This is a genomic window from Virgisporangium ochraceum (genome assembly GCF_016863655.1).
GTDB lineage: Bacteria > Actinomycetota > Actinomycetes > Mycobacteriales > Micromonosporaceae > Virgisporangium > Virgisporangium ochraceum.
In genome coordinates this window covers 1-54,660 of record NZ_BOPH01000098.1, presented here as the reverse complement: position 1 = coordinate 54,660, position 54,660 = coordinate 1, and the positions used below count along the sequence as shown (strand labels likewise).

General features: G+C 74.5%; 59 protein-coding genes and 2 pseudogenes (1 of these 61 only partly in view). 34 read left to right on the top strand and 27 right to left on the bottom strand.

From position 1 onward, the window contains the following. Both Voc01_RS35860 and Voc01_RS35855 read right to left on the bottom strand, forming a co-directional pair. Positions 1 to 576: the 5' portion of a hypothetical protein gene (locus Voc01_RS35860; protein WP_203932103.1), read on the bottom strand. It extends 357 nt beyond the left edge of the window; 576 of the gene's 933 nt are visible here — the first part of the coding sequence; the start codon lies at positions 574 to 576; the stop codon falls past the left edge of the window. A 38-nt stretch (positions 577 to 614) separates the two neighbouring features. Further along, positions 615 to 914 (bottom strand): hypothetical protein, encoded by a 300-nt coding sequence (locus tag Voc01_RS35855; protein ID WP_203932102.1) that lies wholly within the window; start codon positions 912 to 914, stop codon positions 615 to 617. Between the two features lie 51 nt (positions 915 to 965). On the opposite strand from Voc01_RS35855, the gene Voc01_RS35850 reads away from it, so the two are divergent. After that, the gene (locus tag Voc01_RS35850) at positions 966 to 1,970 is read left to right on the top strand and encodes a hypothetical protein (RefSeq protein WP_203932101.1); all 1,005 of its coding nucleotides are present in this window, start codon (positions 966 to 968) and stop codon (positions 1,968 to 1,970) included. Here the strand turns inward: Voc01_RS35850 and Voc01_RS35845 are convergent, their stop codons facing one another. Then, the gene (locus Voc01_RS35845; RefSeq protein WP_203932100.1) at positions 1,971 to 2,822 is read right to left on the bottom strand and encodes an alpha/beta fold hydrolase; all 852 of its coding nucleotides are present in this window, start codon (positions 2,820 to 2,822) and stop codon (positions 1,971 to 1,973) included. It lies immediately after the preceding gene. 59 nt (positions 2,823 to 2,881) lie between these two features. Between Voc01_RS35845 and Voc01_RS35840 the strand changes: the two genes are divergently transcribed. Both Voc01_RS35840 and Voc01_RS35835 read left to right on the top strand, forming a co-directional pair. Further along, on the top strand, positions 2,882 to 4,843 hold the full coding sequence (locus Voc01_RS35840) for an AfsR/SARP family transcriptional regulator (RefSeq protein ID WP_239160712.1): 1,962 nt from the start codon (positions 2,882 to 2,884) through the stop codon (positions 4,841 to 4,843). 38 nt (positions 4,844 to 4,881) lie between these two features. After that, positions 4,882 to 5,094, top strand: a complete 213-nt coding sequence (locus Voc01_RS35835) for a hypothetical protein (RefSeq protein WP_203932099.1) — start codon at positions 4,882 to 4,884, stop codon at positions 5,092 to 5,094. Here the strand turns inward: Voc01_RS35835 and Voc01_RS35830 are convergent. Next, positions 5,078 to 6,019: an SDR family NAD(P)-dependent oxidoreductase gene (locus Voc01_RS35830; RefSeq protein WP_203932098.1), complete on the bottom strand. Its 942-nt coding sequence runs from the start codon at positions 6,017 to 6,019 to the stop codon at positions 5,078 to 5,080. The two genes, Voc01_RS35835 and Voc01_RS35830, sit on opposite strands and share 17 nt — an antisense overlap. A gap of 79 nt (positions 6,020 to 6,098) precedes the next feature. Further along, entirely contained in the window at positions 6,099 to 6,761 is a 663-nt protein-coding gene (locus Voc01_RS35825; protein WP_203932097.1) for a TetR/AcrR family transcriptional regulator, read from the bottom strand. A gap of 56 nt (positions 6,762 to 6,817) precedes the next feature. Between Voc01_RS35825 and Voc01_RS35820 the strand changes: the two genes are divergently transcribed. From Voc01_RS35820 to Voc01_RS54795, 3 genes and pseudogenes are all read left to right on the top strand, one after another. Further along, the gene (locus Voc01_RS35820) at positions 6,818 to 7,195 is read left to right on the top strand and encodes a VOC family protein (protein WP_203932096.1); all 378 of its coding nucleotides are present in this window, start codon (positions 6,818 to 6,820) and stop codon (positions 7,193 to 7,195) included. Between the two features lie 24 nt (positions 7,196 to 7,219). After that, the gene (locus tag Voc01_RS35815) at positions 7,220 to 8,074 is read left to right on the top strand and encodes an alpha/beta fold hydrolase (RefSeq protein WP_203932095.1); all 855 of its coding nucleotides are present in this window, start codon (positions 7,220 to 7,222) and stop codon (positions 8,072 to 8,074) included. Between the two features lie 31 nt (positions 8,075 to 8,105). Continuing rightward, a pseudogene (locus tag Voc01_RS54795) lies at positions 8,106 to 8,420 on the top strand (DUF2809 domain-containing protein); the annotation flags it as partial. 99 nt (positions 8,421 to 8,519) lie between these two features. On the opposite strand, the gene Voc01_RS35805 reads toward Voc01_RS54795, so the two are convergent. Genes Voc01_RS35805 through Voc01_RS35795 form a run of 3 tightly spaced genes read right to left on the bottom strand, consistent with a single transcriptional unit; the run spans position 8,520 to position 10,970 of the window. Then, complete coding sequence (locus Voc01_RS35805; protein WP_239160710.1) at positions 8,520 to 9,362, bottom strand: EAL domain-containing protein; 843 nt, start codon at positions 9,360 to 9,362, stop codon at positions 8,520 to 8,522. A 58-nt stretch (positions 9,363 to 9,420) separates the two neighbouring features. Next, entirely contained in the window at positions 9,421 to 10,638 is a 1,218-nt protein-coding gene (locus tag Voc01_RS35800; RefSeq protein WP_203932093.1) for an RNA polymerase sigma factor, read from the bottom strand. Further along, positions 10,635 to 10,970, bottom strand: coding sequence for a YciI family protein (locus tag Voc01_RS35795; RefSeq protein WP_203932092.1), 336 nt, complete (start codon positions 10,968 to 10,970; stop codon positions 10,635 to 10,637). Before Voc01_RS35795 ends, Voc01_RS35800 begins: the two co-directional genes overlap by 4 nt. A gap of 238 nt (positions 10,971 to 11,208) precedes the next feature. On the opposite strand from Voc01_RS35795, the gene Voc01_RS35790 reads away from it, so the two are divergent. Beyond that, positions 11,209 to 11,514, top strand: a complete 306-nt coding sequence (locus tag Voc01_RS35790) for a FadR/GntR family transcriptional regulator (protein ID WP_203932205.1) — start codon at positions 11,209 to 11,211, stop codon at positions 11,512 to 11,514. Here Voc01_RS35790 and Voc01_RS35785 read toward each other — a convergent pair. Beyond that, the gene (locus Voc01_RS35785; RefSeq protein ID WP_203932091.1) at positions 11,497 to 13,479 is read right to left on the bottom strand and encodes a beta-galactosidase; all 1,983 of its coding nucleotides are present in this window, start codon (positions 13,477 to 13,479) and stop codon (positions 11,497 to 11,499) included. The genes Voc01_RS35790 and Voc01_RS35785 overlap by 18 nt on opposite strands. A 123-nt stretch (positions 13,480 to 13,602) precedes the next feature. Between Voc01_RS35785 and Voc01_RS35780 the strand changes: the two genes are divergently transcribed. Next, entirely contained in the window at positions 13,603 to 13,920 is a 318-nt protein-coding gene (locus Voc01_RS35780) for a hypothetical protein (protein ID WP_203932090.1), read from the top strand. Between the two features lie 3 nt (positions 13,921 to 13,923). On the opposite strand, the gene Voc01_RS35775 is transcribed toward Voc01_RS35780, so the two are convergent. Continuing rightward, positions 13,924 to 16,932: a putative bifunctional diguanylate cyclase/phosphodiesterase gene (locus Voc01_RS35775; protein WP_203932089.1), complete on the bottom strand. Its 3,009-nt coding sequence runs from the start codon at positions 16,930 to 16,932 to the stop codon at positions 13,924 to 13,926. Between the two features lie 139 nt (positions 16,933 to 17,071). Between Voc01_RS35775 and Voc01_RS35770 the strand changes: the two genes are divergently transcribed. After that, positions 17,072 to 17,824 (top strand): N-acetyltransferase, encoded by a 753-nt coding sequence (locus tag Voc01_RS35770; protein WP_203932088.1) that lies wholly within the window; start codon positions 17,072 to 17,074, stop codon positions 17,822 to 17,824. Positions 17,825 to 17,892: 68 nt separating this feature from the next. Next, entirely contained in the window at positions 17,893 to 19,110 is a 1,218-nt protein-coding gene (locus Voc01_RS35765; RefSeq protein ID WP_203932087.1) for an aminotransferase class I/II-fold pyridoxal phosphate-dependent enzyme, read from the top strand. On the opposite strand, the gene Voc01_RS35760 is transcribed toward Voc01_RS35765, so the two are convergent. Continuing rightward, positions 19,093 to 19,599 carry a GNAT family N-acetyltransferase gene (locus Voc01_RS35760; RefSeq protein WP_203932086.1) on the bottom strand — a complete coding sequence of 169 codons (507 nt, stop codon included), beginning with the start codon at positions 19,597 to 19,599 and terminating at the stop codon, positions 19,093 to 19,095. The two genes, Voc01_RS35765 and Voc01_RS35760, sit on opposite strands and share 18 nt — an antisense overlap. 59 nt (positions 19,600 to 19,658) lie before the next feature. Here Voc01_RS35760 and Voc01_RS35755 point away from each other — a divergent pair, with 59 nt between their 5' ends. From Voc01_RS35755 to Voc01_RS35745, 3 genes are read left to right on the top strand one after another with little or no spacing between them, the layout of a single operon-like run. Further along, positions 19,659 to 21,293: a serine hydrolase domain-containing protein gene (locus tag Voc01_RS35755; protein WP_203932085.1), complete on the top strand. Its 1,635-nt coding sequence runs from the start codon at positions 19,659 to 19,661 to the stop codon at positions 21,291 to 21,293. A 15-nt stretch (positions 21,294 to 21,308) separates the two neighbouring features. Continuing rightward, a complete protein-coding gene (locus Voc01_RS35750; protein ID WP_203932084.1) occupies positions 21,309 to 21,968 on the top strand; it encodes a winged helix-turn-helix domain-containing protein in 660 nt (219 codons plus the stop codon). Further along, entirely contained in the window at positions 21,965 to 22,993 is a 1,029-nt protein-coding gene (locus Voc01_RS35745) for a HAMP domain-containing sensor histidine kinase (RefSeq protein ID WP_203932083.1), read from the top strand. Before Voc01_RS35750 ends, Voc01_RS35745 begins: the two co-directional genes overlap by 4 nt. 59 nt (positions 22,994 to 23,052) lie before the next feature. On the opposite strand, the gene Voc01_RS35740 is transcribed toward Voc01_RS35745, so the two are convergent. Next, complete coding sequence (locus Voc01_RS35740; protein ID WP_203932082.1) at positions 23,053 to 23,649, bottom strand: TetR/AcrR family transcriptional regulator; 597 nt, start codon at positions 23,647 to 23,649, stop codon at positions 23,053 to 23,055. Positions 23,650 to 23,709: 60 nt separating this feature from the next. Between Voc01_RS35740 and Voc01_RS35735 the strand changes: the two genes are divergently transcribed. After that, positions 23,710 to 24,084: a nuclear transport factor 2 family protein gene (locus Voc01_RS35735; RefSeq protein ID WP_203932081.1), complete on the top strand. Its 375-nt coding sequence runs from the start codon at positions 23,710 to 23,712 to the stop codon at positions 24,082 to 24,084. Between the two features lies 1 nt (position 24,085). Here Voc01_RS35735 and Voc01_RS35730 read toward each other — a convergent pair whose 3' ends face one another. Genes Voc01_RS35730 through Voc01_RS35720 form a run of 3 tightly spaced genes read right to left on the bottom strand, consistent with a single transcriptional unit; the run spans position 24,086 to position 27,413 of the window. Further along, on the bottom strand, positions 24,086 to 24,883 hold the full coding sequence (locus Voc01_RS35730) for a hypothetical protein (RefSeq protein WP_203932080.1): 798 nt from the start codon (positions 24,881 to 24,883) through the stop codon (positions 24,086 to 24,088). Positions 24,884 to 24,906: 23 nt separating this feature from the next. Continuing rightward, a complete protein-coding gene (locus tag Voc01_RS35725) occupies positions 24,907 to 27,009 on the bottom strand; it encodes a bifunctional polysaccharide deacetylase/glycosyltransferase family 2 protein (protein ID WP_203932079.1) in 2,103 nt (700 codons plus the stop codon). Between the two features lie 2 nt (positions 27,010 to 27,011). Then, positions 27,012 to 27,413 (bottom strand): hypothetical protein, encoded by a 402-nt coding sequence (locus tag Voc01_RS35720; protein ID WP_203932078.1) that lies wholly within the window; start codon positions 27,411 to 27,413, stop codon positions 27,012 to 27,014. A 253-nt stretch (positions 27,414 to 27,666) separates the two neighbouring features. Between Voc01_RS35720 and Voc01_RS35715 the strand changes: the two genes are divergently transcribed. Continuing rightward, positions 27,667 to 28,776, top strand: coding sequence for a VIT1/CCC1 transporter family protein (locus tag Voc01_RS35715; protein ID WP_203932077.1), 1,110 nt, complete (start codon positions 27,667 to 27,669; stop codon positions 28,774 to 28,776). Positions 28,777 to 28,786: 10 nt separating this feature from the next. Here Voc01_RS35715 and Voc01_RS35710 read toward each other — a convergent pair whose 3' ends face one another. After that, positions 28,787 to 29,284 carry a hypothetical protein gene (locus Voc01_RS35710; RefSeq protein ID WP_203932076.1) on the bottom strand — a complete coding sequence of 166 codons (498 nt, stop codon included), beginning with the start codon at positions 29,282 to 29,284 and terminating at the stop codon, positions 28,787 to 28,789. Between the two features lie 23 nt (positions 29,285 to 29,307). After that, entirely contained in the window at positions 29,308 to 32,103 is a 2,796-nt protein-coding gene (locus Voc01_RS35705) for an AfsR/SARP family transcriptional regulator (protein ID WP_203932075.1), read from the bottom strand. A 145-nt stretch (positions 32,104 to 32,248) separates the two neighbouring features. Between Voc01_RS35705 and Voc01_RS35700 the strand changes: the two genes are divergently transcribed. From Voc01_RS35700 to Voc01_RS35680, 5 genes are all read left to right on the top strand, one after another. After that, on the top strand, positions 32,249 to 32,461 hold the full coding sequence (locus tag Voc01_RS35700; RefSeq protein WP_203932074.1) for a hypothetical protein: 213 nt from the start codon (positions 32,249 to 32,251) through the stop codon (positions 32,459 to 32,461). Between the two features lie 69 nt (positions 32,462 to 32,530). After that, positions 32,531 to 33,055, top strand: a complete 525-nt coding sequence (locus Voc01_RS35695) for a TlpA disulfide reductase family protein (protein ID WP_203932073.1) — start codon at positions 32,531 to 32,533, stop codon at positions 33,053 to 33,055. A 5-nt stretch (positions 33,056 to 33,060) separates the two neighbouring features. Beyond that, positions 33,061 to 34,974, top strand: a complete 1,914-nt coding sequence (locus Voc01_RS35690) for an ABC transporter ATP-binding protein (protein WP_239160709.1) — start codon at positions 33,061 to 33,063, stop codon at positions 34,972 to 34,974. A 64-nt stretch (positions 34,975 to 35,038) separates the two neighbouring features. After that, a complete protein-coding gene (locus tag Voc01_RS35685; protein ID WP_203932072.1) occupies positions 35,039 to 35,533 on the top strand; it encodes a hypothetical protein in 495 nt (164 codons plus the stop codon). A 12-nt stretch (positions 35,534 to 35,545) separates the two neighbouring features. Next, positions 35,546 to 35,857 (top strand): EthD family reductase, encoded by a 312-nt coding sequence (locus Voc01_RS35680; RefSeq protein ID WP_203932071.1) that lies wholly within the window; start codon positions 35,546 to 35,548, stop codon positions 35,855 to 35,857. Between the two features lie 4 nt (positions 35,858 to 35,861). Here Voc01_RS35680 and Voc01_RS35675 read toward each other — a convergent pair whose 3' ends face one another. Then, positions 35,862 to 36,401 carry a P-loop nucleotide/nucleoside kinase family protein gene (locus Voc01_RS35675; protein WP_239160708.1) on the bottom strand — a complete coding sequence of 180 codons (540 nt, stop codon included), beginning with the start codon at positions 36,399 to 36,401 and terminating at the stop codon, positions 35,862 to 35,864. Positions 36,402 to 36,642: 241 nt separating this feature from the next. Here Voc01_RS35675 and Voc01_RS35670 point away from each other — a divergent pair, with 241 nt between their 5' ends. Both Voc01_RS35670 and Voc01_RS35665 read left to right on the top strand, forming a co-directional pair. Further along, positions 36,643 to 37,593: an epimerase gene (locus tag Voc01_RS35670; protein WP_203932070.1), complete on the top strand. Its 951-nt coding sequence runs from the start codon at positions 36,643 to 36,645 to the stop codon at positions 37,591 to 37,593. Between the two features lie 40 nt (positions 37,594 to 37,633). Then, complete coding sequence (locus Voc01_RS35665; RefSeq protein ID WP_203932219.1) at positions 37,634 to 37,870, top strand: hypothetical protein; 237 nt, start codon at positions 37,634 to 37,636, stop codon at positions 37,868 to 37,870. On the opposite strand, the gene Voc01_RS35660 is transcribed toward Voc01_RS35665, so the two are convergent. From Voc01_RS35660 to Voc01_RS35645, 4 genes are all read right to left on the bottom strand, one after another. Beyond that, a complete protein-coding gene (locus Voc01_RS35660; RefSeq protein WP_275423787.1) occupies positions 37,803 to 38,126 on the bottom strand; it encodes a sigma factor in 324 nt (107 codons plus the stop codon). The genes Voc01_RS35665 and Voc01_RS35660 overlap by 68 nt on opposite strands. 45 nt (positions 38,127 to 38,171) lie before the next feature. Further along, positions 38,172 to 38,567: a VOC family protein gene (locus tag Voc01_RS35655; RefSeq protein ID WP_203932068.1), complete on the bottom strand. Its 396-nt coding sequence runs from the start codon at positions 38,565 to 38,567 to the stop codon at positions 38,172 to 38,174. A 137-nt stretch (positions 38,568 to 38,704) separates the two neighbouring features. After that, complete coding sequence (locus Voc01_RS35650) at positions 38,705 to 40,072, bottom strand: NAD(P)/FAD-dependent oxidoreductase (RefSeq protein ID WP_203932067.1); 1,368 nt, start codon at positions 40,070 to 40,072, stop codon at positions 38,705 to 38,707. Positions 40,073 to 40,117: 45 nt separating this feature from the next. Then, the gene (locus Voc01_RS35645) at positions 40,118 to 40,966 is read right to left on the bottom strand and encodes an alpha/beta fold hydrolase (protein WP_203932066.1); all 849 of its coding nucleotides are present in this window, start codon (positions 40,964 to 40,966) and stop codon (positions 40,118 to 40,120) included. Positions 40,967 to 41,035: 69 nt separating this feature from the next. On the opposite strand from Voc01_RS35645, the gene Voc01_RS35640 reads away from it, so the two are divergent. Then, the gene (locus Voc01_RS35640) at positions 41,036 to 41,614 is read left to right on the top strand and encodes a TetR/AcrR family transcriptional regulator (RefSeq protein ID WP_239160707.1); all 579 of its coding nucleotides are present in this window, start codon (positions 41,036 to 41,038) and stop codon (positions 41,612 to 41,614) included. 15 nt (positions 41,615 to 41,629) lie between these two features. On the opposite strand, the gene gap is transcribed toward Voc01_RS35640, so the two are convergent. From gap to Voc01_RS35620, 4 genes are all read right to left on the bottom strand, one after another. After that, positions 41,630 to 42,634, bottom strand: a complete 1,005-nt coding sequence (gap, locus tag Voc01_RS35635; protein ID WP_203932065.1) for a type I glyceraldehyde-3-phosphate dehydrogenase — start codon at positions 42,632 to 42,634, stop codon at positions 41,630 to 41,632. Then, positions 42,631 to 43,188, bottom strand: a complete 558-nt coding sequence (locus Voc01_RS35630; protein ID WP_203932064.1) for a TetR/AcrR family transcriptional regulator — start codon at positions 43,186 to 43,188, stop codon at positions 42,631 to 42,633. Before Voc01_RS35630 ends, gap begins: the two co-directional genes overlap by 4 nt. Before the next feature lie 69 nt (positions 43,189 to 43,257). Next, complete coding sequence (locus Voc01_RS35625; protein WP_203932063.1) at positions 43,258 to 43,854, bottom strand: YdeI/OmpD-associated family protein; 597 nt, start codon at positions 43,852 to 43,854, stop codon at positions 43,258 to 43,260. After that, complete coding sequence (locus Voc01_RS35620) at positions 43,848 to 44,411, bottom strand: NUDIX hydrolase (RefSeq protein WP_203932062.1); 564 nt, start codon at positions 44,409 to 44,411, stop codon at positions 43,848 to 43,850. The genes Voc01_RS35625 and Voc01_RS35620 overlap by 7 nt, the downstream gene beginning before the upstream one ends. Positions 44,412 to 44,550: 139 nt before the next feature. Between Voc01_RS35620 and Voc01_RS35615 the strand changes: the two genes are divergently transcribed. From Voc01_RS35615 to Voc01_RS54240, 8 genes and pseudogenes are all read left to right on the top strand, one after another. Next, the gene (locus tag Voc01_RS35615) at positions 44,551 to 45,042 is read left to right on the top strand and encodes a hypothetical protein (protein ID WP_203932061.1); all 492 of its coding nucleotides are present in this window, start codon (positions 44,551 to 44,553) and stop codon (positions 45,040 to 45,042) included. A 43-nt stretch (positions 45,043 to 45,085) separates the two neighbouring features. Then, positions 45,086 to 45,781 (top strand): hypothetical protein, encoded by a 696-nt coding sequence (locus Voc01_RS35610; protein ID WP_203932060.1) that lies wholly within the window; start codon positions 45,086 to 45,088, stop codon positions 45,779 to 45,781. A gap of 46 nt (positions 45,782 to 45,827) precedes the next feature. Further along, positions 45,828 to 47,300, top strand: a complete 1,473-nt coding sequence (locus Voc01_RS35605; protein WP_203932059.1) for a gluconokinase — start codon at positions 45,828 to 45,830, stop codon at positions 47,298 to 47,300. A gap of 82 nt (positions 47,301 to 47,382) precedes the next feature. Further along, positions 47,383 to 48,117: a hypothetical protein gene (locus Voc01_RS35600; RefSeq protein WP_203932058.1), complete on the top strand. Its 735-nt coding sequence runs from the start codon at positions 47,383 to 47,385 to the stop codon at positions 48,115 to 48,117. An 85-nt stretch (positions 48,118 to 48,202) separates the two neighbouring features. Further along, positions 48,203 to 49,231 carry an NAD(P)-dependent alcohol dehydrogenase gene (locus Voc01_RS35595; RefSeq protein WP_203932057.1) on the top strand — a complete coding sequence of 343 codons (1,029 nt, stop codon included), beginning with the start codon at positions 48,203 to 48,205 and terminating at the stop codon, positions 49,229 to 49,231. 10 nt (positions 49,232 to 49,241) lie between these two features. Continuing rightward, the gene (locus Voc01_RS35590) at positions 49,242 to 49,667 is read left to right on the top strand and encodes a DUF1801 domain-containing protein (RefSeq protein ID WP_203932056.1); all 426 of its coding nucleotides are present in this window, start codon (positions 49,242 to 49,244) and stop codon (positions 49,665 to 49,667) included. 214 nt (positions 49,668 to 49,881) lie between these two features. Continuing rightward, a pseudogene (locus tag Voc01_RS53430) lies at positions 49,882 to 51,030 on the top strand (amidase); the annotation flags it as partial. Between the two features lie 31 nt (positions 51,031 to 51,061). Continuing rightward, entirely contained in the window at positions 51,062 to 51,280 is a 219-nt protein-coding gene (locus Voc01_RS54240; RefSeq protein WP_203932201.1) for an amidase family protein, read from the top strand. Here the strand turns inward: Voc01_RS54240 and Voc01_RS35580 are convergent. Then, entirely contained in the window at positions 51,275 to 51,751 is a 477-nt protein-coding gene (locus Voc01_RS35580) for a winged helix-turn-helix transcriptional regulator (protein ID WP_203932055.1), read from the bottom strand. The genes Voc01_RS54240 and Voc01_RS35580 overlap by 6 nt on opposite strands. 71 nt (positions 51,752 to 51,822) lie before the next feature. Here Voc01_RS35580 and Voc01_RS35575 point away from each other — a divergent pair, with 71 nt between their 5' ends. The 3 genes from Voc01_RS35575 (at position 51,823) to Voc01_RS35565 (ending at position 54,631) form a co-directional block, all read left to right on the top strand. Beyond that, positions 51,823 to 52,410 carry a dihydrofolate reductase family protein gene (locus Voc01_RS35575; RefSeq protein WP_203932054.1) on the top strand — a complete coding sequence of 196 codons (588 nt, stop codon included), beginning with the start codon at positions 51,823 to 51,825 and terminating at the stop codon, positions 52,408 to 52,410. Continuing rightward, the gene (locus tag Voc01_RS35570) at positions 52,404 to 53,216 is read left to right on the top strand and encodes an MBL fold metallo-hydrolase (RefSeq protein ID WP_203932053.1); all 813 of its coding nucleotides are present in this window, start codon (positions 52,404 to 52,406) and stop codon (positions 53,214 to 53,216) included. Before Voc01_RS35575 ends, Voc01_RS35570 begins: the two co-directional genes overlap by 7 nt. Positions 53,217 to 53,284: 68 nt before the next feature. Continuing rightward, positions 53,285 to 54,631: an FAD-binding oxidoreductase gene (locus Voc01_RS35565; protein WP_203932052.1), complete on the top strand. Its 1,347-nt coding sequence runs from the start codon at positions 53,285 to 53,287 to the stop codon at positions 54,629 to 54,631. The last annotated feature ends 29 nt before the right edge of the window (positions 54,632 to 54,660 follow it).

The following is a 54,660-nucleotide window of genomic DNA, read 5'->3' as shown; positions in this document are numbered from 1 at the left end:
CGCGTACCGGCCGGCCGCCGGCAGGACCGCCGGTTCGTCACCGCCGCCGTACCCGCCGGTGAACGGGTACGTGGCCGTGCTGTCCTCCGCGCCGAGGCCGAGCACGTACGGGGCGAGCACGGCCCCGACCACGGCGACGACGGGGCCGAGCACGTAGCCGAGCACGGGACGGCGGGTCGGCGCCGGCAGCAACCGGCCGACGCCGTACCCGGGCAGCGCGCCGACCACCGACAGCACCGCCGCGGGCGCGGCCACGGCGAACACGTCGAGGTCACCGTCGAGCGGAACGATCCAGGACCAGCCGGCGAGCGCGACGGCGAGCAGCACCCATCCGCTGACGGTCGCGCCGACGAGGACCAACACCGCCCGGGCGCCGGGCCGCCGCGCCGCGGGCACCGCTGTCAGGAACGCGACCAGCGGCGTCGAGGCGAGGGCCCACATCGCGGCCGGGGTCGCGTCCTGGTCCTCCTCCCACAGGTGGGTGAACTCGAAGGACACCAACGGCGCCACGACCGTGACCAGCAGCCACACCGTCACCGCCGCCGGGCCGGGAACCGCCCATCGCATCGTCCGCACAGCCACAGCATGATGGCATCCGCGCGCCAGGCCGCCGGTCAGACCTCGTCGGTGTAGGAGCCGTCCGGATGCATGCGGCCGGTGCGGATGACCGACGACCGGAACAGGCCGCGCCGCCGCGCCTCGCTCACCGTCACCGACATGGTGTAGGCGCGGTCGCCGCTCTCCCGCCAGACCGTGCGGCTGACCCGGTACGTGACGCCGCCATCGGTGACCTCGCTGTCGTCGGAGGACGAGTGCTCGTCGCGGTGGGCCAGTTCGGCGTAGGTCGTGCCGGCCCGCCACCGGGCGAGGTGCTCGTCGGCGAGCCGGCGCGCGGCCACCTTGTCCAGACCCATTTTTCCCCCTCGGACGACGCGAGCCGGATCGTAGCTCCCTAGAGTTGCCGGATGTACCTCGTATGCCGGTGGCGCGACCAGGAACCGCTCAGCAAGCGCGTGGTGACCGTTCCCGGTGTCAGCGTGCTCGACTGGTTCCGTGACCACTGGGACATGGCCGACCCGCGTGAACGTATCGACGCGGAGCTCGGCGATGTCTACGGGCTGGACTCCGTCTTCGAGGAGGCGCGGGCGCGGCGCCTGCCACCGCCGGCAACCGTCGACGAGCTCCGCGACCTGCTGCACCGGCACCTGTACGTGGAGGCCGACGACGTCACCGACCACATCCGGCTCGGTGCGCACGCGCTGCGGGTACGCACCGACGACGACGAGGTCGACCTCGCCTACTACTTCGTCGACGACGAGGCGGTGGCCGCCCTGCCCGACCGGCTGGCGTTCCTGGTCCACGACACGTGGCCGCTGCCCGGCGATGCCTACGGTGCCCACGGGGCCGACGGCGCCGGCGGTGCCGCCGGGCCCGGCGCGGAGTTCCGGCCGACCGTGCCGGTGCGGACGGTCCGGCTGGGCGTGACCGGTCCGGAGACGACCTTCTCGGTGCGCCTCGGCTGGGACGCCCCGGACACCGGCCGCACCCTCGACCTGGCCGGCGCCGTGTCCTTCCCCGGCGTGGCGCTGCCTGACCTGGCCGGCCACCTCCGGACCGCGCCGGTGGCCCGCTGGCCGCACGAGGTCCGGCTGCTGCGGGACCTGGTCGCCCCCCACGACGGCGACCTGGAACCGGCCATGCGGCGCTACGCGAGCCTTTCCGGCTACGCGCCCGAACCCGGCAGGCCCGCTGACCCACCCGGGCCCGGCACAGGCGGGCCCGCGGACGCGGAGAGGGGCGCGTCGCTGGTGCGGGTCGACCCGCACCTGGTCCAGGTCGCCCGGTACATCGACGATTTCTTCGGCTACGACCAGTGGTTCCTCTTCGACACCCGGTGGGCCGCCGCCCATCCGGACCTGGCCCGGTCGCTGCTGCGGTACGCCGTCCACTGGGATCCGTTCCAGCCGTAGTCAGCGCTCCAGCAGGTCCCGGAGCTCTTTCACCACGAGCTCCGGCGCCTCCTCGGCCATGAAGTGCCCGCACCGCACGGGAACGTGGCGCAGGTCCGGCGCCCACGCCCGCCACAGCGCCACCGCGTCGAAGCCCAGCATCGAGCCCCAGTCCTGCTGCAGGACGGTCACGGGCATCGCCAGGGTCCGGCCGGCGTCGCGGTCGGCGGTGTCGTACTCGACGTCGATGCCGGCCGACGCGCGGTAGTCGGCGACGATCGACGGCACCGCGCCACGGCACGCGTCGAGGTAGGCGGCGCGCACGTCGGGCGGGATCGCGGCCGGGTCGTTGGTCCACAGGTCGAGGAAGTGGCCGAAGAACTCGTCGGACGACGCGGCGATCATCCGCTCCGGCAGGCCCGGCGGCTGCGCCATCAGGTACAGGTGGAAGCCCACCGCGGCGCTGACGCCGTGCAGCACGTCCCACATGTCCAGGGTCGGCAGCACGTCGAGGGAGGCCAGGTGGGTCACCCGGTCGGGATGGTCGAGGCCGGCGCGGATCGCGACCAGCGCGCCGCGGTCGTGGCCGGCGAGCGCGAACCGGTCGTGGCCCAGCGCCGCGGCGAGCGCCACGATGTCGGCGGCCATCGTGCGCTTGGAGTAGTCGCCCTCCGGCTTGTCGCTCGCGCCGTAGCCGCGCAGGTCCGGGCAGATCACGGTGTGGTCGGCGGCGAGGTCCGCGGCCACGTGCCGCCACATCAGGTGGGTCTGCGGAAACCCGTGCAACAACACGACGGGACGGCCGGAGCCGGCGACCGCGGTGTGCAGTTCCACCCCGTCGGCGACGGGGACGCGCAGGTACTCGAAGGTCATGGCCCGACTGTCGCCGATCCCGATGAGCAGCCGATGAGCACCGCTGTAGCGTGGCGGCGGTGACGGTGCGCATCCGGTTCGGCGTGCTCGGGCCGGTCACCGCGCACACGGCGGCCGGGGAGCCGGTCGCGCTCCGGGGCCCGATGCACCGGTCCGTGCTGGCGCGGCTGCTGGTCGCCCGCCGGCGCGTCGTCCCCGTCACCGACCTCGTCGACGACCTGTGGGTGTCGCCGCCGGAGGGCGCGGTGGGCGCGGTCCGTACGTTCGTCGCGGCCCTGCGCCGCGCGGTCGAGCCGGGACGCCCACCGCGGGCGCCGGCCCACCTCCTGGTGACCCGCGGAGCCGGCTACGCCCTGCTGGCCGACCCGGACGACGTGGACGCGTGGCGGTTCGAACGCACCGTCGCCGACACCGCGACGGCCGACCCGCCGGCGGTGCTCGCCCTGCTCGACGAGGCGCTGGCCTGGTGGCGCGGACCGGCGTACGCCGACCTCCCCGACGCCGCCTGGGCCCGTGCCGACCGGGCCCGGCTCACCGAGCTGCGCCTGCTGGCCGTGGAGCGGCGGGCTCGGGCCCAGCTCGACCTGGGCACCCCGGACGCGGCCGTCGCCGACCTGGACGCGCACGTCACCGCGTCGCCGTGGCGGGAGGAGGGGTGGCGGCTGCTCGCGCTGGCCCTGTACCGCGGCCGGCGCCAGGGCGACGCGCTGGCGGTGCTGCGCCGGGCGCGGGCGCTGCTGGCCGGGCAGCTCGGCGTCGATCCGGGGCCGGAGCTGCGCACCCTGGAGACCGACATCCTGCGCCAGGCGCCGCGCCTCGACCGTCCGGCGCCCGGCGCACCCGCCACCGCGTCCACGGCCGACGACGCCGAGGAGGTGTGGGCCCGCACCGCCTCGGCGCACGCCCGGCTTGCCGGCGGGTCGCGGGTCCGGCTGGAGTCGGCGGTCGCGCTGCTGCGCACGCTCGCGGTCACCGGTCCCGACGGGCTGCGGGTCGCCCGGGAGCAGCGCGCGGCGGCGGTCGCCGCCGCCGAGCAGCTCGGCGACCCGGAGCTGACCGCGCGGGTGATCGGCGCCTACGACGTCCCCGCGATCTGGACCCGCTCCGACGACCCGGCACAGGCGGCCGGCGTCGTGGCGGCCGCCGAACGGGCGTTGGCCGCCCTACCGGAGACCGGACACCGCCCGGCCCGCGCCCGGCTGCTCGCCACGGTCGCGCTGGAGTCGCGCGGCACCCGCGACCCCCGGCCGCTGGAGTGCGCCCGCCGGGCCGAGGAGCTCGCCCGCGACCTCGACGACCCCGCGCTGCTGGCGTTCGCGCTCAACGGCGTCTTCATGCAGAGCTGTCACCGCACCGGTCGATCCGCGGCACGCGACGCGATCGGCGCCGAGCTCGTCGCGCTGGCGACCCGGCACGGCCTGCCGACCGTCGAGGTGCTCGGTCACCTGATCCGCCTGCAGGCCCACGCGGCGGTCGTCGACGTCGCGGGCGCCGACCGGCACGCCGACGCCGTCGACGACCTCGGCCGGCGCCACGACCTGCCGCTCGCCGGCGTGTTCACGGCGTGGTACCGGGCGCTGCGCGCCGACGTCGCCGAGCGGGTGCCGGACGCCGAGGCCGAACGCGCGTACCGTACGGCGGCGTACGGGTCGGAGCGGGCCGGCATGCCCGGCCTGCACGACGGTCTCCTCGCCCTGGCCCTGCTCGGCCTGCGGACGCGCCGCGGCCTCCCCCTCGACGACGACGGTGCCGACTACGGCCCGTACGAGCCGTGGGTCCGCCCGGTGCTCGACCCCGGCGGCACCGCGCCCGCGGACATCCCGGACCCGCCGGCCGACCTGCTCGCCGAGGCGCTGTGGACGCTGGTCGCCCGCGCCGCGACGGCCGCCGGTGACCGCGCCGCGATGGCCCGGGCCCGGGACGCGCTGGCCCCGGCGGTGGGCGAGTGGGCCGGCGCGGGCAGCGGGCTGCTCACGTTCGGCCCGGTCGCGCACCAGCTCGACCTCCTCGACGGCGCCTGACGGTCGGGCCGTGACCCCGGCCGCTACGCTGCCGGGGCATGACCGGGGACGCGCTCGAGCCCGTACCGGTCGGGCGTCCCCTCGCGGTGACGGCCGCCTGGTACGCGGCCGTCCTCGCGCTTCTGGCGTGCGGGTTCGCCCCGGAGCTGGCCGAGGCCGCCGCCGCGCCCGAACAGACGTGCCCCGTCGGGGAGTCGACGTGCCCGCAGCTGTCCACCGTCGAGGCGGACACCTTCAGGCTCGTCGCCTAGTTCGGGCGACGACGGCCGCGGCGCCCACCCCGGCGGCGACGGCGCCGACCGCCACCGCGCGGAGCCAGTGCCGGCCCCACTCCCCCTCGTCGTCGTGGCGCGGGCCGGGCCCGAACACGTTGCCGTCGTGGCCCGCGACCTCCTCGCGGGACAGCCCGCCCACCCGCATCAGCGGACCGACCAGCAGGTCGTACACCGGTGGCATCGCGGTGAAGCCGAAGCGGATCAGGCCGTTGGCGAGCCCGACCGACCGTTCCGGGCGGGGCCGGTCCGCGAGGCGGACCACCGCGGCGGCGACCTTGGCCGACGCGTCGACCGGCGGTGGCGGTCGCCCCACCCGGCCGGCGTAGTTGGCGGCGCTGCGGTAGATCGGCGTGTTGACGCTGCCCGGCGAGACCAGGCACACGTGGATGTCGGGCGCGTCGCGGGTCTCCTGCCGCAGGACCCGGGCCAGCGCGCGGTGGCCCCACTTGCTGGAGACGTAGGCGCCGACGTACGGAACCGCGATCCGGCTCAGCAGGGAGCTGCCGAGGATCAGCGTGCCCCGCTGCCGCGTCCGGAAGACGCGCAGCGCCTCGCGGGCCACGTTGGCGGCACCGATCAGGTTGGTCGTCACGACCCTGTCGAACACGGGGGCGGGCACGTCCTCGAACCGCCCGTACGCCATGACCGCGGCCGTGTCGACCCACACGTCGATGCCGCCGAACCGGTCCACGGCGGTGTCGGCCAGGGCCCGTACCGCGTCGCGGTCGGTCACGTCGGTCACCCTGGTCACGACCTCGGCACCGGCGGACCGGCACCGCGCCGCGACCGCCAGCAACGCGTCCTCGCCGCGGGCGGCGAGGACGAGCCGGTCGCCCCGGGACGCGAACCGCTCCGCCGACGCGCGTCCGATCCCGCTCGACGCGCCTGTCACCACCACCACTCGTCCGACCACGGCGGTCGCCTACCCGGGGCCGGGTACGCCAACCGCCGTTGCGTCGGTTGTCGGCCGGCGCCTGTTGTCAGCCGTCGGCGAGGAGCGCGCCGGCGAGGATCCCGACGGTGTGCTCCCGCCACTCGTCGGGGGTCCAGCCGCAGACGTCGGTGAACTGCAGGTATGTCTCGACGTTGCTGACGACGAACGCGATGTCGCGGGCCCGCTCGAGGTCGAGGTCCGGTCGCAGGGCGCCGCGGTCGGCGAGCAGCCGGACGAGCATGGTGTGGGCGGCGCGGGTCTGGTCCTGGTTGGTGGCCCACTGGGCGGCGAGCTCCGGGTCGGTGCCGGTGGCTCCGCGCATCACCCGCATGAGCGGTGCGATGCGCTCCAGGATGTCGCGTCCGCCGGCCACCCACAGGTCGATGATCCGCCGCGGGTCGACCTCCCGCTGGATCTGCACCGCCCACGGGCGCTCCATCACCGGGACGGGCTCGTCGTCACCGACGGCGGCCGTGTCCATCACGTGCTTGAGCAGCGTGCGCTTGTTGGTGAAGTGGAAGTACACGGTCTGCACCGCGACCCCGGCCCGCTCGGCCACATCGTCGAGCAGCGTCGCCCCGTAGCCGCGCGTCACGAACAGCTCGGCGGCCGCCGCGACGATGCGCCGCCGGGTGGCCCGCGCGCGTTCGGCCCGCGACCCGCCCGGCGGGGTGTCGGGTTTCTTCACCCGCTTGACTACGTCCGCCATTCACTAGAGCCTACTCTAGTAACTCACTAGAAGCGACTCTAACGAAAGGCCGGGCGATGCTCTCGGGCTTCCATCACGTCAAGCTGCCGGTCTCCGACCTCGACCGCAGCCGGCACTGGTACACGTCGGTGCTCGGCCTGCGGGTCGAGATCGAGTTCGTCGAGGACGGCGTCGTCGAGGGCCTGGCGCTCGGCGACGACACCGGGTCCGTCCGCCTGGCGCTGCGCCGCGACGCGGCGCGCGCCGCCGCGCTGGCCGGCTTCGACGCCGTCGCGCTCGCCGTGCCGACGCGCGAGGCCGTCGAGGTCTGGGCCCGCCGGCTGGAGGACCTCGGTCAGCCGCACGGCGGCGTGGTGACCGGGCACAGGGGCGGCTCGGTCCTCGTCGGCCTCCACGACCCCGACGGTATCGAGATCCGCCTCTACGCCGACTGAACCCCCGAACGAAGGAGAACCACGATGACCGGAACGACCATCACCCTCTGGCAGGCCGGCACCGCCGAGGTCGCCTACACCGACTCCGGCGGCACCGGCCCGACCGTCCTGCTGATCCACGGCGGCGGCCTCGCCGACTGGCTCACCCCGCTCGCCGCCGCGCCCGCGCTCGCCGGCCACCGCGTGGTCCGCATGGTCCGCGCCGGGTACACCGACGCGCCGATGACCCCCGGGCTGAGCGTCGCCGACCACGCCGGGCACGTCGCGGCGCTCCTGCGCCACCTCGACGCCGGACCCGTCCACGTGGTCGCGTACTCGTCGGGTGCGACGATCGGCCTGCAGTTCGCGCTCGACCACCCGCACCTGGTCCACTCGGTGACCCTGTGCGAACCGCCGCTGCTCGACACCCTCGCGGCACCCGCCGACGTCGACCTCCTCCGGACCACGCTCGGCCCGATGATCGGCGCCGTGATGGAGGCCACCGCCCGCGGCGACCTGCCCACCGCGTTCGACACGTTCATGGCGGCGGTCTGCGGACCCCACTACCGCCGCGTCGTGGCCGACACCCTCGGCCCCGGCGTGCTCGAGCACGCGGAGAACCGGTGCGCGCCCTTCTTCGCCGGCGAGATCCCCGCGGTCGCCGCGTGGACCCTCGACCGGGCCGGCCTCGCCCGCCTCGCCGCGCCGGTGCTGCTGGTGCGGGGCGGCGACAGCCCGCCGCTGGTCCACCGCCTGGTCGCCCACCTGGCCGACCTGACCCCGACCGCCACCGTCGCGACGGTCGCCGGCGCCAACCACCTGATGCCGCTGACCCACACCGCGGAGCTGGCCGACCTGGTCGCGGCCGTCATCGCGGGCGCGGTCACCGTCCGCTCATGACCCGCCCGGGCGTCGGCGAGAATGGTTCCCCATGCGCCGTCCCCGCCTCCGCCGCCCGCGCCTCGCCGGGTTCCGGTTGCTGATGCTCGCCGCCGCGGCCGGGTTTCTCGGGGTGGCGTTGCTGGTGCGCGCGGTGACGCCCGGCGCGGTGGAGGGTGCCGGCCGGCTGGAGCAGTACTCGGGGACCGCGTTGTACGCCTCGATGTGCTACGCCGGCGCGCTGTTCGTGCGGCCACGCTGGTCGCCGGTGGTCGCCGGTGGCCTCGCCCTGGCCTGGTGCTGGGCGATGGAGTGCTTCCAGCTGACCGGCGTCCCCGCCGACCTCGCCGCGCGCAGCGTGGCGGCGCGGCTGGTGCTCGGCGTGCGGTTCGACGCCGTCGACCTGGTCTGGTATCCGGTGGGCATCGCACCGCTGGTCGCGGTCCACGCGGTGCTGCGGCGCCGGTCAGCGGGACGCGGCCAGCCCGTCTCGGGTGCGCGCCAGCCGCTCCTCCAGCTCCGCGGCCGGCATGGGACGGGCGAAGTGGTAGCCCTGCCCCACCCGGTAGCCGAGGCCGAGCAGGGCGCGCACGTGCTCGGCGGTCTCGACGCCCTCGGCGACGGCCCCGATGTCCAGGGCGCGGGCGAGCTGGATCACCGCACCGGCGATCGCGTCGGCGCCCGGGCCTGGCACGAACGAGCGGTCGAGCTTGATGCTGTCGGCGGGGCAGGTCGCCAGCAGGCTCAGGGTGGACTGGCCGGTGCCGAAGTCGTCGCGTTGGAGCTGGCGCGCCGGTGTACGGCAGCACGCTGTGCCGGCGGTGCGACGCCGCGCGCCGCCGGTCACGACGCCCCCGGACAGGTGGCAGTACGCGCTGATCGCGGTCGCCAGCGACGCCACCGGGTAGATCAGGACCTGCGCGTCGACGTCCGGCCGGGTCGTCAGCAGCACCGTGACCGCCGAGCCGAACCCGCCGATCAGGGCGGCGACCCGTGAGCGCAGGCCCAGCGGCAGCCGCAGCAGCGACCAGCTCATCAGCACCGCGCCGGCCGTCTGCAGCCCGGTCCACAACGGGTCGAACACCGCGACGGACGTGACGAGGTGACCCGGCCGCACGACGAACGCGGCCGCGATGAACGCCATCATCACCGCGGCGAGGGCGGCGGCCGTCGGGTTGACCAGGTGGCCGACCGGCCGCGGCACCAGCGGCCCGAGCCCCACCTCCGTGCCGGACACGACGGTGTTCACCAGGACCAGCACGCCCAGAAGCCACAGCAGGCGGCGCCCAGCTGGCGTCTGGCGGCTCATCCGTCGGGTTCCGGTCCGTGTACCGGCGCCCATGCCATCGGCCGCGGGGGTGCGGAGCTCAGACGTCGGCCAGCTGGTCGCGGCGGCGGGTGAGGTACGCCGTCTCGGCGGTGTTGCCGGCCAGCTCTATGGCCCGGTCGTACGCCGCCCGCGACTCGGCGCTGCGGCCCAGCCTGCGCAGCAGCGCGGCGCGGGTGGCGTGGAAGGCGTGGTAGCCCTCCAGCGGCAGCCCGTCGACCTCGGCCAGCGCGACCTCCGGGCCGTCGAGCTCGGCCACCGCGATCGCGCGGTTGAGCCGCACGATCGGCGTGGGGTCGAGGCGGACCAGCCGGTCGTACAGCGCGACGACCTGCGACCAGTCGGTGTCGCGCACGTCGCGGGCGTCGGTGTGGACCGCGTTGATCGCGGCGAGGACCTGGTACCGCCCGGGCGCCTCGCCGGAGGCGAGCCGGGCCCGGACCAGCGCGTGGCCCTCGGCGATGAGCGCGCGGTCCCAGGCGCCGCGGTCCTGCTCGTCCAGGGTGACCAGTTCGCCGCCGGCCGACACCCGCGCGGCCCGGCGGGCCTCGGTGAGCAGCATCAGCGCGAGGAGGCCGGCCACCTCGCCGTCGTCGGGCATCAGGTCGCGGACCAGCCGGGTCAGCCGGATCGCCTCGCCGGTGAGGTCGGCGCGGACCGCGCCGTAATCCGGGCCGGAGGCGAGGTAGCCCTCGTTGAAGATCAGGTAGAGGACCGCGAGCACGCCGGTCACGCGCGCCGGCAGGTCCTCCCGCGCCGGGACCCGGTACGGGATCCGCGCCGCCCTGATCTTCTCCTTGGCCCGGGTGATCCGGCGGCCCATCGCGGGCTCCTGCACCAGGAACGCGTGGGCGATCTCCGGGACGGTGAGCCCGCCGACCATCCGCAGGGTCAGCGCGACCCGCGTCTCCATGGCCAGGGCCGGGTGGCAGCAGGTGAACACGAGGCGCAGGCGGTCGTCGTCGATGGCGCCGAGCGGCTCGGGGGTGTCGGTGTCGGACAGCATCAGCGCCTCCCGGTGCTTGTCCCGGCGTCTGGCCTCGCGGCGCAGGCGGTCGATGGCCCGGCGCTGGGCGGTGGTGGTCAGCCAGCCGCCCGGGTTCGGCGGGACGCCGTCGACCGGCCACCGCTCGACGGCGGTGGCGAACGCCTCGGCGGTCATCTCCTCGGCGAGGTCCAGGTCGCCGAAGCGCCGCATCAGGGTGGCGACCACCCGGGCCCACTCCTCGCGGTGGACCCGGGTGAGGGCGTCGGTCACGCCACCCCCTGGAACGGGCGGAGCTCGACCCTCCGGTTGCAGCTCCTCGACCCGGCCGCGGCCAGGCGCAGCGCCACGTCGAGGTCGGGCGCCTCGATGACCCAGAACCCACCGACGAACTCCTTCGACTCCAGGTAGGGCCCGTCGGTGAACACCGGCCCGTCGCCCCGGCCGTCGACGACGGTGGCGGTGGTCGGCGACGCGAGCCCGCCGGCGAAGACCCAGTGGCCCCCGGCCCGCAGGCTGTCGTTGTACGCGTCGATCGCGGTCATCTCCTCCGGGGTGGCCGAGTCGGACGTGTCGTCGAGCACGGACATCAGGTAGTGCGTCATGGGAACCGTCTCCTGTTCTGCGGTGGCTTCCCGTCATCCTCTCCACGAACGCCACCGCCCGGATCGGACACGCGGAGGACGGCTTTAGACCTCGGACGTCTAACCGCCCGATCCCGCGAGGTCTGCGGATCGTCGAGCTGGCCACCTACGACATCCGGTTTCCGACGTCCCGGGACCTCGACGGCTCCGACGCGATGAACCCCGACCCCGACTACTCCGCCGCCTACGTGGTGGTGCGCTGCTCGACGAGCCCGGCGACGACCCGAACATCGACGCGCTGGTCGCCAACGACCTGGAGTTCCACCGGCGCATCGCGGCAGGCTCCGGCAACAACGTGCTGTGCTCGCTCATCGACGGCCTCTCCGGCCCGACCACGCGGGCCCGCATCTGGCGCGGCCTCACCCAGGAGAACGCCGTCGACAAGACCCGCGAGCAGCACAACGCGATCGTCGACGCGATCGCGGCCCGGCAGCCCGAGATCGCCCGCTCGTGGGCGACGGTGCACGTCGCCGGTGTCGAGGAGTGGCTACGGGGCGCCCTGTAGGGCCTCCTTCACCACGGCGACGCCACCGGCCGGCACCCGCAGGGTTCCGTCGACGGCGCCGCCGGTCACCAGGTCGTGTCCCCGGGCCGGTACGGTCCGCTCGACGTCGCTGTGGTTGAGGACGAACAGGTAGGTGCCGTCGTCGCCGACGCGACGGACCGCTTCGAGGCCGTCCTGCGGCGGCACCACCGGGGTGACCGGGAGGTCGGCCACGATCCGGTCGAGCCCCCCGTCGTCGAGGCGGGCCGCGACGTACCAGGCCGCGCCGGCGCCGACCGCGCGGCGGGTCACCGCGGGCAGCCCGTCCAGCGGCCCCGACGCGAACCGGGCGAGCACCTCGGCGTCGTCGGCGTGCACGTGCTCGGTCCAGTCGGTGGCCGTCGACCCGTCGCTCAACGCGACCTCATCGCCGTCGAGGAGCACGTGGAACTCCTCGACGAACACGCCCAGCAGGTCGCGGAACGCGCCCGGGTAGCCGCCGGCGCGGACCCGGTTGGTCGGGTCGACGATCCCCGACAGGTAGGTCACGACGACCGTCGCGCCGCGGTCGGCCGCCGCCGCGACCGCCCGCGCGGTGTCGTCGGAGGCCAGGAACAGCGCCGGGACCACCACGACCGCGTACCGGTCGAGGTCGGTCCACGGCGGCACGACGTCGACGGTGATCCCGTGCCGCCACAACGCCCGGTGCCAGTCGCGGGCCGCGTGCGGCAGGGGCAGGTCGTGGTGCGGCTTCTGCCCGGCGTTCCAGGCCCAGCCGGCCTCGTCGTCGTAGAGCAGCGCGACGTCGGCGGTGGTGCGCGAGCCGCGGACCTCCGCGAGGCGGCCGAGCACCGCGCCGAGCTCGCACACCTCGCGCCAGACCTTCGACCGGGTGCCGGCGTGCGGCACCATCCCCGAGTGGAACTGCTCGGCGCCCGCGGTGGAGGCGCGCCACTGGAAGAACATCGCGCCGTCGGAGCCGCGGGCCACGTGCGCCAGGCTGTTGCGGACGAGCTCGCCCGGCTCCTTGGACCGGTTGCGCCGCTGCCAGTTGACCGCGCTGGTCGAGTGCTCCATCAGCAGCCACGGCCGGCCGGTGTCCAGCCCCCGGGTCCGGTCGGCGGCGAACGCCAGCTCCACGTGCCGCAGCGGGTCGGTCGACCGCGTGTAGTGGTCGTTGGTCACCACGTCGACGTGCGGCGTCCACCGGGCGTAGTCGACGACGTCGGGCCCGGTGCCGACCATGAAGTTCGTGGTGACCGGGAGGCCGGTCGCCGCGAGCACGTCGCGCTCGGCGAGGTAGTGCTCCAGCAGCGCGTCGGAGCTGAACCGGTCGAAGTCCAGCAGCAGGCCGGGATTCTGGGCCGACTCGCTGTCCAGTGGCGGCAGCACCTCGTCGAAGCCGCCGTAGCGGTGTCCCCAGAATGCGGTCCCCCAGGCGCGGTTCATCGCCTCGACGCTGGAGTGCCGGGCGGCGAGCCAGCGCCGGAACGCCGCGGCCGACCCGTCGCAGTAGCAGTGCCGGTTGCCGCCGCCGAGCTCGTTGGACACGTGCCACATCCGCACCGCCGGGTGGGTGCCGTAGCGCTCGGCGAGCTTCGCCACGATCCGTAGCGCGTAGCGGCGGAACACCGGCGAGCTCGGGCAGAACATCAGCCGGCCGCCCTGCCAGTACCGCATGCCGGTGCGCGACACCGGGATCACCTCGCGGTGCGCCTGGTGGAGCCAGATCGGCGGGGACGCCGTGGGTGTGGCCAGGTCGACGGCGATGCCACCGGCGTGCAGCAGGTCGACGACCCGGTCGAGCCAGCCGAAGTCGAACGCGCCGTCGGCGGTCTCCAGGCTCCCCCACGAGAACACACCCAGCGTCACCATCGTGACGCCGGCCTCCCCCATCAGCCGGACGTCCTCCTCCCAGACCGGCTCGTCCCACTGCTCCGGGTTGTAGTCGCCGCCGAAGGCGAGCCGGCCCCCAGGAATGTCCATCGATGCTCCCGTTGGTCTGGACGACGTGGCAGAGGAGCGTAGCCGGTGGCCCGCCGCACCCCGACCACCCCGACCGGTCTTCAGGGGTCGACCGGTCCCGGCCGCCGTGGGTTGATGGCTCGCATGAAGCGACTGACAGCACTCACGTTCGCCACGCTCGCCGTGGCGGCCACGCTCGTCCCCGCGGCACCGGCCGCCGCCGCGGTCACGTGCGGCAACTACACCGAGGCCGGCGACAGCGGCCAGTACCACCGGCGGTTCTACTACGGCAACTGCACCGCACAGGGCGTGCTCGCCAACGTGTACAAGCAGGCCTACGGTCTGCCGTCGACGTTCGAACGGCAGGTCTGCGTTCCGGCGCAGCAGGCGGTGAAGGTCGGCGAGTCGACCAACTACGTCACCCTGCGGTACTTCGTGAGGGACACGGCCGGCGCCTGCTGACGCCTACCGGGCGCCGGCGGCCTGCGGCAGGTCCGTCGACAGCCACGCGTCGACCTCGTCGCGCGGCATGGGGCGGGCGAACAGGTAGCCCTGGCCGAAGCCGCAGCGGGCGTCGATGAGCAGCGCGCGGTCGGTGGCCGTCTCGATGCCCTCGGCGACCACGGCGATCTCCAGGGTCTGCGCCAGCCGGATGATGCCGCGGACGAGGTCGAGCTGGCGCGCCGAGGTCGAGATCGTGTCGACGAAGGACTTGTCGAGCTTCAGCGTGTCGACGGGCACCCGGTGTAGGTAGCTCAGCGACGAGTAGCCGGTGCCGAAGTCGTCGATGGACACCCTGATGCCGGCCTGCCGGAGCCGGCCGATGTCGGCGTGGACCTTCTCGTCGTCGCCGAGGAGCAGGCTCTCGGTGATCTCCACGGTGAGCAGGCGCGGCGGCAGGCCCGCCTCCGCCAGGTCCGCCAGCACGCGCTCCACGAAGTCGGGGGTGCGGAACTGGCGGACCGACACGTTGACGCTGACGTACGGCGGGTCCTCCGGACGCAGCGCCATCCACGTGGCCGCCGTCGCGATCGCGTTGCGCATCACCCACGTGCCCAGCGGCACGATCAGCCCGGACTCCTCGGCCACCTCGATGAACTCCAGCGGCGGGATCATCCCCCGGGTCGGGTGGTGCCACCGCACCAGCGCCTCCAGGCCGCGGGTGACCCCGGTGCCCAGGTCGACGATCGGCTGGTAGTTCAGCAGGAACGCGCCGTCGGCGATCGCCTGGTCGAGGTCGGTGCGGATCTGCATGCGCTTGATGACCTGGTTGTGCAGCGACGCCTCGTACCGGCGCCACCGGCCCTTGCCGGCGCTCTTCGCGGTGTCCAGCGCCAGGTCGGCCTGGCTCAGCAGCTGCTCGGTACTGGCGGCGTCCTCCGTGGTGGCGACACCGACGCTCGTGTTCACCGTCACCACGCTGTGGCTGACCAGGAACGGTTCGGTGAAGGCGGCCATCACGGTGTCGACGGCCACCTCGATCTGCCCGGTGTCCATGGCGCCGGGGAACACCACGCCGAACTCGTCGGCGCCGAGCCGGGCGACGGTCGCCCGCTCGGGCAGGGCGTCGACCACGCGCCGGCTGATCTCGATGAGCAGCTGGTCGCCGACCGCGTGGCCCATGCTGTCGTTGACGACCTTGAAGTCGTCGACGTCGAGCACGAGCACACCGGCCACGAGACCCGTCTCCCCGGCCTGGGCCACGGCCTCCTCGACCGCGTCCTGGAACCGCAGCCGGTTGCCCAGGCCGGTCAGCTGGTCCAGGTACGCGCGGCGCAGCAGCTCGCGTTCGAGCCGGCGCCGCTCGGTGACGTCGCGCATGGTCAGCACGAGCTGGCCGACGGTCGGTTCGTGGCGCAGGTCGCGGATGGACAGCTCGATCTCGGCCCGCTCGCCGTCGCCGCGGCGCATGCCGAGCGCGGTGGCGTCGGTCGCGCCGCCGCCGGCGCGCACCGCGTCGACGGTCGCGGCGAGCCGGTCGCGGTCGTCGGGGTCGACCAGGGCGAGCAGGTCGGTGCCGACCAGGTCGGAACGGCCGAGGACGGTGCCGGCGGACGGGCTGGCGTAGGTGACCAGGTTCCCGCTGTCGACCATGACGATGACGTCGGCGGCGTGGAGCACGAGCGTGCGGAAGTACGCCTCGCTGTCGCGCCGGTTGATCTCGCGGTTGAGGCTGATCGTCTGGACCATGCTCGCGGCCTGCCCGGCCAGCACGGGCACGGCGTCCTGCAGACCGACCAGCGCGGTTTCGTCGGCGGCGACGTACAGGTCACCGACGTGGCGGCGTCCGACCGACAGCGGGCAGTGCAGGGCCAGCTCGACGTCACCGAGCCGGGCGGCCAGGTCGGGCGGCAGCGTCCGCGTGTACCGCATGGCCATCTCGACGTCGCTGTCCCCCACGCCGTTCAGCTCCAGGACGACCCGGTGCGGCGCGTCCGGTGGCAGCAGCCGCGCCACGGCGGAGATCATGACCTCGCGCAGCGCTGACGGGTCGGTCGTGGACAGCAGCGCCTCGCACGCCAGCCGCAGCTCGCGCTCGCGGGTCAGGCTGCGGGTCAGGCTGCTCGCGACGACCGACATGCGGGTGATCGCGAGCAGGACCAGCAGCGCCGACCCGACCGCGATCACGACACCGTCGTGCACCGGCCCGCTCAGCGCCTCGACGAACAGCACGGCCGGCGCGGCGAGCGACGCCACGCCGAGGACGACGCGCCGGGCGGCGATCTGCTGGTGCCCGAGCACCTTCGGTTCGGTGAGCTCGACCATCGACGGGTGGAGCGCCGCCGCGCCGGCGGCCGCGTAGAACAGCAGCCACCCGACGTCGACCGGTCCGCCGAGCTGCCAGTCGCCGTTGAGCTGGCTCAGCCCGTACATCACGTCGGCGGCGAGCAGCGACGTCCCCGAGATCAGCAGGAACATGACGCTGGGGGTCCGGGCCGTACCGATGGCGATCCGGGCGAACAGCGCCAGGATGAGCACGTCGTACATCGGGTACGCGATCGAGATCCCCTTCTCCAGGGAGCTGAGCTGGGGATTGACCAGGTACGGGTTGACGAGGAACACCCACGACAGGAACGCGGCCGCCGCCGTCAGGATCAGCGCGTCGATCATGCTGGCCCGGTCACGGATCGCGGCACCGGAGCGGGTCAGGCCGAACAGGCCGAGGAACAGCATCGGCATGAAGACGCCGAGGAAGATGCCGTCGGCCCAGGACGGGAACGCGGTGAGGTGCAGCACCTCGCTGAGCACCACCGCGGTGATGCTGCCGGTGCCGAACGCGAACGTGGCGCCGCCGATGAGCGCCCACGGCAGCCAGCGCCGCGGGCGGTTGCGCCGCACCCCGACCGCGACGGCCGTCGTGGTGGTCAGCATGACCGCGAGCAGCAGCGGCAGGCCGTACTCGGGCAGCAGCAGGTAGAGCACGGTCAGCGTGGTCGTCCAGGCTCCGTAGATCCAGAGCCCACGTTTCGACATGTGCGCCCCTCTTGCCCCCCGTTGCGCGGTCCATCTCCCCGTCGGCGGCTTGTGGAGGGGGTTGAGCGGTTTTCGCGGGCGGGCGGTCCGACGGCGTGATCCACGTGCCGGCAGACGTTCCATGAGGTAGATGTGCCTGATGGACCTCGAGTTCGTGACGATCGCCGACCGGCCGGACCTGTTCCGGTACGTCACCGACTTCCCCGACGACACCGTGGCCGAGTTCCTGTACCAGGACCCGGTGTCCAACGCGCTGTTCGTCGGGCTGATCGAGCGGCACCCGGAGTTCACCGTCATGGCCGTCGACCCCGGTGTCCCCGCGCCGGTCGGCATGACCTGCACGATGCCGTTCACCGGGTCCCCCGATGGAGAGCTGCCGCCCGGCGGCTACGACGCGGTGCTGCTCAGCGCGGCCGCCGACGCGGTGGCCGGCCGCCGCGGCGACCGGGTCGCCGCGCTGTTCGCCGTGGTGCGGCCGCAGCTGCGCGGGACCGGCCTGTCGCCGCGGCTGATGACCGTCGCCTGCGACAACGGCGCGCGGCTCGGGTACTCCGAGCTGGTGGTGCCGGCCCGACCGACCCGCAAGCACGAGCACCCCCGGATGCCGATGGCCGACTACATGGCGTGGACCCGCGAGGACGGCCTGCCGGTCGACCCGTGGCTACGGGTGCACGTGCGTGCCGGCGGTGAGATCGTCGGCCTGGCGCCGTCGTCGATGACGATCACCGGCACGCTGGACGAGTGGCGGCGCTGGACCGGGCTTCCCTTCGCCGAGAGCGGGCCGGTCGAGGTGCCGGGCGGCTTCGTCCCGGTGCAGTGCGACACGGTCGCCGGGGTCGCGTCGTACGTCGAGCCGAACGTCTGGGTCCGGCACCGTCTGTCACCCCGATAACACGCAACCACGGTTCACAACTCGGGACGACGTTGCGTTTCGTAATCACGTTTTCGCAGACTGTGAACATGGATCAGCCCGCGAAGGCCGGAACGGACAGCATCGCCCGCCTGCAACGGGTCGGCCTGTGGGACCAGGTCATCGACGAGATCGACGGTCGACGCATCCGCATCGGGCCGCGCTGGCTGATCGACTTCGCGTCGTGCAACTACCTCGGCCTCGACCTCGAACCCGACGTCGCCACGGCGATCGACGAGCAGGTCCGCCGGTGGGGCACCCACCCGAGCTGGTCGCGGATGCTCGGCAGCCCGCGGCTGTACCCGCTGATCGAGGAGCGGGTCGCCGAGCTCCTCGGCGCGCCCGACGTGCTCGCGCTGCCGACGATCAGCCAGATCCACCTGTCGGCGATCCCCGTGCTCGCCGACGGTGGTCACATCTTCCTGGACCGGCAGGCCCACCGCACGGTCTACGACGGCTGCGTCTTCGCCCGCGGCCTCGGCGCCACCCTGCACCGCTTCCCGGCCGGTGACCTCGACGCCCTGTCCGGGCAGCTGCGGACGGCACCGGCCCGGGCGGCGAAGCTCGTGTGCATGGACGGCGTGAACAGCATGACCGGCAACGCGCCCGACCTCGCCGCGTTCGCCCGGGTGTGCCGCGACCACGACGCCCTGCTCTACGTCGACGACGCCCACGGCTTCGGCGTGATCGGCGAGCGGCGGCGCGACGAGTCCTCCCCGTACGGCGCGCGGGGCAACGCGATCGTGCGTCACCAGGGCCAGACCTACGAGAACATCGTCCTGGTCAGCGGGTTCTCCAAGGCGTACTCGTCGATGCTCGCGTTCGTCGCCTGCCCGCCGGCGGTCAAGCGGCGGCTGCAGGTCACCGCGCCGACGTACCTGTTCTCCGGCCCGACCTCCACGGCCGCGCTGGCCTCGGTGCTCGCCGGGATCGACATCAACGCCGACCGCGGCGACGCGCTGAGGGCCCGGCTGCACCGGATGACCGCGCGGATCCTCGACCACCTCCGCCGGCTGGGCGTCCACACGCCGAACACGTCCGGGTTCCCGCTGGTCCAGATCCCGCTGCGCGACGCCGACGGCCTGGAGGCCGTCGGCTGGTCGCTGCTGGAACGCGGGATCTACGTGACGCTCGCCCCGTACCCGGGCGTGCCGCGCGACCAGGTCGGCTTCCGCATCCAGGTGACCGCGGCGAACACCGACGCCCAGGTCGACACGCTGCTGGACACGCTGACCTCGATGGCGCCGGACCTACGCCCGGCCGGGTAGGTCGAACACCCAGTGGTGGCACCGCACCGGGCGGCCCTCGTAGTCCAGGTCGCACTCCCCCAGCGACCGCCACCCGAGCCGGCGGCACAGCTCGTTGCCGCCCCTGTTGGTCACCGCCGTGAACCCGTGCACCTGTGCCGTTTCGGGAAGTTCGCGCGCCCGTTCGGTGAGCATCCGCAGCGCCGTCAGCCCGAGCCCGCCCCGCTGCGCCTGCGGTAGCAGCATCACCCCGGCCTCGCGGATCACGCCGTCGCCCCACGCGGTCTCGAACAGCGCCGCGATCCCGACCGGCCCACGCGCCCCGTCCGGCACGATCGTGAAGAACAGGTCGCCGTGGCCCATCCGTTCCAGCCGGTGCCGGTGGATCCGCTCCGCCTCCGCCGGCCCGATCGGGCCACCGAGGTCCGCCTTGACGGTGGGGTCGCCCTCGAGCGCCACGGTCAACGCCAGGTCGGCACCGGTGTACGGGATCAGGCGCACGGTCTCCACCGCCCCATCGTGGCGCCGTTTACATCAGGTTCGCAGGGGTGCTCCTACGTTCCGGTCTCATGAAGCTGGGACACATCCTGGTGGCGCTCGTCGTCGCGGCGGGCGCGGTCGCCGGGGGAACGCTCGCCGCCTGCACCGTCGACGATGGTCCGGAAGGCGGGGGCGCGCCTGCGGCCGGCACCTGCGACCCGGCGCTGGACGCGGCGTTCCGCGCGTGGTCGCGGGCCGGGTTCAGCGGTGCCGTCGCGATCTCGACGGCCGGCCGGTTCGACTGCCTCGCCGGCTACGGGTCGGCGAACCAGCGCACCGGCGCCCGCAACACCGCCGACACGGTGTACAGCATCGGGTCGGTCACCAAGGCGTTCACCGCGGCCAGCGTCCTGCGGCTCGCCGACGAGGGGCGGCTCTCCCTCGACGCGACGGTCGGCTCGCTCCTGCCGGAGGTCACCGGTCCGGTCTCGGCGGCGACGGTGCGGCACCTGCTGCTGCACACCAGCGGCCTCGCCGGCACGCTCGGCGCCGACCACCGGCCGCTGACCCGCGACGCGGCGGTCGCCGCGGTCAACCGGCTCCCGCTGTCGTTCCCGCCCGGCACCGGCCACGCGTACAGCAACGCCGGGTACACGCTGCTCGCGATCGTCATCGAGGCGGTGTCGGGCATGTCGTACCGCGAGTACACGCTCGCCTCGACGGGCGGCCGGTTCTGGGACGGCGAGCCGGCCGCACCCGGACCGCGCGCGACCGGCTACCTCGACGACGGCGGACCCGGTCAGGCGGGTGACTTCACCGGACCGCACTGGGCGCTCGACGGCAACGGCTCGCTCGCCATGACCCCCCGGCAGCTGGCCACCTGGATGAGGTCGGCGCCCGCGCCCGGTACCGGCGTCGACGTCGGCGAGGGGCGCTCCCACGCCCTCAACGGCATGGTCGCGTTCGACGCCGCGGTGTTCGGCACGCCGGTCGTGGCGATCGCCGGCGGTGGCGGCGACGTCGGGCACGACGTGGCCGCCGTGTGGGTGCCGCAGCGGGAGCGGGCCATCGTGATCGCGTCGAACCGGCCGGTCCTGACGGCCGAGAAGGTGCTCGCGGCGACGATCCGGGCGCTGGTCGGCGGCGGCGACCTGCCGACCCCGTCGGCACCGGCGGCCGGCGCCGACCTCACCCGGGCCGTCGGCACGTACCGGCTGGACACCGGCGGCACGCTCGGGGTCACCGCCGCGGACGGGCGCCCGACGGTCACGGCGACCGGCGCCGACGCGGTCGCCGCGCTGTTCCCGCCGGGCGGACGCGCCGCCGCGTTCCGCGCCCACGAGCAGCGCGTCCTCGACCTGCTCGCCGGGCGGACCGGCGAGGGCCGCGAGGAACGCAGGACCCTGGAACGCGAGCACGGCGCGGTCACCGGCGTGGACCTCGCCGGGACGCTGGTCGCCGACGGCGAGACCCGCACCTACGTGACGGTGCGGTTCGGCGGAAAGGCGCTCCTCGGCTGGTACGCCGTCGACGACCACGGCACCATCGACGGCGTCGAGCTGCCGACGCCGCCCCCGGCACTGGCCCTCGTCCCGGTCGGCGGCACCCGGTACCGTCCGGACGACCCGTCCGGCACCGGCCCCGATGTCACCGTCGACGTCGGCACCGACCGGCTGACCCTCACCACGCCGGCCGGGCAGGTCACCGCCCGCCGGGCCGGCTGACCGGAGAGGCCCGCCATGCGCATCCTGCTCGTCGAGGACGACGCCGAGCTCGCCGCGATCGTGGCGCTCGGCCTGCGCAACGAGTCGTACGCCGTCGACGTCGCCGGCACGTACGCGCGGGCCGAGGAGCTGCTCACGACCGTCGACTACGACGTGGCCTGCGTCGACCTCGGCCTGCCCGACGGCGACGGCCTCGACCTCGTGCGGCGGTCCGACCTGCGGCGGCCACGGCGGTTCCTGGTGCTGACCGCCCGCGACGCGGTCGCCGACCGGGTCGGTGGCCTCGACGCCGGCGCCGACGACTACCTGGTCAAGCCGTTCCACTTCGCCGAGCTGCTGGCCCGGCTGCGGGCGCTGTCCCGCCGCGGCGACGGGCACGGCACCATGCTGACCGTCGGCGAGCTGACCCTGGACCCCGTGACGCACCGCACGTGGCGGTCGGGCGCACCGGTGGAGCTGACCTCCCGCGAGTTCGCGCTGCTGCGGTACTTCATGCACCACCCCGGGCAGGTCCTCAGCGCGGAGACGCTGCTCGAACACGTCTGGGACGCCCACGCCAACCCGTTCACCGCGTCGGTGCGGGTGATCCTCAGCCGGCTGCGGCGCAAGCTCGGCGACCCGCCGCTGATCGCGACGGTCACCGCCGTCGGGTACCGGCTCGAGGTGACCGCGTGAGGGCGGCCCTCGCGTCGCTGCGGGTCCGGCTAGCGCTGCTGGGGTTCCTGGCGATCTACATGCCGGTGCTGCTCGTGTTCGGGGTCGGCGTGGTCACCGACGTCGAGACCGAGGCGGGCGTCGGCACCGTCGCCAGCAGCGGACCCGTGTGGCCCCCGCTGACCTGGACGGTCCTCGCGCTCGCACCGGTGGCCGCGGCGCTGGCCTGGTGGTGGGCCGGCCGCGCCGTGCGTCCCATCGACCGGGTGCGCACGGTGGCCGAGGACATCGAGGCGACCGACCTGAGCCGGCGCATCGGCCTCGACCACGGCCCGACGGAGCTCGTCGCGCTGGCCGCCAGCTTCGACGCGATGCTCGCCCGACTCGAGGACGCGGCCGAGACCCAGCGCCGCCTGGTCGAGGAGGCGAGCCACGAGCTGCGCGCGCCGCTGGCCGTGCTGGTCAGCAACGCCGAGGTGCTTCTCGCCCACCCCCGGCCGACCCTCGACGTGTACCGGCGCGGGCTGGAGACCACCCGGGCCGCCGCCGTCCGCCTCGGCACGACGATCGACGAGCTGCTCGTGGACGCCCGGGGCCGGGCCCGCCGCGTCACCCGCGTGCCCGTCGACGTGGCGGCGCTGGTCCGCGACGTCGTGGCCGAGGCGGCTCCGGACACCGTCGTCGTCGCCCCGCCGGGGGCCGGCGCGGTCTGCGCGGTCGACGGGCCGACGGTGCGGCGGGCGGTGGCCAACCTCGTGGACAACGCGGTCCGCCACGCACCGGCCGGCACCACCGTCGAGGTGGCGGTGGAGACCGCCGACCACCAGGTGACCGTCGTCGTCACCGACCACGGCCCGGGCATCCCGCCCGAGCAGCAGCCCCGGGTGTTCGAGCGGTTCTGGCGCGGCCGCGGCGACACCCGCGGCACGGGGCTGGGCCTGCCGATCGCGCGGCAGGTGGCGCTGGCGCACGGGGGCGAGCTGACCCTGGTCTCCCCCGGCCCCACCGGCGACGGCTGCGTGTTCCGGCTCAGCCTCCGCCGCTGACCTCAGGCTCCGCCGCTGGCCTCAGGCTCCGCCGCTGGCCTCAGGCTCCGCCGCTGGCCTCAGGCCGAGCCCGTGCCGAAGAGGCGCAGGACGCTGTGGCGCATCGCGGTCGCCGCCTGCGCGGTGGTCATCCGGCCGGCGGCCACCTCGCCCCCGGCGGCATGGCCGAGCGCGACGGTGGCCGACACCAGCCAGGCCGCGCCGAGGGTGCCGTCGATCTCGCCGGCGGCCTGGCCGCGTCGGACCAGCCGCTCCAGGCGCGCGGTGACCGGGGCGTGCTGACGGTCGGACTCGTCCGGGTCGACGGCGGTCACCGAGGGGTGGCGGACCAGCGGGTACCGGTCGTACAGGCGCCAGGTGACGTCGAGCCAGTCCAGCAGGACGTCGACGGCGGGCCGGCCCTCGACGTCGGCGGCGTCGAGGGCGGCGAGCGCCTCCGCGGTCATCCGGTCGACGACGGCCGAGACCAGGCGCGGCCGGGACGGGAAGTGGGCGTACACGGTCTGGCGGGTGACACCCGCCGCGGTGGCGATCTCCTCGACGGTCGCGTCGGGGCGCCGGCCGAGGACCTCGACGGCGGCATCGAGGACCGCGGCGGCGCTGCGCTCGGCGTCCGCCCGCCGCCGGCGGCGCCGGTCACCCGTTACCCCTGACACCTTGTCCAACTTACCGGAGCCGCCTTATCGTTGACACACTGTCAAAGATAAGGAGACGACGTGACCCCGCGTACCGATCTGGCCGGCTACCTGGTCCGCTACCCGCACGAGGCCGGCCTGGGCGACGAGGACCCGGCGACCGTGCTCGACCGCTACCACACGCCGGACTACGAGCTGGTCAACGACGGCGTGCTCCTGGACCGGCAACGCCTGCTCGACCACATCCGCCCGGCCCGGCGGCGGGCCGTCGGGCTGCGTGTCGAGGTGCAGCAGGCCCTCGTCGACGGCGACCAGGTGGCCGCCCGCTACCGGCTCACCGCCGACCTGCGCAAGGGCGGCACGATCACCTCGGAGATCTACATGTTCGGCGAGCTCGCCGAGGACGGACGGCTGCGCCGCGCCGTCCAGGCCACGCGGACGCTCCCGTCCGGGTAGGTCATCCGCCCGGCCCGACGCCCTTCCTGTTCTGGCCGTTGCCGTTGCCGTTACCGGGATCGGCGGGTGCGCCGGGGTTGCCGTTCCCGGGCGGCGCGGCAGGTGGTGTGACCGGTGGCGTTCCCGGCTTCGTGGCGGGCGGCGCGCCCGGGTCGGGGTTGCCGGGATTGCCGGGCCTGCCGGGCGCCGCCGTCGCGGACGGTGTGGCGGACGGCGTCGGTGCCAGGGTCGCGCAGTAGTCCGCGATGCGGTTCGGTCCGCCGGCGGCCGCCGCCAGCGTGCGTTGGTCGTCGGGACCGATGTGCGGCGCGCCCGGCGTGGTGCGCGTCGACTGCCAGGCGCGGCACAGCAGCGTCAGGTGGGCGCGATCCGACGAGGTCGCCGGTGATGCCGCCGACGGCGGTGGGGCATCCGGGGAGGGCGGGGGCACGCCGATGCCCGACAGGGCCTCGTGGAGGCGCTGCTGCACCGGGTCGGGCAGGCGGCTGGTTCCCGCCGCGTACGCGGTCCCGCCGACGAGCGCCACCACGACGGACAGCGCCACGACCGCGACCCGCCGCCGCGGCCGGGCGCCCGCCGGACCCACCGCCGCCGGGCGCGCGGGACGGGCGTCGAACCCACGGCGGAACGCGGCCACCGCGGCCTCCTCGCCCGCGAGCTCGGCCGGTCGCGGCGGAGCGGCCGCCACGGCGAGCAGCTCCACGAGCCCGGCGTGCGCGCCACCGGCGCCCGCGGAACCACCCGGCCCGCCGCCGGACGGGGTCCCGTCCAGCAGGAGGTCGGCGTCCCGCCGGGACACCGGAGGCGGACGGCGCGCGAACCTCACGACGCCGGCCGCCGCGCGGGTGTCTCCGGCAGCGGTCCGATGCCGGTGCGGGCCATCGCCTGCCACCGCTCCCGCCCGCCGAGAAGGGCCGCGACCGTCGACTGGACGACCACCAGGTAGAGGAACTGCCGGTACACGAACTGCTGGAGCGGCACCGTCCACAGTGGACCGAGCGGCTCCCGGTCCAACCGCAACGCATACGCGGCCGTGACCGCCTGGACCGCGACGAACCCGCACCACACGCCGAGGACCTGCGACCACGACCCGAACAGCAGGCCGTAAACGGCGAACACGTCCACGGCCGGAGCCGTGAGCGGCAGCAGGATCTGGAACAGCGTCAGGTACGTCAGCCCCCGCCGGCCGAGGCGGCCCTCGGCCCCCCGCCGCAGCACCGCCCGCCGGTGCTTCCACATCGCCTGCATGGTGCCGTAGCACCAGCGGTACCGCTGCCGCCACAACTGCTTCAGCGTGAGCGGCACTTCCGTCCAGGCGATCGCGTTGTCGCGGTGGACGACGCGCCAGCCGGCACGGATCACGGCCATCGTGAGGTCGGTGTCCTCGGCGAGCGTGTCCGACGGCACGCCGCCGACCTCGGCCAGGACGCGGCGGCGGAACGCGCCGATCGCGCCCGGGATCGTCGGCATGCAGCGGGCGACGTCGAACATGCGCCGGTCGAGGTTGAAGCCGACCACGTACTCGAGGTGCTGCCACCGGCCGAGGATCCCGGTGCGGTTGGCCACCTTCGCGTTGCCGCTGACCGCGCCGACCTCCGGGTCGACGAACGGCTGCACCAGCCGGCCGATCGTGTCCGGCTCGAACACGGTGTCACCGTCGACCAGCACCACCACGCCGCCGGAGGCCGCGCGCACACCCGCGTTGATGGCGGTGGGCTTGCCGCGGTTGACCTGCCGGATGAGCGTGACCCCGAGCCCCTCCACGATCGCGGCGGTGTCGTCGGTGGACCCGTCGTCGACGACCACGACCTCGATCGCCGGGTAGTCGTTGGCGAGCAGTGACCGCACGGTTCCGGCGATGTTGAGCGCCTCGTTGTACGCGGGCACCACCACCGACACCGTGCCGACGTAGCGGAGCCGGTCGGGGCGGCGGCGGGACGCCCGCGCGTGCGCCCACGCCGACGGCAGGAGCACCAGCAGCCGCAGGCCGGCCAGCAGCACCGCCACGACCATGAGCCAGCCCATCGTGGTCACGGTCCACCGGGCGGCGGTCTGCGACCAGCGCAGCGCGGTGCCGCGGACGACGTCGCCGTCCGGTGCGGGGTCCGCGTCCGCGATCCCGAGCCCCTCGGACACCGTGACGTACCGGGCACCGGACGGGGTGGAGAGCAACCGGTCGAGCGCGGTGACGGTCTGCTCCCGGTCACCGCCGCTGTCGTGCATCATCACGACGGCGCCCGCGCCCGGCGCCCGGCCCGACGCGGCGGCGACGATCGCGTCGACGCCGGGCCGCCGCCAGTCACCGGTGTCACGGTCGGTGAGGACCACGAGGTAGCCGGCCGCGGCCGCCGACCGCATCGCGGCGAGGTCCCGGGCCGACGCCACCTCCGGGGTGCCGGAGTACGGCGGCCGCATCAGCCGGACCGACCGGCCGGTGGCCGCCGCGACCGCGTTGCGGGTCAGGTCGAGCTCCAGGTCGAGCCGCCACCGCGGGACCGCGTCGAGGTCGGCGTGGGTGAACGTGTGGACGCCGAGCTCGTGGCCCTCGGCGACGATCCGGCGGGCCAGGTCGGGGTACCGGTTGACCTTGGCGCCGACGACGAAGAACGTGGCCCGTGCCCCGTGGCGGCGCAGGACGTCGAGCACCCGGGGCGTCCAGCGCGGGTCGGGTCCGTCGTCGAACGTCAGGGCGACCGTGCCGGCCGGCATCGCCGCGCCCCCAACGGTCCCGTCGCCGGAGATCCGCACGACGGGCGCCGCGGGGTCGAGACCGGCCGGCGGACCGCTCCCGGTGACCGGCGCGCCCTCCGCGCCGACGCCGCTGACCGTTCCGTGCAGGACCAGGGCCGCCATCAGCGCGAGAGCGCCGAGGGTCAGGAGCAGCCAGTGCGCCCGCGGTGGGCGGCGGGTGAGGTGCCGTGCCATCGCTACCTCGACCGGCTCGGCCTGGGGTTGCCCGGCTGCCCGGTGGGCCGGTTGCCACGGGCGGTGGGGCTGGTCGGGGTCGTCCCCGGTCCGGTGGTCACGGCGGGCGGGGCCGCGGGCGCCGCCGGAACCGGTGGCGCGGTCGTCGGCGGCCGGGTGATCGCGTCGGACCGCGACGGGGTGACCGACGCCACCGGCGGCTCGGCCGCGGGGCCGGGCTGCTCACCGTGGCCGCCGGCGGGCAGGCCGGGCAGCGGCCGCGGCGACGCGCCGATGACCATGCTGGCCACCAGCACCGCGAGGGCCGTCGCCAGGCCGATGCCCACCCCGGCTCCGGTCACCGTGACCAGGCGGCGACGGCGGCCGCTGACGTCGACGAACACCGGCCGTGTGCTGTGGATCAATACCGCTCCTTCGCTCGACCCCGTGCCCCGTGCACAGGGAAAGAAGCGGCGCGACCGGGCGACGCGTTACCGGCCCAGGCCTTGTCCTGCCGATCATGGTGGTCCGCGGCGAGGTCCAGGCGGCGATCCGGCAAGGCGCGGCTTTGTCCCGATACCGGTGTCGTATCGGGACAAAGCCGCAACGCCGCCGGTCGTCGTCTGGGCCCGGCGCGGGCCGCCAATGATCGGCAGGACAAGGCCTAAGGTGATGGTCATGCGCCAGACCCGGCGCTGGCGGGCCCTGCTCGCCGGCGAACGCGACGCCGCCGCCCTGTACGAGCGGCTGGCCGCCGTCGAGACCGGTGAACGTCGGGCCATCCTCACCGAGCTGGCCGCCGTCGAACGCCGTCACGCGGCCCACTGGGAGGCGCGGCTGCGGCGGGCCGGCGCGACCGTGCCGGCCCGCTCCCGGGTCTCGGCCCGCACCCGGCTCCTGGGCCTGCTCGCCGGGTGGTGGTCGGTCCGGGCGGTCCTGCCCCTGGTCGAGCGGGCCGAACGGCACGACGCCGGCCGGTACGACACCGACCCCGACGCCACGGCGGCGATGGCCGCCGAGGAGCGCGAACACGCCGAGACCGTCGCCGCGCTCATCCACGACCCCGGCACCGACCCGCGGGCGCAGATCGTCGGCCGCGAACGGCGGCACCGGGGCGACCGCTCGGGTGCCGTGCGCGCCGCCGTGTTCGGCGTCAGCGACGGCCTGGTGTCGAACGCGGCGCTGGTGCTGGGCTTCGCCGGATCGGGGGCGGCCCGCTCGGTGATCCTGCTCGCCGGCGTCGCCGGGCTGCTGGCCGGCGCGTTCTCGATGGCGGCCGGCGAGTACGTGTCGATGGCCAGCCAGCGCGAGATGTACGAGCGGGAGCTGGAGCTCGAGGCGCTGGAGATCGCGGAGAACCCGGACGAGGAACGGCAGGAGCTGGTCCTGCTCTACCGGGCCAAGGGGCTGGAGCAGGCCGAGGCGGAGCAGCTCGCCGACCGGCTCATGGCCGACCGCGACGTCGCGCTCGACACCCTCGCCCGCGAGGAGCTGGGCCTCGACCCGCAGGCGCTCGGCTCGCCCTGGTCGGCGGCCGGGTCGAGCCTGCTCGCGTTCGCCGTCGGTGCGTTCGTCGTCGTGGTGCCCTACCTGTTCGCCGCCGGCACGGCGGCGCTGGTCGTCGCGGTCGCCTTGTTCGCCGCGGCCCTGGTCGGCGTCGGTGCGAGCATCGGCGCCCTCAACGGCCGCTCGCCGGTGCGGTCGGCGGCCCGGCAGCTCCTGGTCGGTGGCCTGGCCGCCGCGGTCACGTTCGGCGTGGGACACGCGATCGGCGTGTCGGTCGCGTAAGGGCGGCGCCTCACCTCCGGGTGCCGTCGGAGAACCGGACGTGCGGCGCGTGCGTCAGGACGGCGGCCACGACGGTCCCCAGGCTGCCCTCCGCCACAATGGCCGGCGCCTCGTGCACGGTGACCGAGGCCCGACCGGCGCGGAAGGCGGCGAAGCGGCTGCGCTGGCCGCCCTCGGACCGCATCGTCCAGCCTGTGCGCACCTGCCGCAGGTCGGCGAGCGGGATGGTGCCCCGGCGCAGCAGGCCGCTCCAGCGCAGCGCCGACCCGGTCACCTCGACGTACACGGCCCGCCGCCACAACGCGGCGAGCAGCGCGGCGACCGTCGCGGGCAGCCCCAGCGCGAGCAGGAGCGTCACCACGACCCGCGCGGTCTCCCCGAACCGCAGGCTCGTCCACCAGACCATGGCCCCGGCGATCACGCCGGCACCGACCGTGAGCCCCACGAACAACCACGGACGCGGACGCGACCGGCGGTGGCCGTACCGGGCAAGGACATCCCCGTTCATCCCGGTCGATTGTGCCAGCGGCCTCACCCCGTGGCGTTCACCAGTGCGCGCAGCTCGTCGGCGTCCCGGTGACCCATGCTGTCGTAGGCCGTGAGCGCCGCGACGAGCGGGCCGCGGGCGGCGCCGGCGTCACCCTGGACCAGCAGCGCCCGGCCGAGGCACTCCTGCGCCTCGGCCCGGACGAACGCGTCGCTGGCCCGCTCGGCGTGGTCGAGGGCGCGGTGCGCGTAGGCCAGCGCGCCCGGGGAGTCGCCCGTGTCGAGGCGCAGCCGGCTCAGCTCGAGGAGGACGTGCGCGCTGTCGCGGTGTTTGCCGGCGTCCAGGCCGAGGGTCAACGCGTCGTCCAGGTGCCGCGCCGCGGCGGCGAAGCTGCGCGTGAGCCGGTAGGCCTGGCCGAGGTTGCTGTGCAGCAGCATCCGGAAGTGGCCGGCGCCCGCCGCCGGGTCGTCGAGCTCCGCCGCCGCCCGGCGCAGCCACCCGACGGCCCGCTCGGGCTCGCGGCGGTCGAGGTGCACCGCGCCGAGGTTGAGCAGCGCCGTCGCGGCGCCGAGCCGGTCACCGAGGTCACGTCGGATCCGGTAGGCCCGCCGGCACGCGACGATCGCGTCGTCGGTGCGGCCCAGCTGGCTGTGCGCCGCCGCGAGCCGCCCGGCGATCAGGGCCTCGCCGGCCCGGTCGCCGGCCCGCCCGGCCGCGTCGGCGGCGAGGGTGTAGAGGGCCGCCCACTGGGACCGGTGGTGGCGCCGGGTGAGCCAGCCGAACATGGCGGCGGCGATCTGCCAGGCGGCGCGCGGGTGCGGTCCGGCCGCGTACTCCACGGCGGCGGCCAGGTTGGCGGCCTCCTCGTCGAGCCACGCGAACGCGCTCGACCGGTCGGGGAACACGTCGGCCCGGGGTGGGGCGGTGAAGTTGGGACGCTCACCCGGGCGGAGCCTGCTGTCGGCGCTGTCGGCCGTGTCGCGGTACCAGGTCAGCAGCCGCCGCGTCGCGTCGTCCCGCTCGGCGGCGGGGACGGCCCGGTCGGCCTCCTCGCGGGCGATCAGCCGGACCAGGTCGTGCATGCCGTACCGGTCCGGGCCGACGGCGACCAGGAGGTGGGCGGCCACCAGCCGCGCCAGGACCGGCTTCGCGGCGCGGACCGGGAGGTCGCACAGGACGGCCGCCGCCGCGAGCGAGGGCCGCGGCCCGGGGTGCCCGCTCAGCAGGCGCAGGACCCGCTGCGACGCCGGGTCGAGTGCGCCGATCGCCGTCGCGTACACCGCGCGTACCGAGATCTCGCCCGACTCCGTCGCCAGCTCGTCGAGCCGGGTGCACTCGTCGGCCATCGCCGCCGTCAGCTCCGGCACCGCGAAGCCGGCCGCCGGGTCCAGCCGGGAGCAGGCGATGCGCATGGCCAGCGGCAGCCGGTCGCACAGCCGGGCCAGCTCGGTGAGCATGCCGGTGTCCGACCCCGACCGGGCGTCGGTCAGCCGCAGCAGCAGGTCGAGGGCGTCGCGGTGCGGCAGCGGGCCGAGGCTGATCCGCGTCGCGCCGTGCAGCGCCACCAGCCCGTCCATGCGGCGGCGGCTGGTCACGACGGCGACGCTGCCGCCCTGCCCGGGCAGGAGCGGCTCGACCTGCTCGACGGAGGCGGCGTTGTCGAGGAAGACGATGACCCGGCGGTTCGCCAGGTGCGTGCGGAACCGCGCCGCCAGTTCCTCCGGCTGCTCCTGCGGCGCGACGCCGAGGGCGCGCAGGAAGCGTTCGAGTACGACGTCGGGGTGCAGCGGCGCGTCGGTGCCGGCCCCGCGCAGGTCGACATGGAGCTGGCCGTCCGGGAAGCGGTCCGCGGCCCGGTGCGCCCACGTCAGGCCGAGCGCCGTCTTGCCCACCCCGGGTGGTCCGACGATGGTCACGACGCCCGCCGGTCCGGTGCCGGTCGTGGCCAGGTCGAGCCGGGCCAGCTCGGTGTCGCGCCCGACGAAGTCGTGCGGCCGGGCGGCGAGCTGCGCCGGCGCGACCGGTCGCGCCGCCGCCGGTCCCGTCTTCCCGGCCGCCTTAACCGGTGCCGAGTCGTTGCGCAGCAGCTCCTCGTACGCCGACCGCAGGTCGGGTCCGGGGTCGACCCCGAGCTCGGCCGCGAGCCGCCGGCGCGCCTCGGTGTAGACCGCGAACGCGCCGGCCCGCCGGCCGAGGGCCACGTAGGCGCGCAGCAGGAGCGCCTGGACCGGCTCGTCCAGCGGGCGCAGCCGGGCCTGCTCCTCCAGGACCGACACGACCTCGTCGGCCCGGCCCCACGCCGTGGCGATCTCCGCGTACCAGCCCAGGAGGAGCTGCCAGTCGGTGACCAGCGCCGCCACCCGCGGATGCGCCGCCATCGCCGGCACGTCGGCGACCGGGGTGCTCCACATGTCGATCGCCGTCCGGGCGACCTGCCACACCCGGGCGGTGTCGCCGGTGCGTCGGGCCGCCCGCGCGGCGGCGACCAGGTCGCGGAAGCGCAGCGCGTCCACTTCCGACGGCGCGACCCGCAGCGCGTACCCCGACCCGACCGCCGGCAGCACGGCGCTCGCCGCGCGGCTCGGCCGGCCGGGTTCCAGCACGTGGCGCAGGTGCTTCACGTGCGTCTGGATGACGTTCGCGGCGCGCGGGGGCGGCGTCTCCGGCCACAGCGCGTTGACCAGGTCGTCGCGGGAGACGGGCTGGCCGGCGGCCAGTGCCAGCACCGCCAGGACCGCGCGCCGTTGCGGCCGGCCGAGCGCGCACTCGGCGGTGCCGCGCGAGGCGCGTACCGGTCCGAGCAGCGACACCCGCAGGCGCCAACCATCACCGTCGTCCATGGCTACCCCCGTGCCGGCTCAGGACTCCGTCGTCCAGCCGCATTCAACCACCTCCGCCGTGCGGCGCCGGCGTCCAGTCGACGTCCAACGGCTGTCCAACGCGAAGATCCAGACTGGCGGCACCTGTCGAAAGGTGGTGCATCGAATGGTGCAAATGGTCAACAAGCTGGGTGACCGGCTGCTGGGTCTGTTCGTCCCGCGGGCGACGGCCTCGGCGATCGACTGCGGGACGACGACGGCCTGTCGTCGGTGCAAGACGCCCCCCGGGTCGACGATCCGGTTGTGGCACAACTGCACGTGCTGGACGAACTCGAACTGCACGCCCTACGGGTGCGTGCCGTCGACCACCTACTGCTAGCCGGACGTCCGCTGGCGGGGTGGACCGGTGCCACCGGTCCACCCCGTCGTCTGTCGAAGGAGATCTCCCGTGCCCTACCTCGTCGTGGCGGTCGTGCTGACGACCGCCCTGGGCCTCCTCAACCTTCTCCTCACGTTCGCGGTGCTCCGCCGGCTCCGTGAGGCGGCGGCACGCGAACGCGACGCCGCGAGCGGTGTCATCGGCATCGGTCGCACCCCCGCCGACTTCGCGGCGACCGACACCGACGGACGGGCCGTCGGACGCGACGACCTGACCGGCCGGACGCTGGTCGGCTTCTTCTCCACGACCTGCAGCGCCTGCGTCGAGGAGCTGCCCCGGTTCGAGGCCCGGGCCGGCGACCTCGCCGGTGGCCGGGAACGCGTCCTCGCGGTGGTGCACGGTGACCCGCCGGCGGCCGAGGAGATGGCCCGCCGGCTCGCGGACGTGGCCCGGGTGGTCGTCGAGGATCCGCACGGCCCGGTCGGCCGGGCGTTCGAGGTGCGCGCGTACCCGGCGTGGTGCCTTCTCGACGACGGCGTCGTCGACCGGACCGACCTCGGCGCGGACCCCGTACCCGCCGCGGCGGCGGCCTGACCGTGGTGGACCGCCGGCTGGTCGCCGCGGCCGTCGGGCTGGCCTGCCGGTCGGCGCCCCGGGCCGCCGTCACGCAGGTCGCCCTGTCGGTCGTCGTCGGCGTCCTGCCGGTCGGCGTCGGCGTCCTGACGAAGCTGGTCGTCGACGCGCTCGCCGGCTCCGACGGCCGCTCCTGGGCGGCGGTCGTCGGACTGGCCGTCGGGCTCGCCGCGGCCGGCGTGGCGGTGGCCGGGGTCCCGCACCTGCGGCAGTACGTCGACGCGGAGTGGCGGCGGGCGGTCGGCCTGCGCGCACAGGCCGACATGTACGCGGCGGTCAACCGGCTGCCCGGCCTGGCCCGGCTGGAGGATCCGGTGTTCCGCGACCACCTCAACCTCGCCGCCGAGGCCGGGCGTACGAGCCCGATCGCGGTGGCCGGCGGCGGCCTGGACGTGGCCCGCGCGGGCCTGACCGTCGTCGGCTTCGCGGCGACGCTGGCCGTGCTCAACCCGTGGATGGTGGCGGTCCTGGTGCTGGCCGCCGTGCCGACCGCGCACGCCGAGCTGCGGCTGTCGCGGCAGCGGGCCGAGCTGATGTGGACGCTCAGCCCGTCCGAGCGGCGGCACTTCTTCTACGCCGACCTGCTCACCGGCCTCGACGCCGCCAAGGAGATCCGGCTGTTCGGCCTCGGCGACCTGTTCGGCCGGCGCATGCTCACCGAGCTGCGCGGCCTCGACGCCGCGAACCGCCGGATGGACCGGCGCGAGCTCGCCGTTCAGGCCCTGCTCGCGGCGGCGACGGCCGTCGTCGCCGGCGCCGCCCTGGTCTGGGCGGTACAGGCCGCGCGCGGCGGGCGCCTCAGCATCGGCGACGTGACGCTGTTCATCGCCGCCGTGGCCGGCGTGCAGGCCGCCATCGGCTCGGCCGTCGTCCAGCTGGCACAGGTCAACGGGGCGCTGCTCCACTTCGTCCACTACCGGACGGTTCTCGATACCGCGCCCGACCTGGCCGTGGCCGCCGACCCCCGACCGGTGCCCGCGCTGCGTCAGGGCATCGAGCTGCGCGACGTCTGGTTCCGGTACGGCGACGGGCACGACTGGGTGCTGCGCGGGGTGGACCTGACGATCCCGTACGGCCGGACGGTGGCGCTCGTCGGGCTCAACGGCGCCGGCAAGAGCACGCTGGTGAAGCTGCTGGCGCGGTTCTACGACCCGACCCGGGGCAGCCTGCGCTGGGACGGTCTGGAGTACCGGGACCTGGACGTCACGGGCCTGCGCGACCGGATCGGCGCGACGTTCCAGGACTTCATGGCCTACGACCTGACGGCGGCGGAGAACATCGCGGTGGGCGACGCCGCCGTTCTGGACGGCACCGCCGTGGACGGCACCGTTCTCCCGGACGGCGCCGCTTTCCCTGACGGCACCGTTCTCCCGGACGGCATGGGGCGCATCGTGGCGGCGGCCCGGCGGGCCGGGGTCCACGACGCGGTGGCGGCCCTTCCGCGCGGCTACGCGACGCAGCTGAGCCGGCTCTTCGCCGAGACGCCCGAGCGGGCCGCCGCGGGCCTCGGCGTGCTCCTGTCCGGCGGGCAGTGGCAGCGGCTGGCGCTGGCCCGGTCGTTCCTCCGCGCCGACCGGGACCTGCTGATCCTCGACGAGCCGAGCTCCGGCCTGGACGCCGAGGCGGAGGCCGACCTGCACCAGCGGCTGCGGAGCCTGCGGGCCGGGCGGACCACGCTGCTGATCTCGCACCGGCTCGGCACCGTCCGCGACGCCGACCACATCGTGGTGCTGCGCGACGGGGTCATCGTCGAGCAGGGCGACCACGACGGGCTCGTCGCGGCGGGCGGCGCCTACGCGCGTCTGTTCACCCTGCAGGCCGCGGGCTACCGGCAGGCGTCGACGCGTGGGGCACCCGCCGACCCGGCGATGCATCTATGATCCTTGCGTTTTCGGGGATCGACACGGGTTCGACACGGGGTTCGACACGGGGGAGCCACACACCATGCACCTGCGCAGAGTCATGTCGGCACTGGTCCTCGCGTTCGCGGCCGGGCTGAGCGCGGCGGCGTGCGCTGGCGAGGCCGACGAGCCGTCGGGCGGCGCGGCACCCGCCGGCCCGGCGAGCAGCGCCGCGGCGAGCCCGTCGGTCGACGTGAAGGCCGACACGGAACGGATCTGCGCGGCTGTCGTCGCGGCCTTCAACAAGGAGAAGCTCACGTTGCTCGAGGTGGCCATCAACCTGGCCGCCGAGGACGACCCGGCCGTGCGGGCCAAGGCGAAGGCCGACGCCGCGGCGCTCGTCGCGCGGCTCAAGGTCGTCGTCGACAAGGAGACCGCGACCGCGGCCGACCCGAAGGTGAAGGCCGCCCTGCAGGGGCTCATCTCGACCATGGGCCAGCTGCTCACCCCGGAGGCCGTGGACGACCCGGACTTCGAGACGAAGATGGACGCGGCGATGAACGGGGCGGCGGCCCACTGCCCGGCTCTCGCCGCCTGACCGGAACCCGTCGTGCACAAGCTGGTCGTGCTGTACCCCGAGCCCGCCGATCCCGACCACTTCCGCGACTACTACGTCACCACGCACCTTCCGTTGGTCGCGCGGCTGCCCGGTCTGCTCGCGTTCCGGTACAGCTTCGACGTGGCGGCGACGCAGGGTCCGACGCCCTACTTCGCCATCTTCGAGGCCGACTTCGCCGACGCCGACACCATGGCCGCGGCGCGGTCGTCGCCGCAGGGCCGGCGGGTGTCGGCCGACGTCGCCAACTACGCCACCGGTGGCGCGGTCGTCATCCACTACCCGGTGCACGACGGCGTGCGGTGACGCCCTACCCGAGCGAGGGCCACCGGTCCGCCGCCCATCCGCCCCACGTCGGCCACCCGGGCGGCGGGTCGGGAACGGTCTCCCCACCCAGTTCGGCGGCGTCGGGCGCCTCGAACCGGCCGCGCCACGCGTCGAGGTCGGCGGGGGTCATCGGGAACGTCGTGTGCGGCTCGGTCTCCTGGCGGTGGGCGATCCTGGCGAGCTGCACCCCGGGGTCGACGGGGAGGTAGCTGGTCCGGCAGGTCGCACCGGCCCGGGCCGCGAGCCAGCGCAGCGCCGACCGCTCGTCGCGGCTCCACAGCCCGAAGTCGAGGACGACGTTCGTGCCCAGCCGCAGTGCCTGCAGGGCCAGCGCGATGAGCCGTCCCTCCAGCAGGTCGCGCTTGCCGTCGGGCTGGGACCCGTCGTACAGGCAGATCATCCACTCGTCCGGGGTGAGCCGCAGGGCGCGGTGCGCCGCGGCGAGCTCACGGGCCCGGGTGGTCTTCCCGGCGCCGGGGAGGCCGACCATCAGGAACAGAACGGCGTGTTGACGCTGCGACACAGGTTGCTCCCGGATCACGCGGGACGGCCCGGCAGCACGGGTGCGCGCTGCCGGCGGGACACCGGTCCGGCGGTAGGACCGCCGCTAGGCGGCGGTGCGGATCTGCATGGCGGAGCAACCCATGGCGGTCACCCTAGCCGATCGTGCGCGCGTGATCAGCGCGACCTTGACCCGTCCACCCGTCCGTGCCTACGCTCGGAGCAGAACTTGAACATGTTCAAAAACCATGGGAGGCCCCGCCATGAAGATCGTCCTTCCCGGCGGGACCGGGCAGGTCGGCACGATCCTCGACCGGGCGTTGACCGCCGAGGGCCACCACGTCGTGGTGCTCACCCGGTCCCCGGCCGGTGACCGGCAGGTCCGCTGGGACGGCGCGACGCTGGGCGACTGGGCCGCGCAGATCGACGGCAGCGACGTCGTCATCAACCTGGCCGGGCGCAGCGTGAGCTGCCGCTACACGCCGGCGAACCTCGCGGCCATGATGAGCTCGCGCGTGGAGTCGGCGCGGGTCGTCGGCGCGGCGATCGCCGCGGCTGCCCGACCGCCCCGGATATGGATGCAGATGAGCACCGCGACCATCTACGCCCACCGCTTCGACGCGCCCAACGACGAACGCGACGGCGTCCTCGGCGGCGACGAACCCGGCGTGCCCGGGTACTGGGCGTACAGCGTCGGGATCGCCCGGAACTGGGAAGCGGCGCAGGAGAACGCCGCGACGCCGGGCACGCGCAAGGTCGCGTTGCGCGCGGCCATGGTGATGAGCCCCGACCGCGGTGGCGTGTTCGACGTGCTGAGCCGGCTCGCGCGGCTCGGCCTCGGCGGACCGGTCGCGGGCGGCCGGCAGTACGTCTCGTGGATCCACGACCACGACTTCGTCCGCGCCGTCCGGTTCCTGATCGGGCGCGACGACGTCACCGGTGCGGTGAACCTCGCCGCGCCCGGTCCGGTGCCGCAGCGCGAGTTCATGCGGGACCTGCGCTCGGCGTGGCGGATGCCGGTCGGCCTTCCCGCCACCCGCTGGATGGCGGAGGTCGGCGCCTTCGCGATCCGGTCGGACACCGAGCTGCTGCTGAAGAGCCGCAGGGTCGTCCCGGGCCGGCTCGTCGACGCGGGCTTCACCTTCGACCAGCCGCGGTGGCCGGCGGCGGCCAGGGACCTGGTCGCGCGCCGGCGCGGTCGCGTCACGCGGTGACGCCGGGCCACGTGTGTGTGGCCGGTCGAAGTTGGGACCGATGCGCACCGCGTCGGCGATCGCGAGGATGTCCGCGTCGGTGGTGGGTACGTACTCGCGCCGCCCGTCCGTGTCGCGGTACCCGCCGCTCACCGACAGCACGATCCCGTCGATGACCGGAACCCGGACGCTGACGCCGTCCGGCCGGTCGGGCCGGCCCTCGTGGCGGGTCAGCATCGCGGGGAGTCCGCCCACCGAGCGGTTCGGCGTGAACCGCTCGTCGTCGGCCGGCGAGTAGTGGCCGATGCCGACGGTGCACGCCACCACCCGGAGGGGCGAGCCGGGGTGTCGGGCATCCGTTCCACGGGGTGCTCGTGGCTTCCCCGCCGGCGCCACCACGACCGGCTGGCGTTGACCACCGCCCGGCGCACGTACACGTCGGGCTGGTCGACCCGCACGATCCGGTTCCACCGCGGGTACGCGCGGGCCAGCGCGTCCTGGACGACGTCCTCGGCGCGGTGCGGGTCACCGACGAGCACGCGGGCGAAGCGCACCAGCGCCGCGCCGCGTGCCGTCACGTACTCCTCGAATGTGACCCCTCAGTTCGCGGGCGCGCCGTCGTCGACGCACATGATGTTGCCCTCGCTGTCCTTGAACCAGGCGGCCTTGCCCATTCCGGGGATCGTGGCCACGGAGCCGGTCCACTCGACGCCGGGCATGTCCGGGTAGACCTCGAAGACGACGCCGCGGGCCTCCAGTTCGCGGACCTCCCTGTCGACGTCCTCGACGTGCCACTGGGCGATCGTGTGGCCCGCCTGCCCGGCGTACCGCGTCAGGTAGACGTTGAAGAAGGTGCCGGACGCGGTCCGGTACCGCAGGGCCTGCCCCTCGTGCCCGGAGACGGGGGTCAGTCCCAGCTTGTCCGAGTAGTACTCACGGGCCCGGTCGAGGTCGGCGGCGGGAATGTTGGCTTCCACTGCGCTGTGGTCGAGCATTGTTCCTCCCGGTGGCGGCGGAACGCCGGTGCGTCGACGCCCCGCGGAGCATACGCCCGGGCTGTCCCCTTGCCGGCCTGCTGACCTGCGGATTCGGTCGTCCGGGTGACGGGTTCCGCCCATCGGGACCGGCGGGCTCAGCGGCCGGCGATCGCCGATGCGAGACGACCGAGCCGGCTCGTGCGGCCCAGGCCACCGTCCTCGCGGCGGTCGGCGCTCCGGTACAGCGCGTACAGCCCCCGCACGCCGAGCCACCGCAACGGTTCCGGCTCCCAGGCCCGCACCCGCCGGTTGGTCCACGGCAGGTCGACCAGGTCGGTGGCGTGGCCGAGGACGAGGTCGCGCAGGGTGCGGCCGGCGAGGTTGGTGGCGGTCAGGCCGCTGCCGACGTAGCCGCCGGCCCAGCCCAGCCCGGTGCGCGGGTCGAGGCCGACGCTGGCGCACCAGTCGCGGGGCACCCCGAGCACCCCGCACCAGGCGTGCGCCAACGGCACGTCGGCGGCGGCGGGGAACAGCGTCGCGAGGGTCGCGCGCAGCGACGCGATCGTGCGGCGCTGGGTGACGCCGTCGACGTCGGTGCGCGACCCGAACCGGTACGGCACACCGCGACCGCCCAGCGCGATGCGCCCGTCGGCGGTGCGTTGGGCGTAGCAGTAGGCGTGCGCGTTGTCGCCGAGCAGTTCGCTGTTCGCCCAGCCGATGGCCGCCCAGCGCGCGGCGTCGAGCGGTTCGGTGACGACGATCGCCGAGTTCATCGGCAGCCACGACCGGCGGTGGCCGGCCAGGCCCGCGGTGTACCCCTCCAGGCACCGCAGGATGTGCGTCGCGCGCACGCTTCCGTGCGCGGTGCGGGCCCGTCCGGGTTCGATCGCGGTGACCCGCGTGCGCTCGTGGACCGTCACGCCGAGCCCGGCGACGACGCGGGCCAGCCCCCGCACCAGTTTCGCCGGCTGGACCCGCGCGCAGTCCGGGTCGTACGAGCCGCCGAGCGCACCCGCCACCTCGACGCGGTCGCGGACCTCGGCCGCGGTCAGCCCGCGCCCGCCCTCGGCCGCCAGCCGCGACAGCTGCGCCGGTGACCGCGCGATGTACAGCACGCCGCTGCGCACGATGTCGGCGTCGATCCCGTGCCGGCCACAGACGTCGACGACCTCGTCGACGGTGGCCCGCAGCTCGTCCGCGAGCCGGTCGACGCCCGCGTCGCCGTGCGGACCGGCGGCGTAGGCGGCGCGGCTTCCGGCCAGCTCGGCCGACAGCCATCCGCCGTTACGTCCCGACGCGCCGTAGCCGGCGAACTCGGCCTCCAGCACGGTGATCCGCAGCCCCGGATCGGCGGTCCCCAGGTAGTACGCCGTCCACAGACCGGTGAGGCCGCCGCCGACGATGCACACGTCGCAGTCGCGGTCGCCGGGCAGCGGCGGCAGCGGTTCGGGAAGCCCGATCTGCGTGTACCAGAACGAGACCCCGCCGTTCGGCACGCCGGCGGTGACGGTGGTGGTGGCCATGGCTCGCTCCGGGAACGCGTCGGTGGCCGAGCATAGCCCGGTCGCCTACTCCGTCCGGGCCCGTGTGGACGTCAGGAACCGGCCCATCTCGCGGGCGACCGCCCGGGGCGCGTCGAGCGGCGACAGGACGTAGGCGTCGGGCACGTCGGCGTACCGGGCCCGCGGAAACAGGTCCGCCAGCTCACGACCGTGCGCCGCCGGCATGACCCGGTTCTCGGGCGACCAGAGCACGAGTACGTCGCCCCGGAACTGCCGCACGGCCCGGGTGTCGCGGACGAGCGCGGCCCTGTCGAGCGGGCCGGTGCAGTAGGCGCGCAGGTCGCGCCGGATGTCGGCGTTGCGCAGGACCGGTTCGGTCCAGTGCCGCATGAGCTCGTCGGGCACCGGCCGGCGGGTCATCTGCCCGTAGAGCATGGGCAACCGGCGCAGCCAGCCGATCCGCAGCTGGCGGGCGGCCAACGCCAGGCCACCGGGAAGACGGCTGGCGATCACCACCATCCGGCCCGGCAGCCCGGGTGGGAAGTTGTCGAAGGCCTCACAGGTGAGGACCACCTGCCGGGCGACCCGGTCGTCGAGCCCGCGGGCGGTGAGGAACAGCCCACCGCCCCAGTCGCTGTGCACCAGCGTCACATCCTCGAGGTCGAGCGCCTCGAGCAGCTCGGCGACGATGCGGATCTGGCCCTGGAGGCTCAGATCGGCGTCGGATCTCATGGGCCGCCGGTGCGAGCCCAGCGGAAGGACCGGACGGATGTACCGGAAGCCGGCCGGCAGCAGCGGGAGCACCGCGTCCCAGAGCCGGTGGTCCATCAGCAGGCCGTGCAACAGGACCACCGGCGTACCCGACCCGACCTCGTCGTACTCGATGACACCCGCCGACACGTCGACGCTGCGCATGCGCCCACCCCCGCGCTAGAACGATCGCTCTAGAACGATCACTCTAGCATGCTGCTCTAGACTGCTCCCGTGCAGACCGACCAGCGGATCGTGCGCGCGATGGCGGAACTGCTGCGCGTACAGGGGTACGGATCGACGGGCATCCAGCAGGTGGCCAGGGCGGCCGACGCGCCGACGGGCTCGATCTACCACCACTTCCGGGGCGGCAAGCGGGAGATCGCCGCGGCCGCGCTGCGCACCACCGGCGCCGCCTACATCGAACTGCTGCCGCTGCTGCTGGACCCGCACCCCGACCTGCCGACCGGGGTGGAGGCCGCCTTCGCCGCCGCCGCCGAGGACATGGCCGGCACCGGATGGGCGAACATGTGTCCGGTCGGCACGGTGGCCGGCGAGATCGCCGACACCGAACCGGACCTGCGCCGGGTGGCGGCCGAGATCGTCACGTCGTGGGTCGACGCCGGCTCCCGGTACCTCGCCGGCCGCGGACTACCGGAAACCGACGCGCGGTCGGCGATCTACGCCCTGCTGACCAGCCTGGAGGGCGGCTTCCTGCTGGCCAGGGCCCAACGCAGCACCGAACCCCTGCTCGCCGCCGGCCGCGCGGTCGCCGCGTACATCGCCACCCTGCCGGTCGCCGCCGACGCCTGACGACGACCCCGGTCATCAGCTGGTCCGACCGATCCGCTCGGAGAACTCGACGAGACGGTTGGAGAACCCCCACTCGTTGTCGTACCAGCCGAACACCTTGGCCTGGTTGCCGACGACCTCGGTCAGCGGCGCGTCGAAGACGGACGAGTACGGGTTGCCGACGATGTCGGCCGACACCAGCGGCGCCTCGGAGTACTGCAGGTAGCGCCGCAGCCGCTCGGAGCCGGCCGCCGCGCGGAACGCGGCGTTGATGTCCTCGACGGTCGCGGCGTCGCGGAGGACCACGGTGAGGTCGGTCACCGAGCCCGCCGGGACGGGCACGCGCAGCGACGCGCCGGTGAGCCGCCCGTCGAGCTCCGGAATGACCTTGCCGATCGCCTTCGCCGCGCCCGACGACGTCGGGATCGTCGAGAGCGCTGCCGCGCGGGCGCGGCGCAGGTCGGAGTGCGGGGCGTCGTGCAGGCGCTGGTCGCCGGTGTAGGCGTGGACGGTCGTCATCAGGCCCGACTCGATGCCGAACGCGTCGTGGAGGACCTTCGCCAGCGGCGCGAGCGAGTTGGTGGTGCACGAACCGTTGGAGAACACGTCGTGGCTGTGCGGGTCGAGCCGGTCGTCGTTCACGCCGAGCACGAACGTGGGCACGTCGCCAGTGGCCGGCGCCGAGATGACGACCTTCCGCGCGCCGCCCTTGAGGTGGGCCGCCGCCGCGCCGCCGTCGGTGAAGTGGCCGGTGGACTCGATGACGACGTCGACGCCGACGTCACCCCACGGGATGGCGGCCGGGTCCGGGTGCGCGAAGACCGCGATGCGGTTGCCCCGCACGGTGATCGCGTCGCCGTCGGCGGCGACGCCGTCGAGGTGACCGGAGACGGAGTCCCATTCGAGCAGCGTCGCCAGGGTGCGGGCGTCGGTGAGGTCGTTGACCGCGACGACCTCGACGTCCGTGTCGTTCGCCAGGGCCGCGCGCAGGTAGCTGCGCCCGATGCGCCCGAACCCGTTGATGCCGATGCGAACAGTCATGAGTTCCTCCTCAGGAGAGCGAGCACGCCGTCGCGGGCGGCTTCGAACGGACCGGGGTCCTGCTGTGCGATCGCGAGCACATAACCCCCTTGCAGCACGGCCATGAGCGTGTGGGCGAGCTGTTCGGGGTCGAGGTCGTCACGGAGCTGTCGCGCGGCGACCGCCTCGCGCAGCACGCCGACCCAGCTGCGGTGCACCTGCGCGAACGCGCGCGCGACCGGCGCGAGCAGCACCGGGTCCTCGCGGACCTGCCGGTCCTGGGTCATCCGGCCGACCTTGCAGCCCTTGAGGGCCTCGCGCGGGCGCATCAGGTACGCCTCGATCCGGGCCATCGGGTCGCCCGGACCGTCGAGCTCGGACGCGGCCGGCAGCAGGTCGGCGACGTTGCGCTCCAGGGCGGCGACCGCCAGGTCCCGCTTGCTCGGGAAGTGGTGGTACATGCTGCCCTGGCCGACGCCGGAGCGTTCGCGGACGTCACGTGGGCTGGTGTCGGCGTAGCCGCGCTCCCACATGAGCTCGCTCATCGTCTCGACCAGCAGGTGACGCGAATCCATGACGCCAGTCTGTACATACCAGTAGGTACAGAGCAACCCCGGGCAGCCGACGACGGGGTGTGTCGTCCGTTACGCGGGCCGCGCCTTCTGCGGGTGGGGGGTCTCGTGCCGGGCCAGCATCGCCACGAACTCGGCGATCTTCCGCTGGCGCGTCTCGGCCCGCTTGACGCCGTTCACCCGCACGATGAGGGAGAAGCGGTTGGCCTTCGTGAGCACGTCGAACATCGCCTGCGCCGCGGGCACCGCGGCGATCGCCGCGGCGAGGTCGGCCGGCACCTCGGCCTCCGAGGGCGGCGCGTACGCCGCGTCCCACCGCCCGTCGGCCTTCGCGACCTCCACCGCCGCCCGACCGCCGGGCTGCATCCGCCCCTCGGCCTCCAGCCGGGCCACGTGGGTCACGTTGCGCTGCGACCACGAACTGCGGCGGGTGCGCGGGGTGAACCGGATCCACGACGTCTCGTGGTCCCCTTTCCGGGCCTGTCCGTCGATCCAGCCGAAGCACAGCGCCTCGTCGACCGCTTGTTGCCAGGTGAGCGTGGTGACCGTGCCGCCCTTCCTCGTGAGGGCGAGCCACACGCCCGTCGACGTGTCGTGGTTGCTCCGCAGCCAGGCGCGCAGCGCCGCCGCGTCGGCCACGATCAGCTCGTCCAGTTCGGCCTTCACCATGACCGCAGGCTATCGCCCATGACGCCCATCGACACCGCGAGATCCACGACGGCGGCCTGCACGGGGTCGAACGCGGCGAGGTACGCGCTCGCGTCCGCGGGCGGCAGCGCCAGCACCTCGACGATCCGCTCCCCGTCCGGCGGCATCGTCGGCGCTCCGACGAGCTCTGCCGGGGCGGCTCCGTACGCCCAGTACGAGCGTGGGTGCGGCAGGTGCGGCAGGTAGGGCGCCGCCGCCCGGCTGTCGGCGACGTGCGTGGCGAAAATGCGCACGGGGCCGGTGAGGCGCGCGCCGGCCTCCTTGAGGACCTCCCGCTCGGCGAGCGCCTGGAGCGACTCGCCGGGTTCCCGGGTGCCGCCCGGGAGGAAGCGCCACCCCTGGGTGCTGCGGCAGACGATCACGCGCTCCCCCGCCGTCACCGCCACCAGGTGCAGCCGCGCGACGAGGCTGTCGGGCACCGTGGCCGTCGTGAACGACAGCGCGCAGTCGGCGTAGTCCACCTCGCCCGGCTCGAACAGCCCGGGGAACCGGGCGGCCCACCGCGCGTCGTCGTCCACGGACCCATTCTCGGCCAGCGGCGCGGGCGGTGGCCGTCGGGCCGGGGCGGCCGGGGGTGACCCGGCTGTTCGGATGACGGTGCCGCCCGCGTCCGGCGGTTACGGTGCCCCGCAGTACCGTCCGACCAGGGAGAACGTCATGGCCGTGTCCGACCCGTGGCGCCGGCGCGGCCGGCTCGTCCTGATCCTCGCCGTCGCCGTGGCGGTGACGTCGGTGCTGCTGCCGTGGTTCGCCCGCATCTCCGACCTGCCGGCCGACGACGACCACATGGAGGAGCTGTCCCTCTGGATGACCGGCGACGCGATCGGACACGACGGCCCCGGCCCGCTTGATGTCCTGCGGGTCGTGCCGTGGGGGCCGTTCATGCTCCTCGCGACGGCCGCCGCGGTCTGGGCGGGAATCCGCGCCCTGCGGTCCCCCGGCCGGCACCGCGGCGTCGCGCTCACCGCGGTCTGGTCGGCGGTGGCGGCCTTCGCCGTCGTCGGGATCGCCTGGGTCGGTGCGGCGGACGGCCGGGACACCGAGGTCTTCCCCCACATGGGTTTCGTGGTCGGTGCCCTGCTGCTCATCGCGTGGCTCGCGGTCGCGCTGGGGATGCTCCGGCTCGTCGGGCGCACCGCCCCACGGTGACGCCCGCGCCGTGCCACAATGACCGCTGCGCACGGGAGGGCGGATGCGTACCAGGATTCTCACGGGGCTGTTCGTGCTGGCGTTCACGGCCGGCTGCGGCACCATCCTCGACCAGCCCGACACGGTCGCCCGTCCCGCCTCGGTCGAGCCGAGCGCGCCGGCGTCGTCGGCGCCACCGTTCGACCGGGACACGGCGTCGGCGCGGGTGAAGAAGATCCTGATGGCACCGGGTGCGATGGTGAACGTCGGCGTCGTCGGCAAGCCGGAGGACGAGCTCGACACGACCTACACCACGTCGGAGTACTGCAACCTGCGGGTGCTCGGCGAGGGGACGTACAACCACATCGCCCATCTGCGCGAGTGGAGCTCACCGGGCATCACCGTCTACCAGACCGCGCACGGGTACGGCACCCTCACCGGTAGGGATGCGGTCGAGGCGACCCGCCGCAACGCCCAGAACTGCACCACGTACGAGATCCGGTCCGCCGACGGACGCATCAAGATCGAGCTCCTGGACCAGCTCGACCTCGGCACAGTCGCCGGGGTCGAGGCCTCCTACGGCCGGTGCTACCGGCGGTCCTCCCCCACCGAGACGCCCACGATCGCCTGCGAGGCGCACCTCGGCCGCGGCACGCTGCTGTCGAACATCCTGGTGTACTCCGGCGGCACCGTCGCGTCGGCGTCGGCGAAACTGCGCCAGATCGTGCCGATCGCCGCGGCCGCGCTCGCCGCCGGCTGAAAGCCCGCGACCGCCGCCGCCGACCGCCGGCTACGAGAGGACCGTGATGACCAGCACCGACGACGTCGCGCTCGACGCCGCCCTGGACCCGCTCGTCGTCGCGCTGGACATCGGGTCCACCGCCACTCGTGGCGGCGTGCACGACGCCGCCGGCCGGCGCGTCCACGGCCTGCAGCACAAGGTGCCGCACGCCTTCACGGTCGCACCGGACGGCACCTCGGTCATCGACCCCGACGGGGTGACCGCCGAGGTCGAGCAGGTCCTCGACGCGGTGACCGTGACCGGCGACCCGCGCCTGGCGACCCGCATCGCCGGCGTCGCCATGGACACGTTCGCCGCCTCGCTGATCGCGGTCGACGCGGCCGGACGCGCGCTCACCCCGTGCCTGACCTACGCCGACTCGCGCAGCGCCGACGCGGTCACCGCGCTGCGGGAGGAGCTCGACGAGCACGCGGTGCAGCAGCGCACCGGAACCCGGCTGCATACCAGCTACCACGCCCCGCGGCTGCGCTGGCTGGCACACACGCAGCCCCGGGTGTTCGCGGCGGCCGCGGGGTGGTGGTCCCTCGGCGAGTACGTGCTCGCGCGGCTGGTCGGGCAGCCGCTCGCGGGCACGTCGACGGTCGCGTGGACCGGGCTGCTCGACCGGCGCACCGGCGAGCTCGACGCCGGGCTCCTCGACGCCGCTCACGCCGTCCCGGAGCATTTCTCCCCGCCCCGGGACACGCCGCTGACGGAGCGGACGCGGTGGCCGGCCCTGGCCCGGGCCGCCTGGTTCCCCGTGATCACCGACGGCTTCGCCAGCAACCTCGGATCCGGCGCCACCGATGCGACCGTGCTCACCGCGGCGACCGCCACCAGCGGCGCGTTGCGGGTGCTGCTCGACGGCCCCGCCGACCCGCTGCCGTTCGGGTTGTGGAACTACCGGGTCGACGCGCGGCGCACGCTGCTCGGCGGCGCGATCAACGACGTCGGCCGGGCCGTCAGCTGGGCGCAGAGCACGTTGCGCCTCGGGCCGGAGCCCGCGGCCGTCCTCTCCGCGCCACCCAGCGGGGCGACGCCGCTCGTGCTGCCGTACCTCACCGGTGAACGCGCGCCCGGCTGGGTCGGCGGGGCACGCGCGGTGTTCGGCGGGGTGTCGGCGGCCACCGACGCCGACGCGCTGTTCCGCGGGATCGTCGAGGGCGTGGCCATGACGTACGCGCGGGTCGCCGACGAGCTGTACCCGGCCGCACCCGGGATCGTCCAGGTCGCGGCGGCGGGCCGGGTCAGCAACGACCGGCCCGAGTGGCTGCAGGTCCTCGCCGACGTGCTCGGGCGACCGGTCACGCACGTCACCCGGCGCCGCGCGACACAGCGCGGCACGGCGCTGCTCGCGCTCGACACGCTGGCGCCCGACGTGCCGCGCGCCGCCCGCGCCACCGGCCGGACGTACGAGCCGCGGCCCGCGCACGCCGACCACTACGCGGAACGGCGCGCGCGGTTCGCCGGGATGTACGACGCGCTCGTGCGGGGCTGAGCGGCGCCGGTCGGTGCTTGCCCGGACGGCGTCGGTCCGTGCGCGCCCGGACGGCGTTGAAGCGGTGCGGCACAGTGGCGGCATGCAGATCATCGAGGTGAGCGACCTCGGGGTCCGCTCCGCGGTGCTGCGGCTGACGCGGCGCGACACCCCGCTGACGTTCGAGATCTACCCCATGGTGCACATCGGTGAGCCGGCCTTCTACGCCGCCGTCACCGAGCGGCTGCGCCGCTGCGACCTCGTCGTGGCCGAGGGCGTGGGCGGCACCCGGATGCCGGACGGCTCGCGCCGGAGGACCCGCGGCACGGTCGCGGCGTCGGCGCTGACGTCGAGCTACCGGCTGCCCGCCCGGTTCGCCCGCGCCGGCCTGGTGCTGCAGAACATTCCGCTCGCCACGCTCGGCGTACCGGTGAGCTACCCGGACATGACCGACGAACAGTTCAGCGCCGGCTGGCGTGAGGTGCCGCCGTGGCAACGGATGCTGGTGACGGCGGGCGCGCCGGTGGCGGGCCTGTACCAGCTGGCGTTCGGCTCCCGCCGCGCGCTGGCCCGCGAGCTGGAGACCACCGACGAGCACTGGCACGACGAGCTGATGAACATCGACTCGATGGACGAGCTGATGGCGCTACTGGGTGAGAAGCGCGACCGGCTGCTGATCGCGGAGCTGGACGACATCCACCGGCGGCGCGGGCACGAGCCCGTCACGGTCGCGGTGGTGTACGGCGCCGCACACGTCGCCCCGGTGGTCTACGGGATGCGCGCCCTGCACGGCTACGGCCTGCGCGGTGCCGGCTGGTTGACCGTCTTCGACCTCTGACCTCCGCCCGCCCACCCGGAAACTTCCGACCACCCGGCGATGTAAAGCTCTCTTGACATCATGTTGGTTCCGCTTTACCTTCGAGATGTCAAGTCTGTTTGACATCACCGATGGGGCCAGCGCCGAGGAGACCGTGATGAGAGCCGCCGTCTGTACCGCGTACGGACCGCCCGACGTCGTGCGCGAGGCCGACGTGGAGACCCCGACGCCCGGGCCGGACGAGGTGCTCGTCCGGGTCCACGCGGCGACCGTCACCGCGGCCGACCGCGCCTTCCGGTCGGGCACGCCGCGCTTCGCCCGGCTCTTTTCCGGGCTGCGCCGGCCGAAGAAGACCGTGCTGGGAACCGAGTTCGCCGGCGAGGTCGCGGCGGTGGGCGCGGCGGTCACCCGCTTCGCCGTCGGCGACCGGGTCTTCGGCGCCACCGACCTGGGTCTCGGCGCCCACGCGGAGTACGTGCGCGTCAAGGAGTCCGGGACGCTGTCGGCGATGCCCGCCGGCCTGACCTACGCCGAGGCGGCCACGCTCGTCGACGGCACCGCGTTGGCGTTCCTGCGCGACCACGCCGGGCTCCACAGTGGACAGTCGATCCTCGTCAACGGCGCGTCCGGCGCCGTCGGGGTGCAGGCGGTGCAGCTCGCCCGGCACTTCGGCGCCGACGTCACCGCCGTGTGCAGCGCCGCCGGCGCCGACCTCGTCACCCGCCTCGGCGCGAACCGGGTCGTCGACTACACCCGCACCGATGTCACGAAGGAGGGCCGCACCTACGACGTCGTCTTCGACGTGGCCGGCGCCAGCTCGTACGGCCGGTGCCGGCGGCTGCTGAAGCCCGGTGGCCGGTACCTGACCACCGTGCCGTCGCTGGCCATACTGGTCCAGGCACCCTGGACGCGGATGGTCGGCGGCCGACGTGCGATCGTCGCCTTCACCGGACTCCGGCCCGCGGCCGCGAAGGCGAAGGACCTGGCGGTGGTGAAGGAGCTCTTCGAGTCCGGCCACCTCGTGGCGGTGGTCGACCGGACCGTCGGGCTGGCGCACGTCGCCGATGCCTACCGCCACCTGGACAGCCAGGGCAAACGCGGCACGACGGTCCTTCTGACGGGCCCGCTGGTCTAGGCTGACCGCCATGGCGAACGAGCCGAAGACGACCCGCACCGACGCGAGCGTGGACGAGTTCCTCGGCACCGTGCCCGACCCGCGGCGCCGCGCCGACGCCGAGGAGGTCTGCGAGCTGATGCGCGAGGTCACCGGTGTGGAGCCGGCGATGTGGGGCCCGTCCATCGTCGGCTTCGGCAGCTACCGCTACCGGTACGCCTCCGGCCGTGAGGGCGACTGGCCCGCGGTGGCGCTGTCACCCCGCATGCAGGCGCTGACGCTCTACATCTCCGACGGGTACGACGAGTACGCCGACCTGCTGGCGAGGCTGGGCCCGCACACCATCGGCAAGTCCTGCCTGTACATCAAGCGACTGTCCGATGTGGACACCGACGTGCTCCGCACTCTGGTCCGGGACTCGTTCGAGCACCTGAACGGCCGCACCGTCACGACCTGACCTCACCGCGGCGGCGGCGCGGGGCCGGCGGCCTCGCGGACCGCGTCGTCGTACTGGTCGCGGCCGAAGACGAACGGGCCAGCGGTCGGTGACGCCGCAGTCGCCACGGCCGAGCAGCGCGACCAGGTCGGTGCCGGGCCGGTAGGCGGGGTCGCGCCCAGTCTGCCGGACCGCTGCCCCACGCACGGTCCGGGGTGATGACAGACTGCGTCGCATGCCGTGGTTCAGCGCCGTCGACCTCGCCGGGGACATCCGTCACCGGCGGGTGTCCTGCGTCGAGGTGATGGGCGCGTACCTGGACCGGATCGGTGCGCTCAACCCGCGCGTCAACGCGGTCGTCGCCCTGCGGGAGCCCGAGGTGCTGATGCGCGAGGCGGCGGCGCGTGACGAGCAGCTGGCACGGGGTGAACGGCTCGGGTGGCTGCACGGGTTCCCGTTCGCGGTGAAGGACCTGGCCGCCGCCGACGGTCTCCTGTGGACGGAGGGCTCGCCGATCTACGCACGGCGGGTCGCCGACGTCGACGACCTGTTCGTGCGGCGGATCAGGGACGCCGGCGCCATCATCGTGGGCAAGACCAACGTTCCCGAGTTCGGCCTCGGCTCGCAGACCTACAACCGGGTGTACGGGCCGACGGCCACGCCGTACGACACCGGCCGCACGGCCGGCGGCAGCAGTGGCGGCGCGGCCGCGGCCCTCGCGCTACGGCTGCTGCCCGTCGCCGACGGCAGCGACTACCTCGGCTCGTTGCGCAACCCGGCCGCGTTCTGCAACGTGCTCGGGTTCCGGCCGTCGGTCGGCCGCGTCCCCGCGGCCGGGTTCGTCGCGCACCCGTCGACGGTCGGACCGATGGGACGCACCGTCGACGACGTGGCGGCGCTGCTGGAGGTGCTGGCCGGTCCGGACGACAGTGCCCCGCTGGGTTCCGCGGCCTCGACGCCGCCTACCCGGCCGGCGACGGGCGTCCGGATCGCGTGGGTGGGCGACCTCGGCGGGCACCTCGCCACCGAGCCGGGGCTGCTCGACGTCTGCCGGCGGGCGCTGCGCGTCTTCGAGGAGCTCGGCTGCCTCGTCGAGGAGGCCGTGCCCGACTACCCACCGGAGCGGATCTGGCAGACGATGCTGACCTGGCGCTGGTGGGGCATGTTGAAGCGGCACGACCTCTACGCCGACCCGCTCACCCGGGCCGAGCTGAAGCCCGAGGTCGTCTGGGAGCTCGAGAACGGGCTGCGGCTGAGCGCGCTCGACGTGGCCCGGGCGGAGGTGGCGCGCGCCGAGTGGTACGACGCGGCACGGCGCTTCCTCGACACGTACGACTTCGTCGTCGCGCCGAGCACGCAGGTCTTCCCGTTCCCGCTGACCACCCACTGGCCGGGGCGAGATCGACGGTCGTCGCATGGACAGCTACCACCGCTGGATGGAGACGGTGGCGCCCTGGACGATGACGGGAATGCCCGCGCTCGGCATGCCGGCCGGCTTCGACGACCGGGGGCTGCCGGCCGGCGTGCAGCTCGTCGGCCGGCACGGCGCCGACGCCGAGGTGCTGCGGCTGGCCAGGGCCTACGAGGAGCGCGCCCACTGGGTCCGCGACCACCCGCCACCCGACGGCCTATGACCCGGGTCGGAGGCCGGCGAGGCGCTCCAGCGGGGTCGGGCCCCGGCGGGGCTTCGGTGGGGCGTCGAGGTGGAGCGTCCGCAGCTCGTCCATCAGCTCCTCGACGAACGCCGGACCCTCCGCGCGCATGAACTCCTGCCGGACCCGCAGCTCCTCGGTGCCGGAACACCAGTCCAGGCCCCAGTTTCCGAGCGCGAACAGAATGGGAAGGGTCCGGATGCCGGCCTCGGTGAGGCTGTAGCGGGCGCGCTGTCCCCTGGCCGCGGTGCCGCGGGTGAGGATCCCCGCCTCGACCAGCCGCACGAGGCGGTCGGCCAGGATGTTCGACGCGATGCCCTCGATCGACCCGGTGAGCAGGGCCCGGAAGTAGCGGCGGTCGCCGAAGATGACGTCGCGCAGCACGAGCAGCGACCAGCGGTCGCCGAGCACCTCGACGGCGGCGTTGATGGGACACCCGGACCGTGGCTCCACGACACCTCCTTGACAGGCCCTTCGCAGCCCCCAATATAGTGGTTGCAAATCGCAATCACTAGGAGGGACCGATGGGCCGCTTCCAGTACTGGATGAACGTATCCCTCGACCTGCGGATCGAGCAGGTCCCCGGAGACGACGGCGCCGGCGAGTGGCTGCGCATCGACGAGGAGCTGCACCGCGAGTTCAACGCGCGGGCCCGGGAACTCGCGATGGACGTCACCGGCCGGGTCATGTACGAGACCATGGAGGAGTACTGGCCGCGGGCGCTCGGGGACACGTCGCTGCCCGACGTCATGCGCGAGTACGCCGGGATCTGGACCGCCAAACCCAAGGTGCTCGTCTCCCGCACCCGCGACAGCGCCGGCCACAACACCCGGATCATCGGCGGCGACGACGCGATCGGTCAGCTCGCCACCCTCCGGGCCGGGACCGAGGGCACCATCGGCGTGGGTGGCGCGGCGCTCGCGACCCAGCTGCTCCGCGCGAAGCTGCTCGACGAGCTGCTGCTGTTCACCCATCCGTCCATTCTCGGCTTCGGCCGGCCGCTGTTCGACGACTACGACCTCCCGGTCGACCTCGACCTGCTCGAGCACAAGGTGTTCACGCAGGGGGTCACGATGCACCGGTACGCGGTCAGGGAGGCGGTCCCGTGCTGACGCCGGTCGCCGACGGGGTGTCGGTCCACCGGAGCGGGTTCATCCTCAGCAACGCCATCGTCGTGCGCGGCCGCGACGGCGTGCTCCTCGTCGACCCCGGTATCCAGGACCACGAGCTGGCCTGCCTCGCGCAGGACCTGTCCCGGGCGGGCGACGCCGTCGTGGCCGGCTTCTCGACGCACCCGCACTGGGACCACGTGCTCTGGCACCCGGGGTTCGGCGACGCTCCCCGCTACGCCACGGCCCGCTGCGCGGCGGCGGTCGCGGAGGAGCTGTCCGACCCGGACGCGAAGGCCCACATCACCGGGCACCTGGCCGAGACCGAGATCGCCGGCCGGGTCCCGCTGGAGCTGTACGGCCTCGTCACGGCGCTGCCCGACGGAGCGACGCGGATCCCGTGGGACGGCCCGCGGGTACGGATCCTCGAACACCGGGCGCACGCACCGGGCCACGCGGCGCTGCTCGTCGGGGAACCCGGGGTCCTCGTCGCCGGCGACATGCTGTCCGACGTTCTCGTTCCGATGTTCGGCCCGGACGGCGGCGCCGACCCGATCGGCGACTACCTCGCCGCCCTGCGGCTGCTGGAGGAGCAGGCCGGAGACGCCGCGGTCGTGGTACCCGGCCACGGGACCGTCGGCGGGGCCGGCCAGGTCCGCGAACGGATCGAGCGGGACCGGGCGTACGTGCTCGCCCTGCGCGAGGGCAGGGTTCCCGACGACCCTCGGATCGGCCCGTCGGCCCCGCCCGGCTGGGAGTGGGTGAACGACGTGCACGACGGGCAGGTCCAGCGCCTCTGCCGGAGCTGAATTGGTCCTGTTTCGGACCCCCTGATCGGACCTTAACGGGTGTACCGATCTGTCTCAGGCTGAGACGCATGACGACATCGACCGGTCCCCGCCTCGACGGCCACCTCCTCTCCCCCGGCGCCCCCGGCTACGACGCGGCCCGCACCGTCTGGAACGCCATGATCGACCGGCGGCCGCGCCTGATCGTGCGGGCCGCGAGCGTGGCCGACGTGGTGACCGCGGTGCGCCTGGCCCGCGAGCGCGACCTCGAGATCGGCGTGCGCTGCGGCGGGCACAACGTGGCCGGCTTCGCCGTCCCCGAGGACGGGCTGATGATCGACCTCACGCCGCTTTCCGCGGTGCGGGTCGACCCCGTGCGGCGGCGCGCCCACGTGCAGGGCGGTGCCCTGCTCGGCGCGCTCGACCGGGCGTCGCAGCCGTACGGGCTGGCCACCACCGCGGGCAACGTCTCGCACACCGGGGTCGGCGGCCTCACCCTGGGCGGCGGCATGGGCTGGCTCGCCCGTCAGCACGGGCTCGCCTGCGACAACGTCGAGTCGTACACGATGGTCACCGCCGACGGCGACGTCGTGACCGCGAGCCGCGCCGACAACCCCGACCTGTTCTGGGGCCTGCGCGGCGGTGGCGGCAACTTCGGCATCGTCACCGACTTCGAGTTCCGGCTGCACCACACCGGGACGCGGACGCTGGTCGCCGAGTTCGACTTCCGCGCCGAGGACGCCGTGCCGGTGCTCGAGGGCTGGCGCGACCTGAACGCCGTCGCGCCGCGGCAGGCCACCTTCACCGCCGACGTTCACAGCACGCCCGCCGGCCCGGTCGCGACCGTCGGCTTCGTGTGGGTCGGCGATCCCGTGGCCGGCCGCCGGTTGCTGCCCGCGCTGCGCGCGCTCGGGCGCCCTGTAGCGGAGCGGGTCACCGAGCCGTCGTACCTGGACCTGCAGCGACGCGACGACACCACCGGCGGCCACGCCTACCGCCGGTACTCCAGCGCCCACTACCTGGGGCGGTTCCCCACCGCGGCGATCGAGGCGTTCCTCCTGCGGGGCGCCACGGACCTGCACGCCGGCGCCGACCTTCCGGGGGTGGGTCTGCAGGCCCACGGGGGCGCCATCGCCGACACCGCCGACGCCGACGCCGCGTTCAGCCACCGGGGCACGATGTTCGAGTTCGGCGCGGGCTCCCGCTGGACCGACCCGGCCGAGGACGGCACCCGGATTACCGCGGCCCGTTCCGCGGGTGCCGCGCTGGCCCCGTACGCCAACGGCGTCTACGTCAACTCACTGACCGCCGACGAGGGCCAGCGCGGGATCCGCCGCGCGTTCCCGGCGGCCAAGCTGGACCGGCTGACCGCCCTGAAGACCGTCTGGGACCCGCGGAACGTGTTCCACCTGAACCAGAACATCCGCCCCGCGTGATGTCCTGCCCGGGCCGGCCTTCTAGTGCT

Coding starts and splice junctions, on each gene's coding strand:
- Voc01_RS35625 (WP_203932063.1), bottom strand. CDS start 43,854: ATGGTGAAGGCCGAACTGGACGAGCTGATCGTGGCCGACGCGGCGGCG.
- Voc01_RS35780 (WP_203932090.1), top strand. CDS start 13,603: ATGAAGCGACTGACAGCACTCACGTTCGCCACGCTCGCCGTGGCGGCC.
- Voc01_RS35605 (WP_203932059.1), top strand. CDS start 45,828: ATGACCAGCACCGACGACGTCGCGCTCGACGCCGCCCTGGACCCGCTC.
- Voc01_RS35845 (WP_203932100.1), bottom strand. CDS start 2,822: ATGACCTTCGAGTACCTGCGCGTCCCCGTCGCCGACGGGGTGGAACTG.
- Voc01_RS35670 (WP_203932070.1), top strand. CDS start 36,643: ATGAAGATCGTCCTTCCCGGCGGGACCGGGCAGGTCGGCACGATCCTC.
- gap (WP_203932065.1), bottom strand. CDS start 42,634: ATGACTGTTCGCATCGGCATCAACGGGTTCGGGCGCATCGGGCGCAGC.
- Voc01_RS35750 (WP_203932084.1), top strand. CDS start 21,309: ATGCGCATCCTGCTCGTCGAGGACGACGCCGAGCTCGCCGCGATCGTG.
- Voc01_RS35610 (WP_203932060.1), top strand. CDS start 45,086: ATGCGTACCAGGATTCTCACGGGGCTGTTCGTGCTGGCGTTCACGGCC.
- Voc01_RS35645 (WP_203932066.1), bottom strand. CDS start 40,966: ATGCGCAGCGTCGACGTGTCGGCGGGTGTCATCGAGTACGACGAGGTC.
- Voc01_RS35755 (WP_203932085.1), top strand. CDS start 19,659: ATGAAGCTGGGACACATCCTGGTGGCGCTCGTCGTCGCGGCGGGCGCG.
- Voc01_RS54240 (WP_203932201.1), top strand. CDS start 51,062: ATGGACAGCTACCACCGCTGGATGGAGACGGTGGCGCCCTGGACGATG.
- Voc01_RS35665 (WP_203932219.1), top strand. CDS start 37,634: ATGCGCACCGCGTCGGCGATCGCGAGGATGTCCGCGTCGGTGGTGGGT.
- Voc01_RS35595 (WP_203932057.1), top strand. CDS start 48,203: ATGTCAAGTCTGTTTGACATCACCGATGGGGCCAGCGCCGAGGAGACC.
- Voc01_RS35835 (WP_203932099.1), top strand. CDS start 4,882: ATGACCGGGGACGCGCTCGAGCCCGTACCGGTCGGGCGTCCCCTCGCG.
- Voc01_RS35725 (WP_203932079.1), bottom strand. CDS start 27,009: ATGGCACGGCACCTCACCCGCCGCCCACCGCGGGCGCACTGGCTGCTC.
- Voc01_RS35825 (WP_203932097.1), bottom strand. CDS start 6,761: ATGGCGGACGTAGTCAAGCGGGTGAAGAAACCCGACACCCCGCCGGGC.
- Voc01_RS35650 (WP_203932067.1), bottom strand. CDS start 40,072: ATGGCCACCACCACCGTCACCGCCGGCGTGCCGAACGGCGGGGTCTCG.
- Voc01_RS35615 (WP_203932061.1), top strand. CDS start 44,551: ATGGCCGTGTCCGACCCGTGGCGCCGGCGCGGCCGGCTCGTCCTGATC.
- Voc01_RS35710 (WP_203932076.1), bottom strand. CDS start 29,284: ATGAACGGGGATGTCCTTGCCCGGTACGGCCACCGCCGGTCGCGTCCG.
- Voc01_RS35775 (WP_203932089.1), bottom strand. CDS start 16,932: ATGTCGAAACGTGGGCTCTGGATCTACGGAGCCTGGACGACCACGCTG.
- Voc01_RS35600 (WP_203932058.1), top strand. CDS start 47,383: ATGCAGATCATCGAGGTGAGCGACCTCGGGGTCCGCTCCGCGGTGCTG.
- Voc01_RS35815 (WP_203932095.1), top strand. CDS start 7,220: ATGACCGGAACGACCATCACCCTCTGGCAGGCCGGCACCGCCGAGGTC.
- Voc01_RS35655 (WP_203932068.1), bottom strand. CDS start 38,567: ATGCTCGACCACAGCGCAGTGGAAGCCAACATTCCCGCCGCCGACCTC.
- Voc01_RS35715 (WP_203932077.1), top strand. CDS start 27,667: ATGCGCCAGACCCGGCGCTGGCGGGCCCTGCTCGCCGGCGAACGCGAC.
- Voc01_RS35705 (WP_203932075.1), bottom strand. CDS start 32,103: ATGGACGACGGTGATGGTTGGCGCCTGCGGGTGTCGCTGCTCGGACCG.
- Voc01_RS35575 (WP_203932054.1), top strand. CDS start 51,823: ATGGGCCGCTTCCAGTACTGGATGAACGTATCCCTCGACCTGCGGATC.
- Voc01_RS35630 (WP_203932064.1), bottom strand. CDS start 43,188: ATGGATTCGCGTCACCTGCTGGTCGAGACGATGAGCGAGCTCATGTGG.
- Voc01_RS35850 (WP_203932101.1), top strand. CDS start 966: ATGTACCTCGTATGCCGGTGGCGCGACCAGGAACCGCTCAGCAAGCGC.
- Voc01_RS35820 (WP_203932096.1), top strand. CDS start 6,818: ATGCTCTCGGGCTTCCATCACGTCAAGCTGCCGGTCTCCGACCTCGAC.
- Voc01_RS35785 (WP_203932091.1), bottom strand. CDS start 13,479: ATGGACATTCCTGGGGGCCGGCTCGCCTTCGGCGGCGACTACAACCCG.
- Voc01_RS35590 (WP_203932056.1), top strand. CDS start 49,242: ATGGCGAACGAGCCGAAGACGACCCGCACCGACGCGAGCGTGGACGAG.
- Voc01_RS35795 (WP_203932092.1), bottom strand. CDS start 10,970: ATGACGCACTACCTGATGTCCGTGCTCGACGACACGTCCGACTCGGCC.
- Voc01_RS35565 (WP_203932052.1), top strand. CDS start 53,285: ATGACGACATCGACCGGTCCCCGCCTCGACGGCCACCTCCTCTCCCCC.
- Voc01_RS35855 (WP_203932102.1), bottom strand. CDS start 914: ATGGGTCTGGACAAGGTGGCCGCGCGCCGGCTCGCCGACGAGCACCTC.
- Voc01_RS35805 (WP_239160710.1), bottom strand. CDS start 9,362: ATGAGCCGCCAGACGCCAGCTGGGCGCCGCCTGCTGTGGCTTCTGGGC.
- Voc01_RS35770 (WP_203932088.1), top strand. CDS start 17,072: ATGGACCTCGAGTTCGTGACGATCGCCGACCGGCCGGACCTGTTCCGG.
- Voc01_RS35765 (WP_203932087.1), top strand. CDS start 17,893: ATGGATCAGCCCGCGAAGGCCGGAACGGACAGCATCGCCCGCCTGCAA.
- Voc01_RS35700 (WP_203932074.1), top strand. CDS start 32,249: ATGGTGCAAATGGTCAACAAGCTGGGTGACCGGCTGCTGGGTCTGTTC.
- Voc01_RS35685 (WP_203932072.1), top strand. CDS start 35,039: ATGCACCTGCGCAGAGTCATGTCGGCACTGGTCCTCGCGTTCGCGGCC.